Here is a 57,671-nt window from a genome sequence, read left to right as displayed (position 1 = left end):
ATCGTGCAGATGCTCGACGTAGAGTTATTACTTTCTAAGATTTACCCTGCTTATGAAAACGCACATATTCCGATGCTGACTGATGTCGAAAGAGAACGCCTAAAAGCGCTGAATATTCTACTGGTTGATGACTCTTTGATTGCACGAAAGCAGCTGTCTGATGCCTTAGACAGCATCAACATCCCTTATAGCATTTGTAACAACGGTTTAGATGCTATTGACCTGATGCGCCGTGAAGCAAGCAAAGGCACTGCAATTGATCTTCTCGTGAGTGATATCGAGATGCCCGGGCTCGATGGCTATGAACTTGCATTTGAAGTACAAAACGACAGCGCACTCAGTCATGCCTACTGTATTTTACATACTTCACTATCCAGTGAGATATGTGTTGACCGAGCCAATCAGGTGGGAGCACATGAAGCGCTAGAGAAATTCAATGCAGGCGAATTAATCGAAGCCATGTTGCGCGGAGCGAAAGTCCTAAACGACGCGGCTATGACTACTTAGACACAAAAAAGCCCTCACATTAGAGGGCTCCTAAAGTAATCCGTTAAACGAGCTTACTCGTTAGACACTTTTTTGTGACCTTCTTGCAGGTGAACGAAATCCACTAAGTCGTCGCCAGATACTTGGTATGCCTGACCGAAACCTTTTACGAACAGGCCATTCTCTGCTTTAAGGTTGAATAGAGAAAAATCTTGAAGTTGGCTTAAACCATCAATAATCTCACCAAAACGTTCTTGCATCTGGCCAATAACTTGAGTCCAAAGCTCCGTTTCACGCTCTACAACACTTGCTTGTGCATCAAAGGTTAGACGCTTACGTGCATAAAGCTGCTTAGAGCTCTCTTCATCTTCGATCATCATCAAAGAGACTTGTGGGTTCGCTTTTAAGTTACGAGCATGACGAGCAACGTCAGAAATTAGAACAAAGTAACCTTCTTGGTTCTGAACGAAAGGGGCGTAACTTACGTTCGGGCGACCTTCTTCATCAACCGTTGCAAGTTGAAGGGTACGGCGCTCTTGGCGAAATTCTTTGATTTCTGGACCTAGGCGACCTTGTAGGCGTTCTTGTTTTACTTGTTGTTCCATCGATAATTCCTTTCTTCACTTTCTCTTATTTATTATTTTTACCCGAGGTTGAGCGTTCATTAGTAAACTAAGTGGACCTCGAGCATTCATATTTTCTTTAAGCTAGCTGGCAATCTTATTTAAGCTTGATGTTGACTGTACTTAAGCTCGTTCTTTTAGTGCTTTGAAGCGTTCAACTTGGTCGACAATCAGCTCTCGCTTTTCATTGCGACCTAGGTAAATCTTAAAAATGTTCTCGCCTGTTTCACTGAAGAAACCGAAGTAATGACTTTCACGCCCCATGAACGCCTTGCTCACCAAACCAATATGTTTGATGTTATCCAGTTTTAAGTGGCCATGCAGCTCGCCTTCTTTACCCATCAGATTGTAGTAACCACGCGCTACTTTGCCTTTAGGAAACGGCGCCTTTACTTCAAAGATTGAGTCAAATGAATGCATAATTGTGGTCACTGGGCCCCAACCAACCAAACCTTCTAGAATATCTTGAGCACGGCTGCCATCTAGCATCACCGCCATGTCTCCAGGAAAAGCAGCCACTACTTCAACTTCTGAAACTCCTAGCTTCTCAGCAATCGCAGTAGGAAGTAGTTTTGGTTCTTCTTCTAGAATGCCTGCGACACGTTGTTCTAAAGTTTCTGTCATTGCGAATGTTGTATCTGTCATTGAATAAGTTTCCGTATAAACGAGTGATTGACGTAAGTTATAAACTAAAAATTCGAGATTAAGCGTGCTTCAAACTTGCATGCGGGTGAGCACCCAAGCCAGAGGCAGTTGGTGCTGGGTGCAAGGTCTGATATTCCGTGTTAAGCACTTGAATCACACTCTGTGCAAGACTTACCGCCCAGAAACTGCCAGCTATAGTCAGGCTCAGGTAATCTTCCGAAAGATCAACTAGGCCATTCTTTTCCCAATGTGAAAACAGAGGCTTCAGGTAGTCAAACGTGTCTTGCCCCATAAAACTCGGCAACGTACTTCTTCTTACAACACCAGAATCAAAACCGGCTTTCAATGAAGAGAAGATTGGCTCTAGTGAGCTTTGCTTGGTCATCATGGCTATTGGCAATTGACCTTGCTTTATAGACTCCATGTAGCTGTCTAAAGTTCGATGTTGCATCACACCATGACCACCGATGTTGCCACCAGCGCCACAACCAATGGGTAGAACTTCGGCATAAGTTTTCGCTAAGCTGTTGTAAATGCTGCGTTCGCGGTTATCACGAGTCCAGTGATTCACGCTCAGTTGCTTAACCTTGTGCTTTGCCATGAACTCAACGCCCGCCAAGTACATACTCGCCTTATCTGGCGTATTAGCCGGTGGTGGGATTTTTCCTTTCTCAACAAGATTAAGCATAGGCGCGTTGCCCGAAACAATCAGTTGGTAGAGGTCGATACCGTGTGCGCCAGTCGACATGTAGTCTTCTAAATCTTGTTGAAATACTTCCATAGACTGGTGTGGCAACCCGTATAGCAAATCAAGAACGATAGGCGCTTGTTCAGTGCGACTCAGTGAACTGATACGTTCCAACACAACTTCTCGGTCATCCAAGCGCTTAGCACTACGTCGAACTTGAGTATTGAAACTTTGAATACCGAATGAGAAACGATTGAAGCCACCTTCCAGCGAACGATCAAACGTCTCGTCGCCAAATCGATTAATACGCCCTTCTAAGGTCATTTCCACATCGTTCGCTAATGGGAAGTATTGACGAATAGCCTTACCTAACAGCTCAACTTGTAGAGGAGATAAATCGGTGGGTGTTCCACCACCAATATAGACGGCGTGAAATAGTCCAGACTGAGCCCAAGAGGTTTTAGCTTTTTGCTTTAGCTCAACCATCAGTGCATCAAAATACTCATCCACTAATTTACGGCTTGCGGCATTTTGGAAGAAATTGCAGAACGTACAACGCACGCGACAAAAAGGAATATGGATATACAAACAACGTTTATCCTGTTTCTTTCCTTCACTCAGCATCAATTCATCAAAGATTTCCAATTTCTTGCTCGGGTCGACCGGGATTGAGCTTCCCCCAGCATGTGCAGATTGCTTTTTGGCAAATGCAAAACGAAGTGGGTCTGGGCTAGAAACGCCCAGAATTAATTCGTCAAACTTATATATATCAACGCTCATATAATCTCTCTAAACACTTATATAGCAAAGCCTGGAAGACTGTTTGCTAAAACTGAGAGAATCATAAATAGACGCAAATGATAATGCAATTGATAATTGATCTTATTTAGATTCTAAGCAATAATCCGATACATATTTTAGATTTGGTGAAGGATTGAATGTGAACGTACCTAGATATGTTATTGCAGGCGGTGCATCGTTAGTGATTCATGCGGCGATGTTATTTGTCGCTCAAGAATCCAAAGTCTTTGCAATGCCAGCAGGTAGCCAATCGAACACGGTATCGATCAACTTCACTCCAAAGAGCGTTCCCTCACAAGCTCAGAAAAAAACCGTTACAGAGCCAGTTGAGCCTGAGCCAATCAAGGAAACGCTCTCACACCCAGAACCTAAACCTGTCGAACCGAAAGCAGTAGAGCCAAAGCAAGCTAAACCTGCACCAAAGAAAAAAGCGATCACCAATAAACCTCAGCCCAAGAAAGTAGAGAAAAAGGTTGTGGAGAAGACAGCCGAGAAAAAGCCGATTCAAAAAAAACCGGTGACTCAACCAGAAAAGCTGGCCGACAAAAAAGTCGATAAAAATATGGACGAGTCCGCCAACCAACCTCGACAAGTTAATCAAGGCGTATCTAACCAAGAGCCGGTGTTAATCACTAGGCCCTCTTTTTCAGCTCGTCCAACGCCACCAAGCTACCCACGCCAAGCAAGGCGCCGAGGCGTTGAAGGTGTCGCAACTTATGAGGTCTGGTTAGACGCTGAAGGAAAACAAATTAAACAGGCATTAGTCAACTCATCAGGCGCACTAATGCTCGACAACGCTGCCTTGAAAGCCATTAAGAAATGGAAGTTCTCACCTCATACTGTAAATGGTCGAGCAATTGCTCACCGTGTGCAAATACCTGTTCGTTTTAAGTTGGATTAACCATGCAACAAATCAGTTACTTACAAGATCAACTTGGCCTAATGACATGGCCTCTTCTTATCTGTTCAGCATTAACAGCAATGATCATCGCAGAGCGTATCTTCCAAGTCATGCTAAGCATTGGGGTTGGCAAACGCGCTATTCGTCATGAGCTCAATCAGATTTCACCAACCAATAGCAAAGAAATCGAAGCATTAGCACAATCTATTTCTGGTAAACGACCTCTGCTGTACAAGGGCGTGTCGATGCTGCTTGCTCACCACTCTTTCTCAAAAGGTTTACGTGAAGATGCAGCAGGGATTTGGCTACAAGAGAAACGCCACCAGCTTCATGCAGGTTTAAGATTGCTTGGCTTGATCGGCGTCATCAGCCCGCTAATTGGCCTGCTTGGCACAGTACTTGGGCTTATTGAGATGTTTAAAGGCGTTGCCGCTACAACAGGCAGCATCACGCCTAATGATTTGGCAGACGGTCTTGGATTAGCAATGAGAACCACTGCTGCGGGTTTGATGATTGCGCTTCCTGCGATTTCAGGAGCTCAACTACTCGGGTTATGGGCCGATCGAGTGCTAGCTCAGTTAGAACACACTCTGAATTATGTGAATGTTTGGCTAGAAGGCATGTCAATTCAAACCAGTCAGTCTGGCGACACTCAAGGGACTCCTGTCAGCAAAGCCTCTATCGGTGATGTGAGCCAAGCATGATTAAAACGCCCCACTCATCTCAAACACAGAGCTTAGTTCCGGATTTAACACCCTTACTGGACATTATATTTATCGTGATGGTTTTCCTTCTACTGACAGCATCAGTGAAGTTGGAGTCATTAGAGGTGGAGCTTCCGAGTTCTGATATTAAAAACGTTTCTGAAGTTCATAAAGATTCGATTAGCGTCAATATCTTAGATCACGAACCTTACTGGGCGATCAACGGCCAAGAGTACATCGACTGGGAAAACTTCAAGATCGCACTGTTAGAAGAAACAGGCACATCGGATAAGAAACCGATCATCATTGGCGCCGATAAAGCAGCTAACGTTGAGAACTTAGTGAAGTTGTTGTCGTTCTTACAAGAAAACGGTATTCCAGCAACCCAATTACTCACGGAGGAAGGCTAGAACGACTCTTAAATTTTCATGAGACCTAGCACCTTTTATGAGATTGGACTCTTTATTGATAAGACCAAATAACCAAAGCCAGCTCTCTATCGATTCAAACTCAACATGCGGACAGGCTGATCACAAAGCATCTTCGCGATTACTCTCCATCAAAAGAAAGTACAAATAAATTATTATGAAAGACTTAAAAGTGCTCAATAAATTAAAGAACAACAAACATTTACTCGCAATCGCCGCGATGGGGTTGGTACTTGCAGCACCTATCGCCAATGCTGACGACACAAAACAACCTAGAATCATCAGTGCTGGCAGCGCAGTTACCGAATTAGTTCTTGCTTTGGGTGCTGAAGAGCAGTTGATTGCAATTGATGTGACCAGTCACTTACCTCAATCAAAAACGCTACCAAAGATTGGTTACCACCGAAACCTTTCTGCAGAAGGGTTGATTGCCTTATCGCCAACAACACTGATTGGCTCAGATGAGATGGGGCCAGACAACGCCATTTCTCAATTAAAATCTGTGGGTATCGATGTCGAGATCGTTAACACCGAAGCAAACGTTGAAGGGCTACTAAAGCGAATCGACCAAATAGCTAAGATAACGCATACCGAAGCTCACTCACAGCAAGTGAAAGCCGAAGTGAATCAAAAAATCGCGGCACTAAAAGCCAATCAAATACCAAGCAACGAAGCAAAGAAAGTTCTGTTCCTATTACTGCACGAAGGTCGTCCTGCAAATGTTGCTGGCAGTGAAACATCACCCAACGCGATCATTGAACTGGCTGGCGGTGTTAACCCTGCGGCTAAAAGCCTGACCTCTTACAAACCACTGTCGATGGAATCACTCGTTGAAATGCAGCCTGATGTCATCTTAGTGAGCGGCCGTAGCTACCAGAAAATAGGCGGTGCTGACGCCATTCTTAAATCGTTACCTATGCTAGCGGCAACGCCAGCAGGCATGAACAAGCAAATCATTACCGTAAAGGGCAGCGCTCTAGTTGGAGGGCTTGGTCTTGAAAGCCTTTCTGAAGCGAAGCGATTAAACGCACTTATCTATCCGCTATAACTTATTTACCCGTTATAACTTATCTTCCCGCTATAACTCACTACCCTATTTTTACTGTTACTTGCTCAATCCTCATTACCGCGTCGCTTTCGCAAAGTCGATTACGAGGATTGAAGCTAGTGATAGACATTGAGGCTCTTTATGTTGTTACGATCCGTCCCACTAAAAACATCGATGTTAGGCTTCGGCGCTATCCTAGTCTTAACCGCGCTGTACTCGGTCACCGTTGGGCCTATGGACATAAGCTTAGCTGACAGCGCAGCCAGCCTATTCCGACCCAGCAATGACTTAGCTCCCCACATCAATTTGGTGATTCAAGAGATCCGTTTACCGAGAACCATCTTATGTATGCTAATAGGCGCGATTCTCGCATTATGTGGTGCCGTCATGCAGGGGCTATTTAGAAACCCGCTTGCTGAACCTGGGATCATCGGCGTCTCTGCCGGAGCTGCATTAGGCGCGGCGTTGGCTATTGTTCTTTTCTCTGAACTTTCACTGCAATACCCTGCTTTTATGAACTTTGCGGCCGTGCCAGTATTTGCCTTTTTAGGTGGCGCTTTAACCACCCTGCTAGTTTATAAGCTAGGTACGGGAAAATTCGGTACCTCGGTGACCATCATGTTATTAGCGGGTGTTGCGATCAGTGCATTGTCAGGCGCAGGTATTGGCTTCTTGAATTTCATTGCTGATGACCAAATGCTACGTGATCTTTCGTTGTGGTCGATGGGTTCATTGGCGGGTGCTAAGTGGTCCGGAATTTTACTTGCTGCTGTCACACTCGTTGGATTGTTTGTTGTTTTCTACCGCCAAGCAATGTCACTGAATGCTCTATTACTGGGCGAGTCAGAAGCGCAACACCTTGGCATTCCAGTACAGAAACTCAAGCGAAAGCTCATTCTACTGACTGCCGCAGGCGTTGGTATCACGGTTAGCTTGTCTGGCATGATTGGCTTCATCGGACTGGTTATTCCTCATTTAGGCCGCATGTTAGCGGGCCCAGATCATCGAGTCCTACTCCCATTGTCTGCGGTATTAGGCGCGTTATTACTAACAGCTGCAGACATGTTCTCTCGCGTGGCACTGGCACCAGCTGAGTTGCCAGTTGGTATTGTCACTGCGATCATCGGCGCTCCATTTTTCTTGTATCTACTATTTCAACAGAAAGGGAGAATCCTTTAATGTTTCCTACAGCGTTAAAAGCAACCGACATCGAAGTGAAGTTTGGCAGCAAAGTGATTTTAGACCGCGTTTCTATTGAGATTGAAGCAGGAAAGGTAACAACACTACTTGGACCAAACGGCGCAGGAAAAAGCACGCTGCTCAAAGCTTTATGTCAGGAGATATCGAGCACGGGTGATATTCAGTATTTTGGACACACCAAAGATAAGTGGCCTTCGCAGAAGTTGGCGAAACATTTAGCGATGCTTCCTCAACACAGTACCTTGACCTTCCCCTTTCTGGCACATGAAGTTGTTGAGCTTGGTGGTATCCCGTTGCAAGAGTCCAACAAGAAGCTCACTAGCATAGCTAGCCAGAAAATGGATGTTGCCGATGTGTCTCACCTAAGTAAAAGACTCTACCCTTCTCTATCTGGCGGTGAAAAACAGCGTGTTCACTTGGCTCGAGTACTAACCCAACTTCACTATTCTGGTGACCAATGTATCTTGATGCTTGATGAACCCACATCAGCACTGGATCTTGCCCATCAGCACAACACGTTAAAGATCGCGAGAGAGTTAGCCGACAACCACAACGCAGCGGTTATCGTAGTTTTACATGACTTAAACCTAGCCGCTCAATACTCAGATCGATTGATAGTTTTGAAAGAGGGAAACTTAGTTTGCGATGGCAGCCCTTGGGAAGCACTTAAGCCTTCGATGATTGAAGATGTGTACGGCTACACAAGTATTGTCGAAAAGCACCCAACCATGAACTTCCCCCAGGTTCATCCCGCACAATAAGTTCGACTAAGAACAGGTTCGTTTTGAGTATTCGCTTTCTCTAACAACCACACCATTCACCGCCTCGATTTCTTCGAGGCTTTTTATTGTCTCACAGTCCCTCTCTCGCCTTAAAATCAATTTTGTTAGTTACCATGGCAATACCCCTTAAAACGGCTCACCTTGAACGTTTGAGGCTCTAGAAATAAACACCATCAGTTAATGTTAGTAAGCTTTTAGTTACTCAGTAAAATGCAGGCGAAACCCTAATCATCTAAAAAGAAAAGAAATAACCTTACTCAGCACAAAGACAAGATAACGACAACGGTGTGAGAGCTAGAGAAAAAAGGAAGAAAAGTGAAACTACAGGTACAAAAAAAGCCCCCTCAGGAGCTTCTTTTATTGCGTGTTGATTATTGGCTCATATGAATCAATGATTTACCAATCAACCACTCTAATTCTTTACCACTAGCATCACCAAACTGGGTTTCAGTTAGCTTGTACAAGCGGTCGATACCGTTTGCCGCGAACTCATGTGCATTCTCAGCAGTAACGATATGATGGAAAAGTAAACGTAAGATCGCTAGGAACTCAGCATCTTCAAGTGCAGCAACCCAGCTAGCCGAAAATGCATCAAGGCCATTTTCAAAGTCAATGTGTTCCATGAACATCTTGAAAATACGACCGTCTAGAGCAGCAGTAAAATCCGTTTTCTTTGGAAAGTGATGACTTATACCTGTACGAGAAACGCCTGTTTGTTGACTCAACGTCGTGTATGACATTTTGTCGTAACCCAATCTCAATAGTTGGTCTACAACGGCATCCATGATCTTCTGGATCGTGATTTCTGTATCTTCTTTACTACGCTTTGGCATATTCAGGTTCTTCTCTTTGTAAATCCATCTAACTCAACCGAGTGAAGTCAGAATGAAAATCGTTATCAGCATTATGTGAGCAAGGTATTTTTTCGCAAGTATTTCCATTAAATACCCACAAATACTTTGTACGAACAATTTTACAGTGTTGCCTCTTTGGGCACTTTGTTTAATTATTCTTCGAAAATCACCTTACAATCCTAAGTCGATAAGTTTAAATAACTACTTAGAATATGAAATACCCAACGAAAAATTCATTGTATAAATAACTGTCAAGCGATAGATACTCTTATAAAATCAATCCTGGCGCAACTAAGTGAATGATATTCTGACAAATAAATAACGTACCTCTTCAGGAAAATGTGATATTAATCACATACATATTTATCGTCGCGAATATACATATTCATTAAACATCCTATCAAACAGCATAGCATACTAGTAAAAATTTAGTTCAAAGATTTTGATTTTTGTAGATACAGTTCAAATTGCTCGCTAGAATAACCGCAGACTTTGTAAGAGGATTATTTATGAGCCAAGATATTGGTAACAATGATGTATGTGAGGCTTGCGGCTGCGCAGGTGAAATCGGGTTTATCATTAAAGAAGGCGACGATGTTGCCGAAGTAACGGTTTACGGTAACTCTAAAGCACTCATTGAAACTGAGTTTGCTAAGTACGTTGAGCTTGCTAAACAAGTGTCTAGCAACGTTGAGTTTGAAGCATCAGAACTGACAGAAGAAAGTACAGAATTAAATGCTCGCTTTAAGTTTGAAGTCAGTGCTGAGAAGATTATATTCGAACTTAAGACTCGCTCTCTAGCACGTTAATATAAGCACCAACACTCATACCAATGAAAGACGAGTTTATTTCTCGTCTTTTTTTATAATCTCAATCCACCCTAGAGCACCATTGGTCTCAAAATCGTTTTCGGCAGCACATCGAATCAACACCCCTGAAACTTCAACGACCGCACCTAGGCTATAGGCCTTATCATCATAATAACAAACTCGTTGCTGTGAACCATTCTGAGTGACGACGACTGCAGCCTTAGCGGGCGTTGATATTATTTTATTAGCATTCGCTGATGCTGAACAAAATACAGAAGTTACAATCACAAAGCCTTTTAGAATTTGACGCTTTATTTCAATCACAGATTCGCCTTTCATTGTGTTCTATTCTTTTTTACCGACCAACAAATGAGTAAAACACTATGCGAGAATAATTTTTTCATTATAGTGTTAACGTCTATCGTAATAAGAAGCTTGTTATGCTCCGAATAATCGTACTTATTATTGGTTCTTTAACCATAACAAATGTGACTGCAGAACCACTCGATCAGTATCAAATATTGAACCATCTGGATAATTACGGAAACTTATATTTACGAAATAAGCCCTATACATCACTACCGACAGGATTGGTCGTCGATGGCAATTTAAATATAGAAAACACCGCAATCACTCGCCTTCCCAAAGGGTTGGAAGTTAACGGAAGCCTTAAAGGCGGTAACAGCCTACTAGCCCGAGTTCCATCGGGCGTAAAAATAAAAGGCTACGCCGACTTGATAGGAAGTAAGATTACCCGTTGGCCAAGAGGTGTGAGAGTGGGTGGATTCATCAACCTCACAGATACCCCCCTAATACGGCTTCCCAACGGCTTTAGAGTGAAAGGAGACCTAAGCGTGATCCGTACTCCTTTAACCGAGCTGCCAAACGGGATAGTGGTTGATGGCGATTTATATATTGGCGGATCTGCAATTACAGAATTTCCCGATACCATGACGGTCAAAGGCAATATCTACCTAGGTGGTAACACGATTACCACGTGGCCGACCCAACTAGATCTTGGTGGTGCTGTTGCTCGCTAACCTGCTGTTCGATTGATTGATTGATTGATTGATTGATTGATTGATTGATTGACGGTAATAGCAGTACTTAGAAAAAGACACCTATATCGCTATAAAAAAAGGAGCCTTAGGCTCCTTTTTCAATTCAATCAACGAACTTGTTTGCTAACGCTCGTTAACCAATATTCTTCACTGGATTCGCATAGCTATCGATCAAGTACTGACGAGCACCGTGTGGCAAACTCGATAGTTTATCTTCAAACTCTTGCTTCACCGCAGCTGTAATCGACTCGTCTTCTTTTTCTGCAGCCAGTAAGTTCACAGGAAATAGTTTGTAGTTATCATGAATCTGGCGGTCAATCTCTTGAGCAAGTGCTTCAGGCGTATCGAAATCTTGGTCAATAACCTGACCAAAACCAACATGAACACGCCCTTTATTACCGATGATGCCTTGAATGATACTTTCGATATCTTCAAACTCACCCTTTTCGTAACTGCCGTTTACGTCTTTTTCAAAAAGCTCTATTGCTTTCGCGGTGTCACATGGATCGTTTTCGTATGAAATAGCCACAGGAACGATCTTCAATGATTTCACGTACTCAGGAAATACGATTTTTTGCTTACGCCCTTCAACATGGAACATCTTCAGAATTGCTGGTTCTGTGAAGTCATTGCCGTCTTTTGCACGACCTTCTTTCTGAGCGATCCAAATAGAGTTACCTGTTTCTAGAGAGTGCTTAATGTACGAAGACAACTGCCCTAGCGCTTTCATCATTTCACGTGGCCCTTTTAGAGAACGCTTTACGATGAAGCTTTTGTTCAGACGCATCAATTCAGTCGCACATGGCTTCTTTAGTAGGTTATCACCAATGGCAATACGGCAAGTTTGATGATTTTTCAGATGCAAAGCGTAATTAACTAACGCTGGATCCATAGCAATGTCACGATGGTTTGATACAAACAGGTACGCTTGGTTCGCATCCAGTGACTCTAAACCCGTGTATGTCACCCCTTTAGTGGTTTTAGCGAGCGTATCGCGTAAATACTTTTTCACTTCAATCTGAATGGATTCAACGCTAGTCAGCTTGCTCCATTTCATTTTTAAGTACACACGCAAAATCGGGCTCATTAATGCTTTGAACCAAGACGCATGGTTTGAAAAACGGTAGTGCAAGATTGCACTGATAAATTCTTCATCATTAATAAGACGGTTTAGTGCCGCAGGAATTTCATCATCGCCGTAAGGACGAATATCAACATATGGATCGGTTGGAGAGGTCATTTTTTCATTCATATAATAAAAAGCTGGCTCATTCTACGCGTTGTTTTGACTTATCGCAGCTACAGAGCCCATACTTTTGACAAGGTCAGACCAGAAACATCGAAAATGCCCTGTTATTATTGGCATTCTTTAAGATTAACGGTAATCTTGACGCCCCAAGACTAAGGTACTATCTATGAACTTCGCTATTGAATATACATCGGCTTACTTTTCACACCTGGTGATTACACCACGCAAAAAAGTACTTAAGCATAGCCTTGTATCGGTTCAAAGTGGTTTGGTTTTGATTAAGCTGGGCAAACAAGAGTATGCCGTCGAGCCAGGTCAGAGCGTCTGGGTTCCATATGACTGCCTAACATCACTGACCTACTTTCCAAACACACAGATTAATCGTGTCGACTTTTCTGTGCGCTTGACGGATTCATTCCCAAGACAAGCGGGATACGTCACGCAAACGAACCTCTCTTCTGCGTTACTAGAAAAGCTAGAACTTACTAAGTCTCGTAGTGTAAAAACGAATAATACTGAGCAAGCGTTTAAAGATATGCTTTCTGTATTGAAGCAAGAAGTGTTGTCGTTTAAACCACTGCTTTGTGAAAGTGCTCTGTCTCAGCGATTCAATCAATGGAATGTTGATGACTCGAACTTACCGCAAGAGCACACATTGGTGATGGTAATGCGCGAGGCGAAGAAACGCATGCAATCAGGTCAGAAACGTACTCTTGTGATTGATGACCTGTTCTCAGGTAAAGAAGAAGAGTTCGAGCAACTGTGCATGCTCGTGTTTGGTGAAGATTTATAACCTGGCGATAGCTGATATTGAAAGCAACAGACTAGATACTAAAAAGCCGCAAAAACTGAGTTTTTGCGGCTTTTTTAATTCTTAGCACTTAGACAGAAAAGAATGAACTACCTGTCTAGAATGGCAGCTCAACCTGCATCATTAAGTCTGCATCACTAGAGTCATGCCAACGGTAATCAAAACGCATACGCGGCTGCCCTTCAACTTTATCACCAAAACCTATGCTCAGTTGAAGACCATGGTTCATCAACCACTCTTCTGTCGACATATTATACTGTTCATCTTCCAGCTCTTCTGGAAACCACATACCGAGACCAACATAGTTAGACTCAAGGCTCTGAGTTAACAAAGGCGCATCTTTGCTTTGAATAACCCAATCAGACCAATAGTCTGGCTTTGACTCAGATTCAGGTTCACTTAACCCACTGAGCTCAATCATACGTTGACCGAAAGATTCAAGGCTAGTAGAGAAATCCAAGCAGCTATTTTCGTCATCAGAAGTCAGCATTACCGAATCTAGGCTAAAAAAATCACACTCAGCATATGCAGGTAAACTGCATGCTGCAATGATCATCGTCGCTGGTATCGCGCGCTTTAGCATAGTCATCAGACCTCTTGAGTGAGTGAATCTACATTATTGTATACAGTCCATTATCTTGCAATATCTTTGTAACTGACTTTGTACTCAGTTTTGCAACATCGCTTCCACTTATCAGCGCATTGCGGATATCAGTACTACGAATTTTCACCTTTTCAGGGCAAGCCATTACAGACCACTGCTCAGTAATCTCATCTGATTTATAAAAAGATGAGAACTTAAAGAAGTTGTCAGGACCTATAACGAACGTGAGTTCCGCATCACGATGTAACTTCTGAAGTGCGCTAAGCACCGCATAAGTCGTTACGCTTTCACCTGGAGTAAATAGGCTCTTTTCGACCAAAGAAAGCTCCACTTGCTCCAATGAAAGATCGCTAATAAATGCGTTAACTAACTGACATCTCGTATCAAAGTCTAGCATCTCTTTTCCCCAAGCATGGGCAATACTTGGAACGAGCAGGATTTTGTCAAAGTGAGCCAATGAATCAATCACACTTTTATGCCCTAAACTCGGTGGATTAAACGCACTACCGAAAATGGCTATTTTTTCCATTACTTATTACTGCCTTCTCTTTCTAAGCTTGTGCAAAGAGGTTTTTAAATCGGATGATTTAGGTATGATAACACTAGATTTTTAATTTGCTTGCAGGAAAGGAATACGAATGGAACAGTTAATTCGTGACGAAATGCGCGTACTAGCTTCAATTGACCCTCACTTCGAAGTGACTCGTCGTGTGGAGTTTATCAAAACGAAACTTCAACAGTCAGGATGCAAATCACTGATCCTTGGTATCAGTGGTGGTGTCGACTCAACAACCTGTGGCCGCTTGGCACAGGTGGCCGTTGATAGCCTAAATGAAAGCGCTGGTAGCGACGAGTACCAATTCATCGCGGTTCGTCTACCTTACGGTGAACAAAAAGATGAAGACGAAGCACAGCTTGCTCTCTCTTTCATTCAGCCTTCTCAATCTGTTTCTGTCAACATTAAAGCGGGTGTTGATGGGCTTCACGCTGCATCTCACGTTGCTCTTGAAGGCACAGGTCTACTACCAACAGATTCAGCAAAAATCGACTTTGTGAAAGGCAACGTGAAAGCTCGTGCTCGCATGATCGCACAATACGAAATTGCTGGTTACGTTGGCGGTCTGGTGATTGGTACTGACCACTCAGCGGAAAACATCACTGGTTTCTACACTAAGCACGGTGACGGCGCATGTGATTTAGCACCACTATTTGGTTTGAACAAACGCCAAGTTCGTGAGCTTGCAGCAACGTTGGGCGCTCCAGAGCAACTTGTTAAGAAAGTACCCACTGCTGATCTAGAAGAGCTTGATCCACAGAAAGCCGATGAAGCAGCATTGAACCTTTCTTACGATCAAATCGATGATTTCCTTGAAGGTAAAACAGTACCTCAAGACGTATCCGATCGCTTAGTTGGCATCTACAAAGCAACACAGCACAAGCGTCAACCAATCCCAACGATCTACGATTAATCTTTGAATTAGCTCAGAATCAAAAAGGCCGGAAGCTCATTTACGAACTTCCGGCCTTTTCTATTTAGTGTTCTTTAATGCGTTTTTCGTAATGATCTAACGAGTCGTTAATCTACGACTTCGATATCGGTTTGAGGCACGCTACAACACGCCAAGATCTGCCCCATATTACGTTCATGATCTTGCAATGCAGGGACATCCGGTTGATGAACTTGTCCGGACTCAAGCGTCACTTTACAAGCACCGCAGAAACCCGCACGACAACTTGAAGCAATAGACACCCCCGCCGACTCCGCTTGCTCTAGCAAGGTTGATTGATTATTACCTTCGAACAGGTAGCCGTTCACACTTAACTGCAGTTGCTTCACAGCTTCCTCGGTCGATTGAGCCACACCAAACGCTTCCTGATGGTAATGCTGAGGGTTGAGCCCCATTTGAATCAGCAATTTCTTTGCATTATCCATAAAGCCGTCAGGGCCACACACGAACGCTTGGCGCTTGTGTAGATCTTCAATTTTAGCGACATGCGACACGCTTAGACGCCCAGATAAACCATCCCACTCTTTGGTTGGTTGGCTTAATGAATAAATCACACGAAGACCCGCGTGCTCACTGGCGATCTTATCAATCTCAGCTTGATAAGGAATGTCTTCTTCGCTGCTGCATTGATGGTAGAAAACCACATCATCAATTTGACCATGGTCGGCTAGGTAGCGAAGCATCGACAGCATTGGCGTAATGCCGCTGCCAGCAGATAAAAGCAGTAACGGGTGAGTTGGATTCGCTTCTAAGTAGAACGCACCATCTGGATTTTGAGCAACCAAAGTATCACCCACTTGAAAGTGATCATTTAACCAGTTAGAGATTTGACCATCGTCCACTCGCTTCACTGAAATCGCTAAACGACCCGCTCGTGAAGGACTAGAAGATAACGTGTAACGACGAGAAACCTTCTCGCCATCAATCACCATCTCAATCGGAAGATGTTGCCCTGGCTGATAACTTGGCAATGAATGGTTCTCTTTGGCAGGCTCTAACCAAAAGGTCGTAAAGTCACGAGCGATCTCTTCACGCTCAACACACGTTAAATGTAACGACTCAACCCAAGTGTCTTCGTAGTGTTCTTTCTCTTTGGTTTCGAGTACTTCAACCACATCACCCGCTTTAACCAAACCTTCATTTTTAGCCACAAGATTCTGACCAAAGAAAACGCCACCACGCTCGTTAGCTCTGAATGTAGAGAAGGTATTAAGAGGCTCTTTTGTTGATCTAAATTCGCCACGCTCAACATCAACTGTCGTTAGGATACAACGCTCGCAAGGCTTCACCGCTTCGAACTCAACCTCACCGATACGGATACGCTTCCAACCATCTTCAGCAAAAGCTTCTGTATTCGAAACAACAAAGTTGGTCCGGAACTGATCCATAGAGTGAACTTCAGGGCTGCGGCGATTAAGCTCATCTAGAGAGGCTTGGCTGATCACTAACATTGGATAGCCGTCAGCGAAACTGACATTATGGCCAAGCTTTTCACGCACTCGATTCGATTGCTCACCAGAAAACAGCAACTCAACACGAACTCCGAGCACATCACTGAACCAATCATCGGCTTCATCATTGGTGGTGTAAGCCGTAAAATTGTCTTTCCAAACCGTTGCTGGTGCTTCTTGCATCTTGAAATTTGCATACTTTAGACGCAGCGGCTCTTTACCTTCATAAGTAAAGATCAAACCGTCTGGTTGCAGGCTTGAAGATACCTTGACCATTTTCGGATACTTACGCGCTGTCACCATTGAGCCATCAGCCAGTGCCAACATAAAACGTCTGTCGAAAGTAAGACCCTGTTTTTCGACCCAAGCAGAAGAGAGTGCGATCCCGCCCACTGATTTAACCGGAAACACATTGATTTGAGATAAAGAGGGAGCTTGATCTAAAGGTGACTGCGACATAACGATTCCAATGTTTTGTTGTTTGTCCCAATGCTAACAAATGGTTATAAATAGATAAACTGGCAGGCATTAAACACTTGATACTAAGCTAATATCTTGAGATGTTTAAATCACTGCCTTGTATACATTAAGACAGCAATGCATTAACACTCTCTATACGTTCTATAATATGAACACGGTTATCGCATTGAACTTTCATTGAATAAAAAGGATTTATCATGAACAAACTCGTCATTATCATTTTATGTGTATTGCTTCCGCCCGTTGGTGTGTTCTTCGCTCGCGGTGCAGGTAAAGATTTACTGATTAACATCGTCCTGACCTTCTTCTTCTGGGTTCCAGGAATGATCCATGGTCTGTGGGTAGCCACCCGCTAACCCTTATTAACAAATAGATACCGAATAAAATATCCATAAAAACAAGCTCCTAACCCTGAAGAGTTAAAAATAGGATGAAATGAAAGTGCTTTTCCACTATCATCCTGTCGCCTAAACGTAAGCGATTGCTTTCACAGATTTCGCTGAGTTTAGGCTCCAACTACATAACACTTCAAATGGTGGGAGCCTTCAATGACACAACTTACGATTACTCGTCCTGACGACTGGCACGTTCATCTACGCGATGGCGAAGTATTAAAAGATACAGTCCGCGATATCAGCCGCTACAATGGTCGAGCGTTAATCATGCCAAACACCATCCCACCGGTAACCGATACCGAAATGGCTCTTGCTTACCGTGAACGCATCATGGCAGAGCAGCCAAGTGAACAGTTCCAGCCTCTAATGGCACTTTACCTAACAGACAACACAACACCTGATGAAATTCGCAAAGCGAAAGAATCTGGCGCTGTTGTAGCGGCGAAGCTATACCCTGCTGGCGCAACGACAAACTCGGATTCAGGTGTAACTTCAGCTCAAAAGATCTACCACGTACTAGAAGCGATGCAAGAAGTGGGTATGTTGCTGCTGGTACACGGTGAAGTAACGGCTCACGATGTTGATATCTTTGACCGTGAAAAAGAGTTCCTAGACACGGTTCTAGCACCGATTGTTAACGACTTCCCTAACCTGAAGATCGTTCTAGAGCACATCACGACTGCTGATGCAGCGACTTTCGTTAAGAACGCTAACGAGAACGTAGCGGCAACCATCACAGCTCACCACTTGCTTTACAACCGTAACCACATGCTGGTTGGCGGCATTAAGCCACATTTCTACTGCCTACCTATCCTTAAGCGCAACACACACCAGTTAGCACTTATCGAAGCGGCAACAAGCGGTAGCAAGAAGTTCTTCTTGGGTACCGATTCTGCGCCACACGCGAAAGGCGCTAAAGAGTCAGCATGTGGTTGTGCAGGTTCTTACACAGCACACGCTGCGGTTGAACTGTACGCTGAAGTATTCGATTTAGAAGGCAAGATTGAGAACTTGGAAGCGTTTGCAAGCCACAATGGTCCGGATTTCTACGGCATGCCACGTAATGCAGACACAATCACGCTCGTTAAAGAAGAGTGGAATGTTGCTGAAACCATGCCTTTCGGTTCAGACATCGTTGTGCCAATCCGTGGCGGTGAAACGATTGCTTGGGCTGTAAAATAGTAGTCCGATGTTGTAAAGCTTAAGCGCTCATTACAACTTATAAAACACTAAGCCCTTCACATAAGTGAAGGGCTTTTTTATTATCTCTTAATACCCTTGATTCTAGGCAATTAGCGCCTAACCTTACCTTATAACCACCCAAAAAGTACGGTTAAAAATCAGCGGTAAAATATGACTCTAGACTTAGATATTCGAACTTTGTGTTTAATTATGGTGTTTTTGTCTGGTACGTACTGTATCGGTCTAGTAATCAAACAACAAAGCCAAGCTCGTATTCTAGGAATGCGCAGTTTTTTCTGTGCCATATTTTTATTAATGGTAGGGTTTTCATTACTGAGCTTTGGCTCCCACATTTCACCTTGGCTCTCAAAAATAACATCAAATATGGCAATAGCCGGCGGATTCGCTTCAATGGTGTTTAGCCTGACTCAATTAAGACAATCGCCCTCGCTCTATAGCGTTTGCGTTTTCTTGGGATTACCAGTCGTCATCGTTACCTTGATTTACTTCACCCTCTACGATGCATCAACCAATGCGAGAGTGATAACGATGAGTTTTTATATCACGTTATGTACTGTGGCCAGTGTATTGGTCATAAAAACAGGCACTGTCGCTGATGTCAAAGCAGCGCTTGTACTATTGATGAGTGTATTCAGTGCTCACTCTATTTTCATGCTAGTTAGGATCTGGATAACCCTTAAGGAACCTAATATTGACGACTTTTTACAAGCAAGTAGCATCCATCAACTTGCGTTCATCATGACTGCTATTTTGCTTAGCACGATCGGCTTCACTTACAACTGGCTTCTAAACGCCAGATTGATGCAATCACTTTATAGCTCATCAATGAAAGACAGCTTAACCCAGTTGTATAATCGCCGCGCTATGAATGAAATGTTAAGACGAGAATGGATGCGCAGCGTAAGGCATCATCACCCCTTATCGGTGATCATTCTCGATATCGACCACTTTAAACAGGTCAACGATCAACATGGTCACCAGACTGGCGATCAAGTATTGAAAAAAATAGGCATCATTCTCCAACACAACCTTAGAGCCGCAGATATACCGTTCCGCTATGGCGGCGAAGAGTTCTTGATTGTATTGCCTGATACCCGTATCGGTGAAGCATGTAAGGTAGCTGAGAAGTTACGAATAATTATCGAAGAGACCAAGTTTTGGCGACAGCAAAGTGCCAATCTGACAGCAAGTTTTGGGCTGTCTGAACTTTGGGCTGAAGACAAGGTTCCTAGTATGATTAAACGCGCGGATGAAGCCTTATATTACGCAAAAGAAAATGGTCGAAATACGGTCTGTGCTTTAACTGATGAGCAAGGAAAATTGACAAAGCAGGACTTACCTTCCCTTACTTCACCAGTGCAACACTAGTTTTATAGAAAGCACCGATTTCGGTATCGGACGTTAGCATTTGATATAACCTAGAAAAAGGAAAAACTCATTACAAAAAAAGCAGCACAGAAAACAAGGCTCTCCATAAACAATATTAACAATACGAATCACTTGTAACATAAGTCCACTCAATAAGAGTTGCACGATACTCTTCTGCTGATTATTCTCACTCAATCGCAACTTACCCCACAGAGATAAAAACAATGGAAAGTACTTACACTTACCCTGTCGGTAAACCGGGACAAAAGTGGCAACAAGCAGAACGTGAAGCATGGTTAGCTCAAAGAACGGTTAAGCGTGAATACCAACAAGAAGTTGTGCCAAAGATTAAAGCACTTGCAGACCGTTTTGACATCGAACAATACGGTGCGCTGAGCTACGACGAAGCTCGCTTCCCACTTTTTGTAATTAAGAGCAAAAACTGGGACGAGTCAAAACCGACCATTCTCGTTACAGGTGGCGTTCACGGTTACGAAACCAGTGGTGTGCATGGCGCTATCAAATTTGCAGCGACCCAAGCAGAGAAATACGCAGCGCACTTCAACATTGTAGTAGCACCTTGTGTAAGCCCTTGGGGTTACGAAGTGATCAACCGCTGGAACCCAAATGCTGTTGATCCAAACCGCTCTTTCTATGACGGTACGCCAGCAGAAGAATCAGCAAACCTGCGTGCTTTAGTGGCCTCTTTGCCAGAAGTATTGGTTCACGTTGACCTGCATGAGACGACAGATTCTGATGAAACTGAATTCCGCCCAGCACTTGCTGCTCGTGATGGCATTGAGTACATCGAAGGTATGATCCCAGATGGTTTCTACACGGTTGGCGATACAGAAAATCCGCAACCAGAATTCCAAGCGGCAGTAATTGCTTCAGTAGAAAAAGTAACGCACATTGCGCCTGCGGATGACGAAGGCAAGATCATTGGTTCAGACGTCACTCAACACGGTGTGATCAACTACCCAATAAAGAAGCTTGGCCTATGTGGCGGCGTGACCGACTGTAAGTACGGAACAACCACAGAGGTTTACCCAGACAGCGACAAAGTGACTGACGAAGAGTGTAATGACGCTCAAGTTGCTGCTGTAGTCGGTGCTTTGGATTACGTAATTCAACATGAATTGAACGCGTAAGCTATTAGCTAAAGCTGCTCCCTAAAACTAAAAAGAGCCACAAGTGACAATCCGCTTGTGGCTCTTTTTTTGTCTTTTCTCTTACCTTTGATTTCTTCTTGGGCATAAAAAAGCTCCCTTGCACACAGCACAAGAGAGCTTTGAAATAACGCTGAATAAGGAGTAATTAGCGAACTATATACTCCCCATACTCGATTACTTTATTTAGCGGTTTCACTAACGTTTTCTTGTCCTTTATCTACTTCAGTCAGTAGACCTTTCAACAAGCTAAAACAGCCAATCAGAAGAATGATCGTAAACGGCAGTGCAGCAATGATCGTGATCGATTGCAGAGCTTGGATAGATTGAGTACCACCAATCCACAGCATTACCATTGCGATAGCACCTGAGATAACCGCCCAAACCACTTTCTGTTTAACAGGAACTTCAAGCTTACCACCCGCTGTCATGCCATCGATAACGATAGAGCCTGAGTCTAGCGTTGTAACGAAGAACACAATGATCAGTGCGACTGCGAGAACTGACAGAATGCTACCGAACGAGTAAGCATCTAGCATGTAGAACAAGCTTAGAGATACGTCTGTAATGCCTTGGTCGAGGCCAAGTTGTCCCACATGGTTAATTACTTGCTCGATAGCCACGCCACCGAAGATCGACATCCAAGCCGACGTTACCAATGTTGGGATAATCAGTACGCAAAGTAGGAACTCACGAACCGTACGGCCCTTAGAAATGCGCGCTACGAACATACCGAAGAATGGTGCATACGCAACCCACCATGCCCAGTAGAACACAGTCCAACCATGCAGCCATGTTGTGTCTTCACGACCCGCACTTTGGCTCAAAGCTACGATGTTTTTCACATAGCCCGTTGCCGCAGTCGCCACAGAATCAAGCACTGTCGTAAAGTTCAATACAGCGATAAGACCAAGGAATACGAACGCAATAACCATGTTCAGGTTACTTAGGAACTTAACACCACCGTCCATGCCACGCATAACAGAGATGATCGCCAAGCCCATAATCAAAACGATAATAGATTGCTGAAGGTAGATGTTGTTTTCCAAGCCAAACACGTGGCTAATACCACTTGCTGCTTGCGTACCACCTAGGCCTAATGAAGTCGCAAGGCCAAACAGAGTAACCAGTACCGTTAGTACGTCGATCACATCACCTGTTTTACCCCAAACTCGTTCACCCAGTATTGGGTAAAACACAGAACGCATTGATAGCGGTAAGCCTTTGTTGTAAACAAAGTACGCTAGACAAAGCGCCGTCATGCCATAGATAGCCCATGCATGAAAACCCCAGTGGAATACGGTTGCACCTAGTGCTAGTTCACGGCCTGCTTCTGTAAAAGGTTCCGCATCTAATGGTGTGCCGAACCAGTTAGTGAAGAACGCGGTTGGCTCAGCAACACCCCAGAAAATAAGCCCGATACCCATACCGGCTGCGAATAACATCGCAATCCAAGATGACATCGAATAGTCCGCCGTCGCGTCTTCGCCACCTAGGCGAATCTTACCCAACGGTGAAAATGCTAGAACAACAGCAAACGCTAGCATGATGTTAGCTCCCCACATAAACAGGAAGTCAAACTTTGATAAAACAGCACCCTTAATAGAATCAATAGCAGCTTTAGCGTCTGCTGGCGGAAGAGCAAGAAGAGTGATGATGAAGAGAAGAGATAAGCCTACTGAAGCTATGAAGACGGTGTTGTGGACATCCATGCCCCATTTACTGACGTTATCTTGACCAACTTGATAGTCAGTAGAATCGATACTGTATTTTTTTGATTTAAAACTCATAAATTATGATGTTCACATATCCGAATCAACGAATATAAGGACGCTCTCCATATCCAATTACTACTTGATTGGCTCGCCGCACCACCTAAATAAAGGCGATAAAAATCACAATGGTTGGTGATAAATGGACTTACTGGCTCAATCCCAAGGCGCGTATTATAGCACAGGTCGAAGCATTTTGACTGAGTTTTAGCTCAATAGTCACCCAAACCACCGTTGATAGTGATAGTTAACCCAATAAAAACAGAATAAAATAAACACACAAAAACCTTAAAATACAGTGCTTTAAATTAAAATGACGCACCGTAAAATCTCATACAAACTTTCTACAGATAATATTAACAACAGCCTGATTTATTTATAGCTCTAATAAAAAAGCCCCGCTATAGGGGCGGGGAAATTACCAAAGGTAAAAGAGAAATCAGTATTCAAATGTCAGTGCTACGTCTTACTACGCTTCTTGCCATAGAGACTTCACATTTCAAAGGCAGTACATTAAATCGCGAAGCAAAAGCCTAGGTTGTAGTCTTCGCCATTCTTTTCAGTGAACTCTTTATCTTCACTCGATGCGCTTGGTCGGCCGCTTTCATCACCCTTCACTAAGCTAACCCAATGGCGAATACCAGAAGAGAGGTTCGCTTCAGTTTGGCCAAACGTGGTGCATGTCTCTAATTGAATGTCTTCGATGTTCACCAACTCTAAGTTGCCAGTGCCTTTACGAGCACCTATTGTCACTTCAACATGAGTTCCACTCTCGTCTCGAAATAGAATTGATGATGGTTTAGATTTATCACCCGCATAAGCGACAAAGTGCTTCGCTCTTTTCAGGCCAGTGTGCTCGCCGTTTTTGAAGTAAACCTGAACATGTCGATAATCAATCTCGTAGCTCACTGCATCTTCGTGTGAACCCGCCTCTAGAGGGAATAGAGTATCAAGCAACTGTTTCGCCATTTTTTGTTTTTCGAGTTGCTTGTCTGCTTTCACCATTTCTACGGCAAAGACAGCTTCAGCAATAAATGTTGAATGGTTTCTGTGAAGTTCTGTTTTGTCTAGTGTCAGCATATTCATAATCTTTCCCTCTTACGGCTTTGAATTTCATGTAGGTCAAAAATCCTGATTGACCCTTTTCAAATGTGTTCTTTACTGTGTGGCTTCCATGTATTTCATACTACTTGTATTTTTTAAACAATTTCACAACAAAAATTTCACAGTGTGAATTTTACTAAATTGATTTTTTACACAAACCGGAATTTCCGCCCCCAGCCCTTTATCTAATTGGGCTGAGAGCTCATTAGACACACTTTTACGTGTTGTTTGATTTTGTGTAATAACCGATTCAATCACAGTCAACACGCAGCGCTATGGTAATCATTTCAAGAAAAAGGGTAGGTGTTTTCGTCTTGCAAACAAGAAACACTGTATTATTGAGTAGTAACCATAAGCTTCGACCAATCAACGGTTGGTCGAAGTCATTTCAACACACGCCACCCCGCACATAAGCAACACGTCTAAAGTAATCACAACAAAGGAATCACGATGCTAAACATTAAGAACCAGCACTTACTCTCTTTTATGGTGACAGAAGCGAACAACGCAGTTGCAGTCACAAACCCAGCAACGGGTGAGCTTATTGGCCACGCACCAATCTCATCTGAGGCAGAGTTAGAGAGTGCTATCGAACGCGCTCATGTTGCGCAGAAAGAGTGGGCAAAAACTCCCGCTAAATCCCGTGCTGCATTGCTAAGTGGTTGGCATCAACTGATCCTTGAAAACAAAGAAGATCTTGCTCGCCTAATGACCATTGAACAAGGTAAGCCGTTAGCAGAAGCAACGGGCGAAGTGGTGTATGGCGCGAGCTTTATTGAATGGTTTGCCGAAGAAGCCAAGCGCACCTATGGTGATTCTATTCCTAGCACCGTCGCTGGCAAACGCTTGGTAACCATCAAACAACCTATCGGAGTCGCATGTGCCATTACGCCATGGAACTTTCCGATTGCGATGATCACTCGTAAGGCCGCTCCTGCCCTTGCTGCTGGCTGTAGTTTTATTGTGAAGCCCTCAGATGAAACGCCGCTTTCTGCGTTTGCTGTGGTTGAATTGGCTTACCAAGCGGGCATTCCTAAAGATCTACTCCAAGTCGTACTTGGCGATAGCCCTGAACAGATTGGCGAGCTTTTCACATCACACCCACTGATCAAAAAGATCTCTTTTACTGGTTCGACTCGAGTCGGCAGTATCTTGATGGCTCAAGCGGCAAAAGGCATTAAGCGTACCTCAATGGAACTGGGTGGCAATGCACCGTTTATCGTGTTTGACGATGCGGATATCGACGCTGCAGTTCAAGGCGCAATGGCTTCAAAATTCCGTAATGCAGGCCAAACCTGTGTTTGTGCGAACCGTTTCTACGTTCATAGCAAGGTACATGACGAGTTTGTAGCAAAATTCGACCAAGCCGTTCAGCTGCTTAAGATTGGTAACGGTTTAGATGAGGGTGTCACCATTGGTCCTGTTGTCAGTCAGAATGCGAAGAACAACATTCAAGCATTAATAGAGAGAGCGGTAGAACAAGGCGCGACACCTGTGACGCCAACTCAAGAGCTTGATGGGCTTTTCCTTCAGCCTGTCATTCTTAAAAATGTGAAGCACAGCATGGACATTGTTCAGCAAGAGATCTTCGGCCCAGTCGCTCCTGTGATGCAATTCGAGACAGACGAAGAGCTTATTGAGGTGGCCAACGACACCATTTATGGATTAGCGTCGTACTTCTACAGTCAGAACATTCATCGAGTATGGAACATTGCAGAGGCACTTGAGTACGGTATGGTCGGTATTAATGATGGCCTCATCTCAACCGAGGTCGCGCCCTTCGGCGGTGTTAAGCAGTCAGGTATTGGTCGTGAAGGCGCAAAAGAAGGCATCGATGAATACATGGATATCAAGTATCTTTGCTTTGGTAGTAACTAAGTCTTAGTGAGCACTAACCTGCCCCATTCTCTCCCCTTCCCACACACAAAAAAAACCAAAAAAAGCCGCGCTAAATTAGCGCGGCACCTTGGGCTCGGTTCAAATAGGGGTACTACTTTTTTTATTATTTATTGTGCGGTTCCTTTCAGCTTCAGTCGCATCGCATGCAACACTGGCTCGGTATAACCACTAGGTTGAGCGCAGCCTTCGAATACCAGCTGACAAGCCGCTGAGAAAGCAATGCTATTTTCAAAATCTGGCGCCATATAGCGGTAGCTAGAATCACCTGCATTCTGCCCATCAACCACTGCTGCCATACGCTTCATGGTTTTCAATACTTGGGCTTCCTCGCAAATACCGTGACGTAACCAGTTAGCGATGTGTTGGCTTGAAATACGCAATGTCGCTCGGTCTTCCATTAGCCCTACATCGTTAATATCTGGCACTTTCGAACAACCGACTCCTTGGTCAATCCAACGAACTACGTAGCCAAGAATACCTTGAGTATTGTTGTCCAATTCATTTTGGATATCTTTAGCAGTCAGCTTTTGATTACCTAGTAGCGGGATAGTCAGGATATCGTCGACGTTCGCTCTCACACGTTCACGAAGCTCTTTCTGACGGCTAGGAACACTCACCTTGTGATAGTGCAAAGCATGCAAAGTCGCGGCAGTTGGAGAAGGAACCCAAGCGGTATTTGCACCCGCTTGTGGGTGTCCGATTTTCGCATCCATCATCTTCGCCATGTTGTCCGGCTCTGGCCACATACCTTTACCGATTTGGGCCTTACCTTGCAGGCCACAAGCTAAGCCAAGATCAACGTTTTGATCTTCGTATGCGCCAATCCAAGTCATGGTTTTCAGCTGTGTTTTAGGAGCGAATGGTCCTGCTTCCATACTGGTGTGAATCTCATCACCCGTTCGGTCTAAGAACCCTGTGTTGATGAACACAACACGATCTTTAGCCGCTCGAATACACTCTTTAAGATTGACTGAAGTACGACGCTCTTCGTCCATGATGCCGACTTTGATCGTGAATCGATCTAGCCCTAATGCATCTTCAATACGGCCAAACAGTTCATTGGTGAAGGCGACTTCTTCAGGACCATGCATCTTAGGTTTAACTATATTGATGCTGTTCGCGGTCGAGTTTTGGTACGCGCTGTTGCCTTTTAAATCATGCATCGCGATTAGCGAAGTGATCATGCCATCCATAATGCCTTCAGGGACTTCGTTACCGTCAGCATCAATAATGGCAGGGTTGGTCATCAGATGGCCCACGTTGCGGATGAACAACATGCTGCGACCTTTCAGCGAGATCTCGCCTCCCGTCACACTGGTGTATTGACGATCGGGATTTAGGTTACGAACGATGGTTTTGCCGTTTTTCTCTAGCGACTCTTGTAAGTCACCTTTCATCAAGCCTAACCAGTTACGGTAAGCCAATGCTTTGTCTTCACCATCAACCGCTGCTACCGAATCTTCACAATCCATAATGGTGGTGAGAGCCGATTCTACCAACACATCTTTAATGCCAGCTACATCGACGCTACCAATCGGTGCGCTTGGGTCAATTTGAATTTCGATATGTAAATTATTGTGTTTCAGCAGAATACTTGAAGGGGCACTCGCATCACCTTGATAACCAATGAACTGGTTGCGATCAATCAGAGTGACTTCTTCGCCGTTATCTAAGGTCGCTGTCAGTGTATTGCCAATGCTGACGTTGCTGATGCTGTATTTGGTGACGTCTTTATGAGAGACACCGTTGAGAGGTGCAGCATCATCAAGGAAACCTCGAGCGTAGCTCACCACTTTAGCACCGCGTACCGGGTTAAAGCTTCCTCCCTTTTCCGCGCCGTCACTTTCACTGATGACATCGGTTCCGTAGAGCGCATCGTATAAACTGCCCCAACGCGCATTAGCCGCGTTAAGTGCAAAACGTGCATTCATAATAGGTACAACAAGCTGCGGGCCCGCTTGTGTTGCAATTTCAGGCTCTACGCTTGCAGTCGTTACTTGAAAGTCTTCGCCCTCAGGGACTAAGTAGCCAATCTGCTGTAAGAACTCTTTGTACTCCACAGGATCTAGCGCTTGTCCGGCACGCTCTTGATGCCAAACATCAATTTGATGTTGAAGATCGTCGCGCTTAATAAGCAATGCGCGGTTCTTTGGAGCCAAATCTTCAAGGATGGTTGCAAATGATTGCCAAAAGTCTTCAGCGATAATGCCTGTTCCAGGAATCACCTGCTCATTAATTAATTGGTAGAGGGTGCTATCAATGTTCAAGCTTCCCTGTTGAATACGACTGCTCATAAAATCTCTCTCAAACTAACTGATGACTACTCATTAAATCTACGTAACTGGCTTAAATTCACGTTACTAGCTCAAATTTACTTTACTAACTTAAACTTACGCAACGGACATAAATTTAGCTAATTTATGCCAGTTATACTGGATATTCATATAAAAAATACCCTGCAAACTGTGTTATTCCGTCACACCACTCTCTATTTCATTGGCGACACTTTTAATCAATCGGCGCATCCACTGATGGTCTGGATTAGTTTGTAACAATGGACTCCACGCCATCTTCACCTCAAAGGGTTCAATAGCAAATGGCGCAGGTTTGATTAACAACCGAGGGTTGTTGCGCTGCAATTGTGCTGCTTTGGTTGGAATGGTCAGGATCAGGTTCTTCTGTTGAGCGAAGAGAATCGCCGACAGGTAGTGTCGTGTGAACACCGTGATATTACGCGTTTTGCCAATGCGCATTAATGCTTCATCTATCCAACCAAGCTTTTGCGCTTCGCTTGGGTTAATCCCAACGCCGGTGCCCATACCCGTCTTACTTACCCAGATATGTTGCGCCTTTAGATAAGACAAAATATCGAAGTTGTCCGCTATCGGGTTATCACAACTAAATAGGCAAGAGAACCCGTCGTGCCAAAGGCTCATCTGATGGAACGACTGTGGAATATCGTCAAAACGGTTGATGATAATATCAACAGTGCCTTGCTCCACATCCTGATAACTCACGTCACTTGGCGTCATAATATCCAAGCGTATTTTCGGTGCTATCTCGCTCAACTTTTTTAATAGCGGCTGAATAATGGTCGACTCAGCATAGTCACTCGCCATGATACGAAACACACGTTCACTGTCTTCTGCATTAAATTCCGTGGTCGGCTGCAATGTCTTTTCTACATTCGCCAAGATGTTTCTAATCAATGGCTGCAGTTTATGTGCTCGCTCGGTCGGTATCATCCCTTCACTGGTTCTCACCAACAGCGGGTCTTCAAATAGATCACGTAATCGACGCAGGCCATTACTCATGGCTGGCTGAGTGATTCCTAACTGATTTGCTGCTCGTGTTACGTTTCTTTCACGTAGCAACATGTCTAAATACACAAGTAAATTAAGGTCTATACGAGCAATATTCATAAGAAAAATACCGAATATAATAACTATAAATTAACAAAATTATCACATACATGGTTATTCTTTGTCCATGGTTAGATTTAATCCAAATCAAATGACCTCGCCAAATTGGCCAACATGTCCACGTGAAACTAAGGAATAGTTATGTCGCAAATTACACAAGATATCGAAAAGATTGAAGTTGCAAAAAGCGCTGCTGGTGCTCCATGGGATGCAATCAACCCTGAATCTGCAGCTCGTATGCGAGCTCAAAACAAATTCAAAACAGGTCTGGATATTGCGCAATACACGGCAGATATTATGCGTGCAGACATGGCGGCTTACGACGAAGACAGCTCTCAATACACTCAGTCTCTGGGTTGCTGGCACGGTTTCATCGGCCAACAAAAGCTGATTTCTATTAAGAAGCACTTTGATGGCAAGACAGACCGTCGTTACCTATACCTTTCAGGTTGGATGGTAGCAGCACTTCGCTCTGACTTCGGTCCACTTCCAGACCAATCTATGCATGAGAAAACGTCAGTTGCTGGCCTAGTAGAAGAGCTATACACCTTCCTACGTCAAGCGGATGCTCGTGAACTAGGTGGCTTGTTCCGTCAACTAGACGCAGCACGTGAAGCGGGTGATGTGAATCGACAAGACCAAATCCAAGACAAAATCGACAACCACGTAACACACGTAGTACCAATCATTGCGGATATCGATGCAGGTTTCGGTAACGCAGAAGCGACTTACCTAATGGCTAAGCAGATGATTGAAGCGGGTGCATGTTGTCTACAAATCGAAAACCAAGTAGCCGATGAGAAGCAATGTGGTCACCAAGACGGCAAAGTAACGGTTCCTCATGCTGACTTCCACGCAAAACTTCGAGCACTTCGTTACGCTTTCCTTGAACTAGGCATCGACAACGGCATCATCGTTGCTCGTACCGATTCACAAGGTGCTGGCCTAACAAAAGAAATCGCGGTAGTGAAAGAGCCAGGCGACCAAGGTGACATCTACAACTCTTACCTAGATGTTGAAGAGATTGATGTTGCAGATATGGCTGAAGGTGATGTTTGCTTCAACCGTGACGGCAAGCTAGTTCGTCCTAAGCGTCTGCCTTCAGGCTTATACCAATTCCGCGAAGGTACGGGTGAAGACCGCTGTGTATTCGACTGTATTGAAGCAATCAACGCGGGTGCTGACCTTCTTTGGATTGAGACTGAGAAACCACACATCGGTCAAATCAAAGAGATGATGGACGGCGTACGTGAAGTACACCCTAATGCGAAACTGGTTTACAACAACTCTCCATCATTCAACTGGACATTAAACTTCCGCCAACAAGCATACGATGCAATGGCAGCAGAAGGTAAAGATGTATCAGCTTACGACCGTGCAAGCCTAATGAGTGCGGAATACGATGAAACTGAACTGTCTGCAAGCGCTGACGAGAAGATTCGTACATTCCAAGCGGACGCATCTCGCGAAGCGGGTATCTTCCACCACTTGATTACTCTGCCGACTTACCACACAGCAGCACTGTCTACCGACAACCTTGCAAAAGAATACTTCGGTGACCAAGGCATGTTGGGCTACGTTGCAAATGTTCAACGTAAAGAGATTCGCCAAGGTATTGCATGTGTTAAACACCAAAACATGTCTGGTTCAGACATGGGTGATGACCACAAAGAATACTTTGCTGGTGAAAATGCACTAAAAGCAGCGGGTGAAGCGAATACGTCTAATCAATTTGATTAATCGTTAACAGCGTTTCCCTTCTAGAATCTCCCCCTCCCTTTTCCCTGTTAGGTGCTGGGAGGGAGGAGGTTTTGGGATCAAGCTTGTACTGCCGGCTTCATCTCAAAGCCTCAGATTTGTGTTCCACACCACTGTGACCCTGAAAAATTCTGTTTAAACTGATCACATTCCTGTTTGTTGATTTTCCTATTTATTGATATGCCTATTTATTGAGAGTGCCTATGACTTCAATACCGACACACCTACAAGATGCTAAAACACTGCTGTCAGAAAATGGTTTCGCGACTGGTGATACTTGGTATCACGGCACATCTTCAGCCTTGCTCGCTTCAATCCAAGGCCAAGGGCTGAAACGCTCAGGAGACAAAGCACTCAATGAAGCCGCGTCAAAAACCATGGCAACCATTGGCAACAACTACACCGAATCCGTTGAACCAGTGTTTCTTACCCAGAGCAAAGAACTGGCCTACTACTGGGCTCAGCAAACCATTCGCGAGCGCAGCACTCGTTTTGAGGGTGAAGAGCGCCCTATCGTGTTAGCGGTAAATTTAACGGATAAACAACGTGCCAAAGTAAGGCCTGACGTTGGCGCAATGAGCCTATTAATGATGAGTGTTGGCGAGCAATTCATGGCTCACTTAACTAAGATCTATCAAGAGAACAACATCGCAGGCCCAGACATCGAACTGCGCACTGCGGATCGTATGGACTATCTCAATAAGCTTGGAATGGCCTACATTGATGAAGACATCAGCCGTGCTTGTGTGCAAGAGCTTTATGAACCAGAGCTATCAGAGCCGGAACTGACCAGTTAATCAGGTTCATTACGTCAGTACGATTCAGAATAAAAAAGGGCTCCTAATCTAGGAGCCCTTTTTATGTGTGACGTTATTTACATGCTCGTTAATCAATGGGTTAGTTGAACAATAGACATGTAAGTCAATAGACTAGTTAATCAACGGACACAAGCGACCTTGTTGTGCAGCTTGCGTCATTTCGATATCACCTTGAAGTGAACGATAAACAACAGTATTCCACACCTGACCATTATCCATTTCAAACTCGATCGCATAGTTCAAACCCGCGACAACCTGAGTTCGAACACTCAAGATCTGCTTGAGCTCAGCTGAAGTGTTCATTTGACTAAGAACTGCGTCTAAAGCTTGCTTAGCTTGTGGTGTGATAGCGCTTTGCGACCAACCACCTGTCAGGTTTTTAGTGCTACAGATCGGATTCGCTTTCTCTTGCGGTTGCACGGGAGCATCAGACTCCTGACTGCATCCAGCTAACACAGCAACACTAAACACAGTTGCTAATCCAAGTAATGATGTTAATCGTACTTTTTTCATAAATCCTCTCTACATCGTTCATTCAGTCAGTCATTTACGAGAGATTACCCGTAATGATGTTTCATATGCAGGCAAGCTTAAACCTCGAATGTCATCACTTCATCAGAGATTATGGTGTAACTAATCTATAAATACAGAGCACTGTCAGAAAACCAAAGCCGGACAATAAGCAGACAAGTAAGTATTTGAGAATACACTAATTTAGGGGTTCATGAATTGATTGAAAAATGGCGAAACCATGTTGTTTAGGATTAGTACAAGTAGTAAACTCCCACTTTAAATGCAGCTTGTTTTTGAGAAACTAAACGCACAAAAAGTTAGGACAACTTTATAAAGTAACTACTCTCAAACATCAGCCATAGATACATCTCTCATAAACGGGTACAAGTCACATAAAAATAATTAGATAAACTTAGGCGGTTCACTACATGGAATTAATGTCGTCTTTAGGTTCACTGTTGGCTAGCAGCCTGCCTATCGAAAAAAAACAACACGCTCTGGTTGAACTCGTACTCGACACTTATCAACCGCAACAGCGCACGGCTCTTTTCAAAACAGTGGCAGAACATCGTCGAAGCCAAATAGAATTGCTTTTCCCTGAACATCAAACAAAAAGCGACTCAGTAATGTTTGAAGTGATGGACTACCGCGATCTGGTTCAGCGCTATCCAAATACCTTGTCCGCAGAAGTTGCTCTCTTAGAGGAAGCGGTAGGACAATGCTATATGCATTGGTTGGACTTTTGGTGTGAATGTGAAATTTCCGCAATCAAAGCAAAATTACCATTGAGCACCCATGCCCCTTATCCTATAGATCTGCCCATTAAAGATAGTGCTTACTATGGTGTAATCATTGACCAAATAGAAAATAGCCCACTCTTAGTACAAACGCCAAGTCGCCCTCAAGGAATACCAATCAACGATGCTATTGCTTTAAGCAACCTTGAGGTTTTTATTAAAGGTGAGAAGTGGTATGAGATGCTGCCTTTACTCCACTTATCACAAACAGGTAAGCACTTTATTCTACTCAAACACCCAACAGATGAAGCCTTTCCAACCCTAGTCTCTTCAGCCCTAATTCAGGACTGGTCAAAAAATGAGACTTGGCTAAGCTACGCCCCCATGTTTAGCAACGACAAATGGAAGTACGGTTTATCCAGACGTGGTTATAAGGGACTGACAGAGCTACATATTTTTACTCAACCGGCCCTATCAAAGTGTGACTCTATTCCAGAGTTCGATAATAAGTTCCAATTACAATTAGCCGAAATGCAAGCTGTATGTGAAATTCTACGCCTAACCGTGAGTGGAAATATTCAACAAAAAGTCTACTTCCTTTATCTTGCTCAAAAAGAGATGCTTAACTTGTTACATCAAGCGAGCTATAAAATTGGTTTCACCATTATAGATCAACCTTTGATACTCAATTTTTACAAGGCTATCGAACCACAAGCATACTTGCCGCTAGGGTCTTGTGACTTGAACGAAACGAACTTACTGACTTACCGCGGGTTATGGAATATTGAACTGATGTTGAAGGCATTCAATCATGTCAACTTTCGAGACTATAGACGGTGCCTCCGTGAAAATAAAAATACAGCGTGGCAAATAATATGAAGACGTTTGATCTTGGGCTAGAGGCGATATTCTTTGCTAAAGCCATCACTCTGCTTGCAACGGTCGCTGTTGTTGTAATGTGGCTGTTCTACTATTGTTATCGCCTTAAACAAAAGAACGAAGCGATAGTGGGGACACACCATGTACCTTACATCGCATATTCCATCTGTATTATTACGTGGATCAGCAGTAATGCCTACTTCCACACCGGCTTTTTGCCTGGACTTGGTACCACAGCAGCCATATTCGCAGCAAAGTTGGCCAACCTCAGCTCTTTCCTTGCTTTTGCCTTTGCGTATTACTTCTCGTGTCAGCTCGCAGCCGAAAACCGCAGTGGTAAAATCCATAGGTGGCAACAAACCATTCTCGCGAGCATGACGGGCTACTCTTTCTATATCAATTTGACCCCAGGGTTAACGGTAGAAGATGTCACCATTATTGCTCCAAGCCAATTCGTGATCGAGTTTGGTCCGCATACACCCTATTTTTTCATGGGGGTTATCAGCTTGATTGCCCTTACACTGACTAATCTAGTGACCATGCGTACCAATAGCAGCAAGCTAACATTAGCCAAAGCCAACTACATGATTACAGGCATCTTGGTATTCATGCTATCTACAGCAACGATTCACATTGGCGTTGCCTATTTCCTACGTGATTTCTCGCTCACTTGGCTCCCCCCAGCGTTGTCGCTCAGTGAGATGTTATTTGTAGGCTATGCTCTGCTGACCTCTCGCTTCTACAGTTTCAAATACCTTACATACATAAGCCTTAATGTGCTGCTGGTGTGTGCAATTTTAGTGATACCTTTTTGTACGGTATTTATTCCCCTAACTGACGGTAACCAATGGCTATTAGCGATACCCATCTGCGCGATTATCGGCATTACATGGAGTCCAATCTACAAACGTGTAAGTCCTTACTCCTCATTGCTTGTCTATAGAAACAAAAAGACACCGGTACAACAGATACTCGCATTAGAAGAAGGCTTTAAGTTGTCGATTGACGATGCCATGCGTCGTTTAGGTCGCCAACTGCAAATCCCAGAAGATAAGCTTCGACTAGTTAACAGTAATTACAACGAAACCTTCTACGAAGATTACCTATCTAGCAAAGAGTCCGTTCTAGTGTTCGATGAGCTTTCTGAAGAGCTAGATGATACTGCGCTCGCTAAACGGCCGCTAAAAGCACTTTATGACAAGATGAGTTCAAACAACACCGCGTTGGTAATGCCACTATTCGGACACAAAAAATCAGTCACACACTTGCTAGTATCATCGCACAAAAGCAACAATCGTATGTTCTCTAATGAAGAAATCTCTGCACTGCAAACCTTGTTAACGCGTGTACAAAGCACCATCGAAGCCGATAGACGAATTCGCCAAAGTCGTGCTCTTGCTAACTCGATCGCTCATGAGATGCGTAACCCACTCGCTCAAGTGCAACTGCATTTTGAGGTGTTAAAGCAGCACATTGATAATCAAGCACCAACTCAACAAATCTTGACTGACATTGAGAATGGCCAAGCAGCGATTCAACGCGGGCGGCAACTGATTGATATCATCTTACGAGAAGTCAGTGACAGCTCGCCTGAGCATGGACCAATCACCATGACATCTATCCACAAGGCCGTGGACCAAGCCGTCAGCCACTATGGCTTTGAGAACGAGAAGATCATTGAGCGAATTCGTTTACCACAACACGCTGATTTTGTGGCAAAACTAAATGAAACTCTATTCAACTTCGTCATTTTCAATCTGATACGCAATGCAATCTATTACTTTGATTCTTACCCAGACAGCCAAATTGAGATCAGCACCAAAACAGGATCTTACGAGAACGTTCTCACATTTCGTGATACCGGCCCCGGCATTGACGAAGCCATTGTTCATAAGGTCTTTGATGACTTTTTCTCTTTCCAAAAAAGCGGTGGTAGCGGCTTAGGACTGGGTTATTGCCAACGAGTGATGCGCTCATTTGGTGGCAGAGTAGAATGCCATTCCAAACTTGGTGAATTTACTGAGTTTCACCTGTACTTCCCTATTGTACCCAATGCTCCAAAAGCGGAGACGCTGCGTACGCCTTATTTCAACGGTTGGAAACACAACCAATCGACGGAAGATAAAGCCGAAGCTGATGTAAAACCAGAGAGCCAAACTCCAAGCGGTGATATAGAACCTGAACCGGCAAGTACGCTAACAGAAAGTAAGCAAACAGAACGCACGCAAGCAGAAAATCAACCAGCATCAAGCCATCTTGCACCGACGGTACTTATTGTTGATGACAAAGAAGTGCAACGCACGCTTGTTCAGATGTACCTGAGCCGACTTGGCGTAAATAGCTTGCAAGCTAAAAACGGGGAAAATGCTGTCGAGCTGTTCAGATCACACAAAGTTGATTTGATCTTAATGGATGTACAAATGCCGATAATGAATGGCTTTGACGCAAGCCAGATCATCAAGGCGCGCTCACCTCAAACACCAATTATTGCTTTGTCTGGTGAATCAGGACAACGAGAGCTAGACATGATCAGAAAACTGATGGACGGTCGCCTAGAGAAGCCAACCTCTTTGAACGCACTGCAACACCTACTGGACAACTGGCTAGAGAAAGGCTGGGCGCCAAACGCTTCTAAAGAAACAGAAAATGAATAGCTGACTACGGTTAAGTGAATCAATTAAAAAAAACGATTAGAACTCACTGATGGTTGGCCTCAATCATCGCCGTTTCGATCAAATCCAGTAACCACTTGTATTTGGCAGAATGTTGGTTTTTCTTATGAAGATAGGCAAATACCTCCATTTTCTCTGCATCTTCTTCTAATCCTTCAATCACAATGGAGCGCAATACTCCCTTGTGCTGTTCGATCACCGGAGGCATGCAGGGTGCGATCATGTTGGAATGCTTAATCGTTTCTATTAACCCAACAACTGACGTCGTTCGAAGCGCCATATTAATCGATTTACCTTGGCTTAAAACTTCTTCTTCCAATCGCGAGTGTTTGTTTTGATCGAAGTAAGCAAGGTCAACATGCGCAAATGGAAAGGACAACAAATCATCAATCTGTGCTACATCCTCTTTAAAAGGATGGTCGACTCTTACTGCCAATACAAATTTTAGGGTCACGAGAGGCACAGCAATGATCTCGGCGGGCAGGTTTTCAGCTTCAAAGTGAATAACAAAATCAATCTCGTCACTCTTAAGTCTTTCCAGTGAATCTTGGGAGCTAGTATGACTAATCAACCTCGAAAGTGGACTTTCATCTGAGAGTTGATGAAACAGAGAGGGTGTTAACCAAGGCAAAAGGTGCGGGTTCGCCTCTATCTTAAAATCTTCGCTTAGTTCGGCAGGAGTAAACTGTTTACCCTCTTCTATCGCCGTGACCAACCCGTCCAATAGTGGAAAAACACGTCGATACAGTTCATCAGAATAAGGCGTCGGGAGAAACTGCTTATTGGACAAAACAAATAGTTCTTCACCTAACGATTCCTTAAGCTTTTTGACGCTTTGGCTTACCGCTGGTGTCGAGACAAACAGCTTTTCAGCTGCTTTGCGCAAGCTTTTTTCCTGATACACCACCACAAACACTTTCAATAAGTTCAAATCGACATTATTCAGTTTCATACCCAAACCATAAATCATTACTTAACGAATGATTAAGTTTATATAAATTAACTTAACGATGTCCACTTTGTATAGTTACCTCACCTTCACGCAGTACACGGATGTAGTGAGATAAATTTATGAGGCATCTATGTTATTACAACGTTCAATCCTTTCTCTAACTCCTTTGTTTCTGGCAAGTGTCGCGTTCGCGGAAGAAGCCGAAATTCAAGATATGTCAGACCCGTTAGCCGTCTATACACAAGGTGGCTTCGGTTACACAGACAAAGGCTTAAACCTGAAAATCGGGCAAACCTATGACACTGGTAGCGATACGACCATGGGTATGAATGTCTTCGAAGTCAAAGGCATCGCTGGTGAAGCCATTGGTTGGAATGACCGAGGCGCAGATGACAGTATCGATTCGATTCGTTTCAGAAACTTCGGCGTAGACTTAACCAATGGTCGAGGCACACAAGTCGATATGTCTTGGGATTTCGATAGTAATCAAGGTAGTGCGTCATACAGCTTTATACAGGCTCTTCCACAAATGGGCATGTTTAACTTCTATCCGCTTGCGGGTGTTGGTGTTGCTTCAGGTGAGGAGTTGGTTGAAGGCTCTGGAGGCAACCTCGACGCGGATCAACTTCGTGATCGCTACAACATGCACGGCACTTTCTACGTGGCGGGTATGTACGCAAAAATGCAACTTACCGACAAGATTTGGTTGAACTATAACCCTATGTATTTAGGCACGATGTCTGGTTCATCAACGTTCAAAGATTATGGATTCGAGGGCAGTGATTCTGTACTCGCACATGAGTTTGCTGCGAGCTACCAGATTAACCCAAGGGCGAACGTTCGTTATTTTGCAAATTGGACAGAAAACACCAGTATCGAAGACGGTGATCACCGCATCGAATTTAACTATCAGTTTTAAGCAGTCACTTTCTGCTTGGATGAGCTCTTTCAGTTTGAACCAATGATTTCTGTTCGACGAGCCATTCCCGTTTTGACGAATAATTTTGAGTTTTGAGGACACATTATGAATATGATATCTAAAGCCTTTGTTGGTAGTTTCACTTGCCCATTACGCTCAGCTGCCATGCTAGTTTCTGTAACAGCCTTGTTTTCAGCCACAGCGATAGCAGGCAACGGTGATGCGACAGAAACGATCCAAACGCGTGCAGGTGACTTTACTTTCGAAACCGACTTTCTTCATGGCATTCCAACACAAGAAAGCTCTGCAAAACTGTTTGAACTGATGGACTATCAACGCGCCTCACAAGCTTACATTTGGTCCGTGCCTTTGGTGTCAAACTACGCATGGAAACAAGCCTATGCCGACATGGGGGCAGAGGATGGTCAAATTACTTATGTTGAGTCTCATGAATCTAAGCTAGGAGGTTTAACTTACAATACCTCTACGCCTTACGCGATTACTTGGTTTAACGTAGAGAAAGAGCCCGTTGTTATAGAAATACCCACAAATGAACTGCGTGGCGCGGTACACACCATGTGGCAAATCGGTATTTCTCAGATGACTGAGCCGGGCGTCTACGTGGTAAAAGCGAAAGGTTCTGAAACGCCGAGTAACCTGCCAAAAGGCGCAAAAGTATTTGAGTCTGATACCAATAATGTTTTCTTGGGTGTTCGCTTAATGGCTAAGTCAGATCAGCAACGTATGAAAGACTTAGAAGCATTAAAAATTACTGACCTTAACGGCAAGCCGCTCAGTAGCAAAGGCGTGAACTTCCCTGAACGTGGTGACGATGCTAAGCACCCACGTGGTATGGCATTTTGGGAGACCTTGAATGAAGCGATCCAAGCCGAACCTGTAGCAGAGCGCGACCGCATGATGCACGACATGTTACGCCCACTAGGTATTGAAAAAGGCAAAGCATTTACTCCATCAGCTCAGCAGCGTGACATCTTAGAACAAGCTGTAATCATGGGTGAAGCTATGGTTAAAAACATCGATTTCAACAAGACTGAACGCCTACCACACGCGGCTTATGGCAAAGAAGGGAATTCGTGGGAAATCGCAACGGCTTCAACACCAAACCAAGACCGTCACTATGGTATGGACCTCGATGGACGTGCAGCTTGGTTTTATGAAGCCGTCACTAACGACATTGCAATGCATGGATTTGAGAACGGCGGTTGGGGACAGATCTACCTAGACAACTACCGTGACGACAATGGCAAAGGGCTAAATGGCAGTAACCACTATACTTTGACGCTAGATGGAGATGTAAATTTCGCCGATTTATTCTGGACCATCACTGTCTACAACGTCGAGAACCGCGCCATCATCGACAACGAAATTGAGCGTGCCGACGTGGGTTCTAACATTGAAGGGACAGTTAAAGATTCGCAAGGCAATTACACCTTCCACTTCTCGCCAACTAAGCCTGCTGGTGTAAATGAAGCGAATTGGGTGCAAACCCGAGAAGATGAAAACTGGTTTGTTTACTTCCGCGCTTACTCACCAAGTAAAGCATTTGTAGCGCAACAGCCAGAAACCTTATTGCCTAACTTTAAGCGCGTGGACTAGCCGTTAAGTCTATGTACTAACGATAAAGTTCACTGCGGCCTACGATAAAAGAGGAGCCTCAGCGCTCCTCTTTTTAATCCTGCTACCTTTCTAGCCGTCAAAGGCGCTGCGAAATAAACTCAACTAGTTGTTTTTCTGATTCTTGAAACAATTCCATGATTTAAAAGAGTAAAAGGGTTATACATAATAATGTGTTATCTAAATTACTGAAATTATCATGACGCTCAAAGAGATCCTTAACATTCCCAATGTCCGCTACTTCTTAATGTTTAGAAGCAGCTACTTTGCGCGTTTTTACTACCCTATATTCACCCTACTTTATTTAGATTACGGGTTAACCCTGTCTCAATTCGCGATGCTCAATGTAGTTTGGGCGGCCACCATTGTGCTTGCTGAAGTACCGTCGGGTGCATTCGCCGATACCTTAGGCCGCAAGAAACTGGTGGTGCTGTCTTCGATTGTGATGTTTGTTGAGATCGCCATGATAGCGCTAGTACCAACCGGAAACCCCGACTTGGTATTCATAGTCTTTCTAATTAACCGGATTCTCAGTGGCTTAGCGATGGCACTGGCCAGCGGTGCTGACGAGGCATTGGCTTACGACACCTTAAAGGAACAAGGCAATGAAGAGTTGTGGCCGCGAGTGCTGCAAATTCAGCTTCGTGTCGCCTCAACGGTCGGTATCTTTGTCACACTAATTGGCGCGGCGATGTACGACGTGAACTTTATGGCGAACATCTTTCATTTCCTTGGACTATCTGAACCAGAAAGCACTAAAGATCTGATGCGTATTCCTGTGTTCGCCACCCTATTTGTAGCGATGATCGCCATCTATGCCGCGATTAATATGCGCGAAGAGAAAAAGGTAATGCCAAGCGACCAAACCAAATTGGCAACCACCATCGCCAGCCTTAAATTAACAGCTGACACAGGTAAGTGGGTACTTGCTACGCCTTACGTGCTGTTCATGTTGTTGTATTACAGCCTGTTCGAACACACCTCAAGAATGTTCCTAACCATGAACAGCCAATATTATCTCGCCATCGATATTCCTATTATCTACTTCGGTTTTATTGGCGCGGGGATCAGTTTGCTTAAAATCATATTGGCGGGGCAAAGCCGTAGGCTAGCAGAAAGCATGGAGCCTAAAACCTTCATTGTGGTTATGGGTTTAGCAAGCATGGCGACTTATTATTGGATCAGTTTAGGTTGGACGATTTACGGGGTTATTCCAGCACTAGTACTGATTTTTATTATCATGACGATGAACATTTTCATTAGCTACCACCTGAATAAAAAAACCGAATCACACACCCGAGCCACTGTCCTCAGCTTTAAAGGCCTGATGTTTAATCTCGGATATGGGCTGATCGGCATTTTGTACGCTTACTACTATAAACTGGTGTCTCAGGGCTACACCGAACAAGAAATAGAACAGAACCTCGCTTTCTTAGCTTCACTGTCTTCGTTTTTCTATTACTTCACCTTATTGTTCGTTTTGATTAGCGCGTTGCTCTATTTCAAAAACAAAAAACAGCCGATCTTTTGAGGCGGCTAGCTATATTGTGTTGAAGTTCAATGAGCTGTCCCTTCAAAGGTTAGCTCGCACAAAGTTCTGATTTCCCCAAATAGACTATCGCCTGAAAATAGACGCTCAATAAACAAACAAGCCCCTTCTTCTATTGGTTAAATTTGTTAATATAATCATAATTTTATATAACACACGGAAGCGTCATGTCATTTAGTTGGATAGCCTTTACTCTTCTCGCAGCCTTCAGCCAATCTTGGCGCAATGCCTTTCAAAGCAAGTTAAGTGGCACCATGAGTGTTGCTGGTGTGACGCTGGCGCGTTTTATCTGGGCAGCCCCAATCGCCTTAATTTATCTGTGTGCCCTCTATCAATGGAAGCCAGTATCCACACCTGATTTTTCGGGTGAGTTTGTTTTCTACATTATTGCAGCAGCCATTATGCAGATCCTCGCGACGGGCTTAATGGTGATGTTATTTAAGCTCGAAAACTATGCGATAGGAGCAGGCTTAGCCAAGTGTGAAGCCCCCGTATCTGCTGTGTTATCCGTATTGTTTTTTGGAACTGCTTTAACATTAACAGGTTGGATTGGCGTGCTTATTGGCACGTTAGGCGTACTAATCATGAGTAGTTCTTCTGGTTGGCGAAGCTTGTCTCCGAAAGTGTTCTTACTAGGTATGGCGTGTAGTACCGCTTTTGCTTTAACGTCTCTTTGGGTACGTGAAGCAAGCTTGAGCATAGGGCTGCCCTTCCCTCATAGCGCTGCTTGGGTGCTGTTTTTGGTGATAACTCTTCAGACATGCATTATCTGTACGTATCTCTTTTTCAGAGAGCGCGACACGCTGCGCCAGATATTCAAGAAATCTAAACTGGTCATCATGACAAGCTTAGCGAGTGTTATCGGTTCTCTGGGTTGGTTTAGCGCGATGTCGCTTCAAGCCGTGCCGTACGTAAAGACACTCGGGCAAGTCGAAGTGATCTTCATGGTGTTGATATCCTATTTCTGGTTAGGGCAAAGCATCGCGCGCAAAGACATTCTTGCGCTCATCTTGCTTTCTATCGCAGCAGTATTGGTTATGTGGCAGTGACGAGCTCGTTAATATGACTAGGACAAATTGAAGTCATATTGCGACCGTTTGTTTTCGCTTGATATAACGCTTTGTCGGCTCGGCTAATAAACCCATTCCAACTCTCATGTGGGTGAAGCTGAGCGACACCGAAACTCGACGTCAGAAACATCTCATTCCCTTGCACGGCTGAGATCTCTGAAATAGACAATCGCAGCTTACAAGCAATAGCCTGTGCTTGTAGGAAATTAACATTGGGCAATAAAATCATTATCTCGTCTCCGCCAAAACGGAACGCGCTGGCTGTTGGCGATATTTTGATTGCACTTTGAACCATTTCAGCAAAAGACTTGATGACGAGATCACCCACAATATGTCCGTGTTGGTCATTGATCGACTTAAAATTATCAATATCCATCATAATGGCACTAACAGGCGCAGTCCCCGCCTGCTTCATGATGACTGGAACCATTTCATCTAATGCTCTGCGGTTTCCAAGTGCCGTTAAAGGGTCGCTGTAAGACAGGTCATGAATAGACCTAAGCAACCTTGCATTAATCAACCAGAGCATTGTGAAGCTCATCGACACGATAAGAACAATACTCATTAAAAAGGCAAGTTGATGAATGAGTGCGGCTGCCATGAAATCCTGAAGCTCAGCTGAAAATAGCGTCACCAATACTCGGAAAACCATAAACCCGCCATATATCAAAAATGATAAGGCCATCATCCGAGTAGCTAAGTTCAAGTCATCACGTTGACCCTTTAACACCACAAAGGCAGTGCAAAGAGTGACAAAGGCTAAATAGAAGCTAATGAGAATAATTCGAGCCTTGATGGAAGGTTCATAGTACGTGAAGTGAATAAAACCTAGCAGAAGAGCCAACATCATCAAGCTGCTGAGGTAGGTACATTTTAAAGAGTATTCTCGGAACAAGCATAAACTATACAAAGCGAGATGAAAGCCTAGCGCAATGACCATATTGGCGCCAATAACAGTGACCCAATCCGGTAACTCCCCCCTTAGGCTCAACATCAACGGCCCAGTTCCAATAACAAATATTGAAAGGGAAAAGCTAGAGAGCCCTTTAATTGGCTGTTGCGTAAATTGGAACAGCAATAAGCCAATGCAGTAAGTGAAAGAGAACAAAATAATAATAAAATTAAGCGTTCTCATATCCAGCGAAAAACCATCCATGATTTTCTATCTTCCATACACAACCAAATTTCAACATGGTCAATAATCATGCAAACCACAAAAACATTCACTATATGAATCTTTTCATTTTATAAAATAAGGGATAGATCACATATGCGGAGATTTTTATCGCATGAGTCCATGATATGGATAGGCATGTAACACTCGCCCTATAGAGCTTTATCGCATCACTGAATCTACAGGCTTCTGCACTCGTTACTTGGTTGAATGACAACTGTCTGGCATTATGCGCCCAAGAAACCTGTGGTTATTACACAGCAAAGAATGAACGAAGGTAATCAGTGGTAGAAAACAGCCAACAATTAAGTGACCGTTACGACGAACATGGTTACTTTGTTATCAGAAATTATTTCGATGAAGCTCAAATTGCATCGCTTAGAAAAGTCGTGCTGAAATTCCATGAATCATGGAAAGCAGACAACGAAGAATTCTATAAAGAAGAAGCATTTAACTCGTCTTTAATTACGGGAAGCGAGTATTTGCCTGCCGACGATAGAAGTGTGCTTTTTGACTTCATCAGCTCAAAACAAGTGATGAACGTGGTTGATGCGGTGATTCCAAACAAACCAGCATTCATGAATACACAGCTGTTCTTCAACCCGGTAAATCCGCAACAAAAAGACTTCTGGCATCGTGACTGTCAATACGACTACGACGTTGATGACCAAATGAAAGTCATCATGGAAACCCAGGTATTGCATCTGCGAGTCCCCCTTTTTGATGAGCCCGGTATGGAGCTTATCCCCGGCACGCACAAACGTTGGGATAACGCAGAAGAGTACAATGTTCGCCAAGAAGAAAACGGCAAAGTGAGCAGCGATGACATCTCTGGTGGTAAGCAGATACCATTAGCCGCCGGTGACTTATTGGTTTTTTCAGCGGATATGATCCACCGAGGCCGATATGGTTTGGATCGTTTGGCTTTGGATATTTTGATCTTTGATTCGGCGGCGGACTATGTCGACTACGTTGATGATGACTGTTTACCAACACCAGCTATGTTGAGCAATATTACCGACCCAAGATTGTTTATGAACACGCTACACTTAAAATCGATGCTTTGCTCCTAAGAGATTAAAACAGTTACATCAAAAGTCACATGACTTGAAAATAATAACAAATATGTTCACATTTATTTCATAGCGCTCGCAATAAGATAGCTTCATATTCAATATTCGAGATAAGCAATATGAAAAAATTAATTATTAGCATGTCACTACTTACAGCGCTTGTTTCGGGTGCTGTTTTAGCCGAAGTGAATGGTGAAGATTTTAACGAATTCCCTAAACAAGATGCTGCGCACTGCTTTGGTTGGGCGGCAGGCTTAGATAAAGACCAAGATTACGCTAAGTTTATTGTCGAGCTATCGACAGATCGCACAGTGAGTGTCAAAGAAGATCCTTATATAATGGAAGAGTTCGGCACTGCAATGGGTTATTCAGAAGCGATGTTAGAATTTGCTGGGAAAGAAGCTGCGGATGCTAAATATAAACTAGTCTGCGATCCAATCAAACAAAGCTATGGCTTTTGATCGCGAGGTTTCACCGCTACGTCAAAGACTTGATACAAAGGCTCCACATGGAGCCTTTAAAGTGTACTGACTCAGTCAAGCATTCCGAATAGTAAAACTTATTTATGAACCTTCGCGATTTTCATTCCATGTATCCAGAACAAATTTTAATTGAACCAGGCAACAACTCGTTCTTTCAAGCTCGCATTCTTTCTCCAAATCCAATACAAGCCTTCCTCTAGCTCTTCAACGCTCATACGACTTGGCTGATAAACCGGATGGCTACCATCGTACTTGGACCAATCTTTAGTAAGAAGTCGCCCTTCTCGCTCTAGCTGATTAAAAGACTCCGAACCGGGAAACGGAATCATGTAGTGCGGGATCACCTTATCAACCTTGATATCTTCGACGAACTTCTGCGTTTGTTTGAAGATAGAAGTGTCATGTTCATCAAAACCGAACAAAAAATCTCCCCATACTTCAATACCATGAGATCTTATCTCAGCGATGTACTCTTTCATTTTAGATGGTTTCACAAAGCCTTTTTTCTGAGCCTTTAAAGCCTCTTCAGATGGCGTTTCTATGCCTAATAATACAGCTTTGAACCCTGACTTCACCGCAGCACTAAGCAATTCGGTGTCACGAGCAATCAAGACTGTCGTTTCCCCATAGAAGCTCATGTTAAGCGGCTCAATGGCTTTAAATAGTGCCAAAGCATATTCACGGTCATGAGTGAGATTGTCGGAGTGTAACTCAACCCACTCAATACCTAATGTCTTGAGATCCGCTAACTCGCTGACGATATTTTCGATTGGCCTTTTCTGGAACTTATCAAAGAACCTTGGCACTAAACAGAAGTTACATTTAAATGGGCAACCTCTTGTCACAACTACTGACCATGTATAATTGTACGCTTCAGGATTGATGATATTTGTTGGGTATGGATTGAGCATACTGAGATCGACAGGCTCGGAGCTTTCATAAATAGGCTGTAGCGAACCAAACTCTGCGTCACGTAGTAACTGAACCCAGTAGTTCTCAACTTCTCCCATCGCCAAACAATCCGCATATACTGCCGCTTCTGAAGGGTTAAACTGAGTATGTAACCCCCCGAGGATCACTGTTTTGCCTTTTTTCTTATATTTAGAAGCTAGCTCATAAGCCCGATAAGCATCTGGAGTCGACATAAATATCACCACCAAATCAGCATCATTATAAAGGTCGGCTTTTGCACCTATGGTCTCATCAACCATATCTAGCTTGTACCACTTTGGTGTCGCAGCAGCGGCGGCAAAGATGTTTTGTGGAGGTCCCCCCGTAGAGGCTTTGTATTTTGAGTAATCGCTGCCAGCAGACGCTTTAATTAAATAGATTTTCATAACGTATCCTAATTATTAAATTTTGCTTTGCTACAAAGAGCTAAAAAACTCAAAGACTCTATTGTCCATATAGAAATATACCCCTCCCATCACAAACCAACTGATGATGATTAAGGTAAACAAAACTGGATGTTCTTTTAGCTCAATACGTTCAACAAAGAAGGCTTCTTTTGCGCGAAGATTTTCCCATCCCCAAAACCAGCAAAATAGCCCCCAAATCAGAAGTAGATGAAACTTAAGAGCAAACAAGGCCATGGTCAGAGCCAGCAATGTTTTCCACTTAGACATTACTTCAGGCACGTTCATCTTTCTTAACTCCCAGTTATTAAACTAGGAATCATTGTAAATAGGTGTTGGTCAACTTTTGGTTAACTAATTTCAATTTGAACAATCGATTGCCAACAACATCGATGTTGAGCAATATTAGCGACCCAAGATTGTTTATGAACACGCTACACTTAAAATCAATGCAGTACTCATAATCCATAAGGGTGCCCGAACTATGACTGACACTAAGCAAAATACCCGAATTAGCCAGTTCCGTTTCGGTCAGCCAAAAGAATCTCTCAAGTTAGAACATGTCGCTTTAGGGGCACTAGACAAAGATAAAGTTCGCGTACAAATTGAAGCGACTAACATCAACCCTAGTGATCTGTTGTCGATTTATGGTGTGGGCCAATACAAACATAGCCACCAGCCGCCGAGAGTACCGGGATTTGAAGCGGTAGGAAGGGTTGTAGAATCCAGCAGTGCTGAGTTTTCAGTGAATCAGCGCGTGCTTGTGGCAAGCAGTGGAACATGGCAGAACTATGTCGATGTATCACCAGATGACCTGTTCCAAATTCCTCAGCATTTAGACAATGGCTACGCCTGTCAGTTGTACATTAATGCGCTAACTGCATGGGTGTTGACGACAGAAGTGGCTAAGCTGACCCAAGAAGATGTGTTGATCATCAACGCAGGCAGCTCTGCCATCGGTAAGATCTTCTCCCAGTTATCAGTATCACTCGACTTTAAAATCATTGTCGTTACATCACAGCCGGAACAATGCCTAGCCACTTCCAGTTGGGTGTTAGATGCAAACGACGATTTAGCTTCTCAAATTAAGGCGTTAGGCTTGCCGATGCCAACCGTTGCCTTTGATGCGATTGGCGGCTCACCCGGAACCGATCTTATTCACACCCTTGGCAACAAAGGGCGTTTTATCAACTATGGGACGCTGTCGTTGGATTTTTACGAGCCACGCTTCTTTGAGTACGCGAAAAGCCAAGACATTGATTTCAGCACCTTCTTCTTACGTTATTGGGAGGAAGCGGAAGGTAAAGATGTTCGCCGTGATAAATTCACAAGCATGCTGGATCACTTCATCACAAACGATATTCAGCTCGACGTTGACCGCTATCTGCCATTCGATGAAGTGCAAACCGCGATTGATCTCATTGAATCGAAAACCACACGCCTAGAGGGCAAGATCATCTTGCTTCCTTAGTACATCGTTGATCGCGATAACTTGCGCTCGTGTTAGGTAACCCTCCTAACACTGCGTTAAACGGGGGAGTTTGGAATGTATACTAGTCCATGAAGACATTAATACACTGTTATTGGTCGGTATAGACTCTGAATAAGACCTAATTACTTCAGATAAATAACGTTTGTATCTTTCGGTTTGCTCAACCCAGTTTCAAGTTTTTCCGACAACGTTTCCGCACACATAGGTTTGGCCAAGAGATAACCTTGTCCGTAGTCACAGTGCGATTGCGCTAAGAAGCTTGACTGGATCGTTGTTTCAATTCCTTCAGCAACGACCTTAATACCTAGCTGGTGAGCCATTGAAACAACTGCCGCACATAGAGCTCGGTCATTCATATCGCACTCAAGATCATTGACAAAGCTTCGGTCAATTTTCAAACCATCAATATTGAACTCTCGTAAGAACCCTAGTGAAGAGTATCCGGTGCCAAAATCATCTAACCAGACTTTGATCCCCATACTCCTAAGGTCGTCCAACGTTTTCTTTGCACTTACCTTATCAAACATTAGGGCCGTTTCGGTTACTTCTATATGTAACCTTGTCACTTCAACTTGATGTTTTTTTGTTTGATATTGGAATGTTCGGAGTGCCTTATCACCATAGAGCTGCTTTGGAGACAGGTTTATCGCAACATAAAATTCGGGAGGAAGGTGATGTCTAAAATCCCACTCCTGAATATCTTTGCAGGCTTGCATTACTATCCAATCACCAAGTGTATGAATAATATCCGTGGCTTCAGCGATAGGAATGAACTCAATTGGAGAAATATTGCCTTTTGTAGGGTGATGCCAACGTATAAGGGCTTCAACTCCAACGACATGCCCTGTTTTCAGGTCAAACTTTGGTTGATATAAAAGCCTAAACTGAGAAAAATCATCTATCGCAGATCTAAGTTCCTTTTCGATGACTCCTCTTGCGAGTATCTTCTGTTCGATTTCTTGGTTGAAGAAACAGTACCTACCTTTACCATTCTCTTTGGCGCTGTACATTGCCATGTCCGCACTTTTCACCAAGTCTTCAGAGGTATTTCCCGAGTCTGGATATAAAGCAACGCCAACACTCGCTCCAACCACTACCGATTCACCTACGGAATTGAGGTAAATCGGCTGTTTTAGTGAGTGCACAATATCAGAGGCAAACTTAGATACTGTATCCTGTGTCTTAACTCCTGATAAGCGAAGTAAAAACTCATCCCCCCCAACTCTTGCAATCATGCATTGAGGCTCGTCCTTTGTAGCTATTTGCCCCATTTTTTTTAGCGAGTTAGTTAATGTCTGAGCCACTTCACTTAACAGCTCATCTCCAGCTTGATGTCCAAGGTTGTCATTGACTCGTTTAAACTCGTCCAAATCGATAAAGAAAACCGCAAACACCTCTTTTGACTGTTTGCATCGATGAATACATCGTTCAAGGCATTTAATAAACTGAGAGCGATTCGGTAACTTAGTCAGCGGATCGTTATAAGCTAAAAACTCAACTTCCTCATTCCGTTGCTTGAGGCTTGAATCCATACTATCAAACGCCTGAGCAAGTTCTCCGAGTTCATCACTGCGCTGAATGTTGTTTGGTACTTGGAAAATCCCTTTACTGATGCGTTTCGAATGTTGTAGGAGTTGATTAATCGGACGAATCATCGTCTTAGCTAATAACATGGAAAAGAGTAAGCTGACCAGACACATGAACATCGTCAAGGTTATGCTCAACACCGCGCTATAGCTTCGACTTGACTCAGTAATATCCTTGATAATGGTGTTATTTTTCTCGATATCGTCTTTCACAGCCTTTAAGGAGTAGCTCATCACTATGCCACCTAACCGAGTCTTATTCATCGTGATTGGCCGCGCAACAATCAGTGCTGATGAATTGATTTCTGTGTAAGCTTCTTGCTTATTCAAGACATTTTCTTGCACCCTTGGCATATCCAAGTTGGAGCCATAACCGAGTACTACATCTTCTCCTGTATGAACTATCAGACCATTAGCATCAAAAACCTTTATGAATATGACATCTTTATTTTCAAAGGCAGGCTCTAAAATGGAGTTAATATTATCGATATCATAAAAATACATCGGATCAAAAAGTGCATCTGAGAGGTACTCAACCGTTTGTTCTGCTTGACTCTGAGCTTGGGAAGTAAAGTTCTCTGCAATATTCGTTGCCGTTTCTTCTAGAATTTCATCACTATAGTATGAAGATATCAGCCACTGAGACAAGGAAAGGCAGCCCATAGTCAAAACGACCATAAGCATGTTTCCGAGAACCAATTTACCTTTTAACTTCATAAGCAATAACTTCTCTAGTTAACGGGAGATGTATTCATCAACCAGTCGTTTTTGCGCTTCCGCCCAAGAAATGCTTTCTACAATCTCTGGTGTGATAGCATCAAACTTTTTCGTCTTCTTATAGGCTTTCAAAGCCAGTTTACCTTCCTCACTTTCATGAGCCGCAAGCAATACTAAGAGCATGTTTTGCTTAAGTTCGGAGGAGAGATCAGGGCGTATTAGTACTAGTGAGCGGGGAATCGCTTGAGAAGTATGGATTACCTGTAACTGTTGTTTTACCTGCTCGGGAATTTCTTTCTCCCAATCGAGATTACTAAATGCAGCTGACGCAACAATATTACGATGAACCCAGCTCATCATGTTAGATTCTCCTCCAGACTTTGAATATTCATCGGAGAAAAAATAACCCACCTTGTCTTTCGGTGGATATTCTCTAGGGGAGCTTAGCTCATAGAGCTTATATCCTTGCCCAAGCAGTATCGCCGCAGGGACAAGAAATGCACTAGTAGAACCGACATCCTCAAAGACAACCGTTTTGCCTCGCAGGTCACCTAGGGAGTCTACCCCGTTATCGCGTTTGGAAAAGAAGATTGAATGATATTCCGCCACACCGCTTTTCCATCGTCTTGCTAAAAGTTCAGCACCCGAATATTGCATTAATTCCTGTGCTGCAAACACCGTTTCAGAAACCAGATCTACCTGACCGCTTTTTATCCAACGAGCCATTTGACGAGAGTCGCGGGCGACAACAACTTGGCCTGTTTTGATACCATAGTTAGATAGGTTTTCAGCTAAGTAATCAGCAAAAGGCTGTGCACGTTTGAATGCTTTTTTGGGGTTAGAGCTAATAACCCCTATGATTATTGTTTCTTCACGCAAGGTGCTTTTCGTGTCTGCACTAGCGGATACCGTGAAAAGCGAACAAACAATTACTGCTAGCAGTAAAACGAACTGTTTACAAATGGACTGACAACTAAACATGCACGCACCAAAATGTGATATCTATCCCAGTATTAGAGCTATAATATTCGAAAATCATAGAATCTGCCATCTTGTATTAGCGATTAGTGGTGTAAGTACACAATCGCGAATAAATTAATCTCATTACGTTAACAACAAGTTGTTATTGCGTCTTCTTACGTGAAAATATTGAGCAAATAGTCTTTACTCTAAGATCATAAACGTGGTCACGAACCATCTAACAGCAAAGTCGAAAACATCTTTGATGGCTTAAACATTCCCACCAACATCTGTATTCTCCCTCGCACTGATCTATTTCCCTCTTATCGAAGTACAAGTTATTAATAATTCGATATAAATCGCTCTATTGTTTGAGATTATTGTCTACAGTTTTATAGAGCTTGTCGCTTCAATAATTGCCACAAGTAATGACACCTTTTGATGGTTAGTTTTGGTTATAAGGAAAGGAAATGGAAAGCCCTATTGTCACACTCACACAGGCCAGCAAAAGCTTTGTTGATGGTAAAGACACTCATAGCGTGTTGGACAATGTCGATTTCGCTTTGGCGACAGGGGCAAGCGTGGCTTTGACAGGGGCGAGTGGCAGTGGGAAAAGTACTCTGCTGAATATCATTGCGGGGTTTGAACCTCTATCCGGTGGCGAACTATCTGGTGGAGAATTGTGGCTCGATGGCGAGAACACATCAGATTGGAAAGATCCACAGTGGAGCCGATTCCGCCATCAAAAACTAGGCGTTATCTTTCAACAGTTCAACTTATTAACGCCACTCAACGTAAAACAAAACATCGCGTTTCCTCTCCATTTAAATCAACAGAAATGGAGCGACTGGTGCGATTATTTAGTTGATGCATTGGGCATCAGTGAGCTACTCGAAAGACACGTATCCGCACTCTCTGGCGGTCAGCAACAACGAGTCGCAATAGCGCGTGCGCTAGCCCATAAACCTAAGCTATTGCTTGCCGACGAACCCACAGGCAACCTCGACCACAAGGCCGGCATTGAGGTGATGAAGTTGCTGAGTGAAATCACCACACAAGGCAACACTGCCGTACTTTTGGTTACGCACAGCCCAGAATGTGCCAGCTTTATGCAGACAAAATTGGTGTTAGATGATGGTTGTTTAAGGAACGCGGAGCTAACCCAAAGAGTAGCAACGTTGTGAGTAATCCAATGAAACAAACTGGCTTCGCACAGAACCAGCTCACCCATACCAAACTGACTCTGAATCTATTCGCGGCACACTACCGCCAGTCGCCACTGCAAGCCGCAGCGATTCTGATCGGCATTGTGCTGGCGGTCACCTTGTTTGTCGCGGTGCAAGCCATCAACCTCAATGCCAAGCGCAGTTATGCAGAATCGACCGAGCAACTTAGCGCCCAAGCGCAGAACCTTATCATTCCACCAGCAGGGCAAAACTATTTGCCGGAATCGCTCTACTTCACCTTAAGACAAAGCGGATTAAGCGCAGCGCTGCCCGTGATTGAAGGGCGAATCAGAGACGAACAAGGCCGACGCTGGTCAGTTCAAGGCAGTGAGTTGATCGCCGCCCTCACTTCAAGATCTCGTCACGCTCGTGTCGACGAACAAAGCAACACTCAAACCAAAGAGCCAAACATTTCCCTGTTCGACAAGGCCTTACCTTTGCCGCAACTCTTAGCGGGTGAACCCATTGTGATGATGAGCCAATCTCAGCACCAGAGTTTGGACGAAGTGGACACGCTCACTTTGGATGAAGTACTCACCAAGGTTGTGGTACTACCAGATGAATGGCAGCTCGGTAGCCGAATGTTGATGGACATTGGGTTCGCTCAGCAACTGCTGAACAAGCAAGGGCAACTGAGCTATATCGCTATTTTTGACACTAAGAGCGACACTAACAGCAATACTCAGGATAAGTGGCAAAGCCTTATCGACAAACAGGGGCAATGGATTTCCAACAACCAAAGTACGGATCTCGGTTCAATTACCGATAGTTTTCACCTCAATCTTACCGCCATGAGTTTGTTGGCGTTTTTGGTTGGTTTGTTCATCGCTTACAACGGCGTAAAATACAGCTTGCTCAAGCGTAATCGGCTGTTGGTACAAATTCAACAAGCTGGAGTTGCGCCAAGCATCGTGTTTTCTGCTCTGCTAATCGAGCTCACGGTTTTAGTCACACTAGGCGCATCACTTGGTTTCATTCTCGGCATTCAACTCAGCCATTGGCTGCATCCCACCGTCGCGATAACGCTTGAGCAACTTTATGGTGCAACACTGCTTCCCGGCACATGGCAGTGGCAATGGCTGGTACAAGCTTTATTACTTACGTTAGCGGCTACGTTAGTTGCATGTTGGCAACACTTTAAGCAGCGTATTCGACAACCACTCTCTTCCCACGGCGGCTTTTACCAAGCGCCAGAGGCTTCAAACGAAAACCAGTTGTTTACTATCGGTTTGGTGCTGACAGTTATCGCGTTAGCAGGGTTATGGCTTAGCGAACATCATCGCTTCACCATGGCGTGGCTTGGAGTGTTAGTGGTATCGATTCCTTTATATCTACCCAAAACACTCAGCGTGTTAGCAAATTGGAGCGAACAGCGCACTAAGTCAGGGTTAATACAATATCTTTTTGCTGAACTGAGAGAGCTAATATCTCCCCTATCCCTTGCCATGATGGCGCTGCTTCTAGCGGTTACCGCTAACATGGGAATGAATACCTTAGTCGGCAGCTTTGAATCCACTTTAAAGCAATGGCTTGAACAGCGCTTACATGCCGATATTTACGTTAGCCCAGCCCAAGGTGAAATCGCCAATGTGGAGCGTGCGTTAGAACAGTTTGAGAACGTTGAAACCGTCTATAAGCAATACTACGTCGATGATAACTTGCAGGGATTACCCACTTTGCTCGGCACCAAAGACAAAGACACACTTGAGCAAACCATGGTGTTCCAATCTCACGTTGATGACTTCTGGTCACGCTTTTACCAAGGTGAATTAGTGGCGATCAGCGAACCCACTGCGGTGAAGCTCGGCTTGTCCCTTGGAAGCCAACTCAAGCTCGACGCGATCCAAGACAAAACACTCATCGTCGGGGCGATTTTCCACGATTACGGCTCACCGAATGGCGAAGTGTTACTTGCACCTAATTTTTGGTTCGAAAACGGATTTACTGGCTTACCCACCAGCTTGGGAATCAAAGTCTATGGCGACCCACAAGTGGTGTACGAACAGCTACGCCAACAACTCAATTTGCACCCTAGCCAGCTTTACGATCAAGCACAGATCAAATCGATCGCTTTAGATATCTTCTCACAAACCTTTGCTATCACTCGGGCGCTTAATGGCGTCACTTTAATGGTGGCGGTGATTGGCTTGTTCTGCGCCTGTTTCATGTTGCTCGATGCACGCAAAGCCGCTATTGCAAGGTTGTACGCGCTCGGTGTTAGTCAGCGAAAATTGATGGCGATGGTGGTCGGGCAAATCGTAGTTCTGGTCGCCTTCACTCTGGTTATCGCTTTACCACTCGGCGCTATGGTCGGTTATGTATTGACGGACATCGTCACCCTGCGCGCCTTTGGTTGGAGCTTAAATTACGTATGGAATTGGAGTGACGCACTCAGCATCGCAGCCATCACCATTCTTGTGGCTGTGTTTGCGACCTTGATTCCACTGTGGCGTTTGGTCAGTAAACCCGTGGTATCCAGTTTGCAAAGTGAGGTGTTGTGATGAATCGAGCAATAAGCGTTTTCGTTCTCACACTTGGCATCTTGCTCCTTTTAGGGTGCGACGAGTCCACTCAACCATCAGCTCAAAATATGGGTTCGATACTTGGCGCAGAAACACAAACCGAGAATGAAACGGCAATCGATCAAGCGCAATTTTCTCCGGTAGTAAAAGGTATCGAGATCACCTTCCCTGCCGACCATCAAGCACACCCTAATTTTCGTCATGAATGGTGGTACTTAACCGCAAACTTAATTGATGAAGACGGCAATGCGTTAGGCGTGCAGTGGACACAATTCCGCTTCGCGGCCGCACCGCTGGAAAGTGGCAATAGCACTAAGGAAACTACGTGGCAAAGTCAGCAAATCTACATGGCACACAGCGCAGTCACCACTAAAGATAAGCACTACGCCGATGAAAAGTGGTCACGTGACCAAGCTGAACTGGCGGGTGTCAGCACTTCCCCATTTAGTGTCTATCTTGATGACTGGCAATGGAACTCTTCAAGCGATGATCTATTCCCCGCAACCTTGGACGCTAATTCAGATCAGTTTGGCTACTCGCTTAAGTTAACCAGCAACGCGCCTTATCAAAAGCAAGGCGTACAAGGCTACAGCACTAAAAGTAGCGATGGCAAAGTGGCTTCCTACTACTACAGCCAACCATTCATTAATGTATCGGGCGAGGTAACTATTGATGGAGTAACCCATCTGGTTTCTGGCAAAGGTTGGATAGACAGAGAATGGAGCTCTCAGTTTTTACTCGACTCGCAACAAGGTTGGGATTGGTTTGCGCTAAGGCTGAGTGATGAAACCAGCTTGGTGGTATTTCAACTTCGAAACTCAACAACAGGCAAAGCCAGTTATTCCCATGCAAGGCTGATGAAACAAAATGGCTCTGGCATCGCGATTAAGCAGCAAGACATCCGCTTAACCGCTATCAAGCAAACAGAAATCGACGGACGCGATTATCCAACAGAATGGCAAGTTTCGATTCCAACTCAACAAATCGAACTGACCGTCTCGGCACTCAATCCAGAAGCAAAAATGCCACTGTCTGTACCCTATTGGGAAGGGCCAATCATAATTAAAGGTTCTCATTCTGGGTCTGGCTATATGGAGTTGACTGGGTACTAAGCATACCGGCACGAACACCATTACGATCCAAAGCTTTTGCTATACCGAAAATTTTACTACCGTGGATATAACTTTGTAGATCTCGACTTAATTCATTGTTTTGTCGAGGGAAAACGTGAACCCCATCGCAATACAACCCCTATTTCAAATACAACGATGTTTAAAGAGTAATACCCTAAGAACCTTCGCTAAGGCAAAGTCATATATTTCGAGAATATTGTTATTGTGCTAATGGACACTTACTTTTCTTACAAGACAAATAACGATAAAAAGGAGTTCGCAACAAATGAAAGCATCACTTAAATTTATCACTCTTTTGATCTTAGTTATTTCAATTCTAGGATGTGAAGATAAAAACGACGTCTATGCTAACCCTCCTAGCCATCTATTAGAGCAACTAGAAGCATACTTCCCACTGTCTATTAAGTATGTAAGAAAAAATGAACAAATAGCACTAACCCAAGGTATCCCTTTACTACCTCAATACGTTGAAATTGCACATAAGATTGGCATCAAATATCCTGAAAAAATCCGCGTACATTATGCCGATTCAATTCCTTTGCCTGAAAATGAATCGTTGCTATTTCAAATGCAACGTTTGGGGCTTGACTCTCCTTACTTTACGGGTTCAACATTTGGTTATGGCATTTGGTTATGGCATTTGGATCGCTAACAAAGCAAAAGGTGACAAATTACTACTTTCTCATGAATTGATTCATGTAAAACAAGTCGAAGATTTGGGGCTTGAAGCATTTACTAAAAAGTATTTATTGCAACTAGCCATCTTTGGTTACGTTGAAGCACCGATAGAAATCGAAGCTTATGAAAATGCAGGTAAATACTTATAGCCTTATTCATTATTCATTATTCATTATTCATTATTCATTATTCATTATTCATTATTAAACTACTTATCAATCGATTCAACGGACTCCAATAACACTTTGTAATGGCTTTGTTGCGTAATTCAATGGAACTAAATCAAGAACCTACGATCTGATCAGC

The 57,671-nt window shown here is 43.9% G+C and carries 52 protein-coding genes (1 of these 52 running past the window's edge); 32 read left to right on the top strand and 20 right to left on the bottom strand.

Translation table 11 applies throughout. The features are described 5' to 3' along the window. Nucleotides 1-507, top strand: partial view of a chemotaxis protein gene (locus AB6D07_RS11295; protein WP_017102764.1) — the 3' portion only. The gene continues 408 nt to the left of window position 1, outside the view; 507 of the gene's 915 nt are visible here — the last part of the coding sequence; its start codon lies off the left edge, out of view; the stop codon is at nucleotides 505-507. 53 nt (nucleotides 508-560) lie between these two features. Here AB6D07_RS11295 and hutZ read toward each other — a convergent pair whose 3' ends face one another. The 3 genes from hutZ to hutW form a co-directional block, all read right to left on the bottom strand. After that, nucleotides 561-1,091 (bottom strand): heme utilization protein HutZ, encoded by a 531-nt coding sequence (hutZ, locus tag AB6D07_RS11290; RefSeq protein WP_017102763.1) that lies wholly within the window; start codon nucleotides 1,089-1,091, stop codon nucleotides 561-563. A 141-nt stretch (nucleotides 1,092-1,232) separates the two neighbouring features. Next, entirely contained in the window at nucleotides 1,233-1,754 is a 522-nt protein-coding gene (hutX, locus tag AB6D07_RS11285; RefSeq protein WP_017102762.1) for a heme utilization cystosolic carrier protein HutX, read from the bottom strand. A 58-nt stretch (nucleotides 1,755-1,812) separates the two neighbouring features. Beyond that, complete coding sequence (gene hutW / locus AB6D07_RS11280; protein ID WP_017102761.1) at nucleotides 1,813-3,222, bottom strand: heme anaerobic degradation radical SAM methyltransferase ChuW/HutW; 1,410 nt, start codon at nucleotides 3,220-3,222, stop codon at nucleotides 1,813-1,815. 160 nt (nucleotides 3,223-3,382) lie between these two features. Here hutW and AB6D07_RS11275 point away from each other — a divergent pair, with 160 nt between their 5' ends. The 6 genes from AB6D07_RS11275 (at nucleotide 3,383) to AB6D07_RS11250 (ending at nucleotide 8,285) form a co-directional block, all read left to right on the top strand. Further along, nucleotides 3,383-4,144, top strand: coding sequence for an energy transducer TonB (locus AB6D07_RS11275; protein ID WP_029222881.1), 762 nt, complete (start codon nucleotides 3,383-3,385; stop codon nucleotides 4,142-4,144). Nucleotides 4,145-4,146: 2 nt separating this feature from the next. Further along, entirely contained in the window at nucleotides 4,147-4,848 is a 702-nt protein-coding gene (locus AB6D07_RS11270) for a MotA/TolQ/ExbB proton channel family protein (protein WP_012600261.1), read from the top strand. Then, nucleotides 4,845-5,258, top strand: coding sequence for a biopolymer transporter ExbD (locus tag AB6D07_RS11265; protein WP_009845734.1), 414 nt, complete (start codon nucleotides 4,845-4,847; stop codon nucleotides 5,256-5,258). Before AB6D07_RS11270 ends, AB6D07_RS11265 begins: the two co-directional genes overlap by 4 nt. A 175-nt stretch (nucleotides 5,259-5,433) precedes the next feature. Next, a complete protein-coding gene (locus AB6D07_RS11260; protein WP_017102759.1) occupies nucleotides 5,434-6,324 on the top strand; it encodes a hemin ABC transporter substrate-binding protein in 891 nt (296 codons plus the stop codon). 141 nt (nucleotides 6,325-6,465) lie between these two features. Beyond that, entirely contained in the window at nucleotides 6,466-7,503 is a 1,038-nt protein-coding gene (locus AB6D07_RS11255; RefSeq protein WP_029222880.1) for an iron ABC transporter permease, read from the top strand. Next, on the top strand, nucleotides 7,503-8,285 hold the full coding sequence (locus AB6D07_RS11250) for a heme ABC transporter ATP-binding protein (RefSeq protein WP_017102757.1): 783 nt from the start codon (nucleotides 7,503-7,505) through the stop codon (nucleotides 8,283-8,285). Before AB6D07_RS11255 ends, AB6D07_RS11250 begins: the two co-directional genes overlap by 1 nt. Before the next feature lie 392 nt (nucleotides 8,286-8,677). Here the strand turns inward: AB6D07_RS11250 and AB6D07_RS11245 are convergent, their stop codons facing one another. Further along, entirely contained in the window at nucleotides 8,678-9,139 is a 462-nt protein-coding gene (locus AB6D07_RS11245) for a TetR/AcrR family transcriptional regulator (protein WP_009845738.1), read from the bottom strand. Nucleotides 9,140-9,669: 530 nt separating this feature from the next. On the opposite strand from AB6D07_RS11245, the gene AB6D07_RS11240 reads away from it, so the two are divergent. Next, complete coding sequence (locus AB6D07_RS11240) at nucleotides 9,670-9,969, top strand: YfcZ/YiiS family protein (RefSeq protein WP_009845739.1); 300 nt, start codon at nucleotides 9,670-9,672, stop codon at nucleotides 9,967-9,969. Nucleotides 9,970-10,005: 36 nt separating this feature from the next. On the opposite strand, the gene AB6D07_RS11235 is transcribed toward AB6D07_RS11240, so the two are convergent. After that, entirely contained in the window at nucleotides 10,006-10,308 is a 303-nt protein-coding gene (locus AB6D07_RS11235) for a YnjH family protein (protein WP_017102756.1), read from the bottom strand. A 101-nt stretch (nucleotides 10,309-10,409) separates the two neighbouring features. Between AB6D07_RS11235 and AB6D07_RS11230 the strand changes: the two genes are divergently transcribed. After that, nucleotides 10,410-11,009, top strand: coding sequence for a hypothetical protein (locus tag AB6D07_RS11230; protein WP_017102755.1), 600 nt, complete (start codon nucleotides 10,410-10,412; stop codon nucleotides 11,007-11,009). A 154-nt stretch (nucleotides 11,010-11,163) separates the two neighbouring features. On the opposite strand, the gene AB6D07_RS11225 is transcribed toward AB6D07_RS11230, so the two are convergent. After that, nucleotides 11,164-12,270 (bottom strand): 1-acyl-sn-glycerol-3-phosphate acyltransferase, encoded by a 1,107-nt coding sequence (locus AB6D07_RS11225; RefSeq protein WP_029222879.1) that lies wholly within the window; start codon nucleotides 12,268-12,270, stop codon nucleotides 11,164-11,166. A 175-nt stretch (nucleotides 12,271-12,445) separates the two neighbouring features. On the opposite strand from AB6D07_RS11225, the gene AB6D07_RS11220 reads away from it, so the two are divergent. Next, nucleotides 12,446-13,072 carry a hypothetical protein gene (locus tag AB6D07_RS11220; protein ID WP_017102753.1) on the top strand — a complete coding sequence of 209 codons (627 nt, stop codon included), beginning with the start codon at nucleotides 12,446-12,448 and terminating at the stop codon, nucleotides 13,070-13,072. A gap of 115 nt (nucleotides 13,073-13,187) precedes the next feature. On the opposite strand, the gene AB6D07_RS11215 is transcribed toward AB6D07_RS11220, so the two are convergent. Together AB6D07_RS11215 and AB6D07_RS11210 are read right to left on the bottom strand one after the other, a co-directional pair. Then, entirely contained in the window at nucleotides 13,188-13,679 is a 492-nt protein-coding gene (locus AB6D07_RS11215) for a hypothetical protein (RefSeq protein WP_017102752.1), read from the bottom strand. Between the two features lie 22 nt (nucleotides 13,680-13,701). After that, nucleotides 13,702-14,223: a nicotinate-nicotinamide nucleotide adenylyltransferase gene (locus AB6D07_RS11210; protein ID WP_017102751.1), complete on the bottom strand. Its 522-nt coding sequence runs from the start codon at nucleotides 14,221-14,223 to the stop codon at nucleotides 13,702-13,704. Between the two features lie 109 nt (nucleotides 14,224-14,332). On the opposite strand from AB6D07_RS11210, the gene nadE reads away from it, so the two are divergent. After that, on the top strand, nucleotides 14,333-15,163 hold the full coding sequence (gene nadE, locus AB6D07_RS11205) for an ammonia-dependent NAD(+) synthetase (RefSeq protein ID WP_017102750.1): 831 nt from the start codon (nucleotides 14,333-14,335) through the stop codon (nucleotides 15,161-15,163). A 107-nt stretch (nucleotides 15,164-15,270) separates the two neighbouring features. Here the strand turns inward: nadE and AB6D07_RS11200 are convergent, their stop codons facing one another. Then, a complete protein-coding gene (locus tag AB6D07_RS11200; protein ID WP_017102749.1) occupies nucleotides 15,271-17,112 on the bottom strand; it encodes a hybrid-cluster NAD(P)-dependent oxidoreductase in 1,842 nt (613 codons plus the stop codon). 218 nt (nucleotides 17,113-17,330) lie between these two features. Between AB6D07_RS11200 and AB6D07_RS11195 the strand changes: the two genes are divergently transcribed. The 4 genes from AB6D07_RS11195 to AB6D07_RS11180 all read left to right on the top strand — a co-directional run bounded on the left by AB6D07_RS11195 (nucleotide 17,331) and on the right by AB6D07_RS11180 (nucleotide 21,250). Next, on the top strand, nucleotides 17,331-17,489 hold the full coding sequence (locus AB6D07_RS11195) for a YqaE/Pmp3 family membrane protein (RefSeq protein WP_008215717.1): 159 nt from the start codon (nucleotides 17,331-17,333) through the stop codon (nucleotides 17,487-17,489). Between the two features lie 192 nt (nucleotides 17,490-17,681). Then, a complete protein-coding gene (pyrC, locus tag AB6D07_RS11190) occupies nucleotides 17,682-18,710 on the top strand; it encodes a dihydroorotase (RefSeq protein WP_012600249.1) in 1,029 nt (342 codons plus the stop codon). Nucleotides 18,711-18,881: 171 nt separating this feature from the next. After that, nucleotides 18,882-20,099: a GGDEF domain-containing protein gene (locus AB6D07_RS11185; protein WP_029222878.1), complete on the top strand. Its 1,218-nt coding sequence runs from the start codon at nucleotides 18,882-18,884 to the stop codon at nucleotides 20,097-20,099. 224 nt (nucleotides 20,100-20,323) lie between these two features. Continuing rightward, nucleotides 20,324-21,250: a M14 family metallocarboxypeptidase gene (locus AB6D07_RS11180; RefSeq protein ID WP_017102747.1), complete on the top strand. Its 927-nt coding sequence runs from the start codon at nucleotides 20,324-20,326 to the stop codon at nucleotides 21,248-21,250. Nucleotides 21,251-21,450: 200 nt separating this feature from the next. Here AB6D07_RS11180 and AB6D07_RS11175 read toward each other — a convergent pair whose 3' ends face one another. Together AB6D07_RS11175 and AB6D07_RS11170 are read right to left on the bottom strand one after the other, a co-directional pair. Beyond that, nucleotides 21,451-23,058 (bottom strand): BCCT family transporter, encoded by a 1,608-nt coding sequence (locus tag AB6D07_RS11175; protein ID WP_009845765.1) that lies wholly within the window; start codon nucleotides 23,056-23,058, stop codon nucleotides 21,451-21,453. A 495-nt stretch (nucleotides 23,059-23,553) separates the two neighbouring features. Beyond that, entirely contained in the window at nucleotides 23,554-24,126 is a 573-nt protein-coding gene (locus AB6D07_RS11170; RefSeq protein ID WP_009845766.1) for a malate synthase, read from the bottom strand. A gap of 468 nt (nucleotides 24,127-24,594) precedes the next feature. Here AB6D07_RS11170 and AB6D07_RS11165 point away from each other — a divergent pair, with 468 nt between their 5' ends. After that, entirely contained in the window at nucleotides 24,595-26,022 is a 1,428-nt protein-coding gene (locus AB6D07_RS11165; protein WP_017102745.1) for an NAD-dependent succinate-semialdehyde dehydrogenase, read from the top strand. 128 nt (nucleotides 26,023-26,150) lie between these two features. On the opposite strand, the gene AB6D07_RS11160 is transcribed toward AB6D07_RS11165, so the two are convergent. Both AB6D07_RS11160 and AB6D07_RS11155 read right to left on the bottom strand, forming a co-directional pair. Next, nucleotides 26,151-28,337: a malate synthase G gene (locus tag AB6D07_RS11160; RefSeq protein WP_017102744.1), complete on the bottom strand. Its 2,187-nt coding sequence runs from the start codon at nucleotides 28,335-28,337 to the stop codon at nucleotides 26,151-26,153. 174 nt (nucleotides 28,338-28,511) lie between these two features. Further along, nucleotides 28,512-29,465 carry a LysR family transcriptional regulator gene (locus AB6D07_RS11155; protein ID WP_009845781.1) on the bottom strand — a complete coding sequence of 318 codons (954 nt, stop codon included), beginning with the start codon at nucleotides 29,463-29,465 and terminating at the stop codon, nucleotides 28,512-28,514. Nucleotides 29,466-29,606: 141 nt separating this feature from the next. Here AB6D07_RS11155 and AB6D07_RS11150 point away from each other — a divergent pair, with 141 nt between their 5' ends. Together AB6D07_RS11150 and AB6D07_RS11145 are read left to right on the top strand one after the other, a co-directional pair. Next, a complete protein-coding gene (locus tag AB6D07_RS11150) occupies nucleotides 29,607-31,205 on the top strand; it encodes an isocitrate lyase (RefSeq protein WP_017102743.1) in 1,599 nt (532 codons plus the stop codon). Between the two features lie 221 nt (nucleotides 31,206-31,426). Beyond that, on the top strand, nucleotides 31,427-32,020 hold the full coding sequence (locus AB6D07_RS11145) for a hypothetical protein (protein ID WP_032500623.1): 594 nt from the start codon (nucleotides 31,427-31,429) through the stop codon (nucleotides 32,018-32,020). Nucleotides 32,021-32,152: 132 nt separating this feature from the next. Here the strand turns inward: AB6D07_RS11145 and AB6D07_RS11140 are convergent, their stop codons facing one another. Further along, nucleotides 32,153-32,554, bottom strand: coding sequence for a cystatin domain-containing protein (locus AB6D07_RS11140; protein WP_017102741.1), 402 nt, complete (start codon nucleotides 32,552-32,554; stop codon nucleotides 32,153-32,155). A gap of 428 nt (nucleotides 32,555-32,982) precedes the next feature. On the opposite strand from AB6D07_RS11140, the gene AB6D07_RS11135 reads away from it, so the two are divergent. Both AB6D07_RS11135 and AB6D07_RS11130 read left to right on the top strand, forming a co-directional pair. Beyond that, on the top strand, nucleotides 32,983-34,170 hold the full coding sequence (locus AB6D07_RS11135) for an acyl-homoserine-lactone synthase (protein WP_017102740.1): 1,188 nt from the start codon (nucleotides 32,983-32,985) through the stop codon (nucleotides 34,168-34,170). After that, nucleotides 34,167-36,824 (top strand): response regulator, encoded by a 2,658-nt coding sequence (locus AB6D07_RS11130; RefSeq protein ID WP_032500622.1) that lies wholly within the window; start codon nucleotides 34,167-34,169, stop codon nucleotides 36,822-36,824. The genes AB6D07_RS11135 and AB6D07_RS11130 overlap by 4 nt, the downstream gene beginning before the upstream one ends. A gap of 43 nt (nucleotides 36,825-36,867) precedes the next feature. Here the strand turns inward: AB6D07_RS11130 and AB6D07_RS11125 are convergent, their stop codons facing one another. Continuing rightward, the gene (locus AB6D07_RS11125) at nucleotides 36,868-37,794 is read right to left on the bottom strand and encodes a LysR family transcriptional regulator (protein WP_009845787.1); all 927 of its coding nucleotides are present in this window, start codon (nucleotides 37,792-37,794) and stop codon (nucleotides 36,868-36,870) included. A 130-nt stretch (nucleotides 37,795-37,924) separates the two neighbouring features. On the opposite strand from AB6D07_RS11125, the gene AB6D07_RS11120 reads away from it, so the two are divergent. From AB6D07_RS11120 to AB6D07_RS11105, 4 genes are all read left to right on the top strand, one after another. Continuing rightward, on the top strand, nucleotides 37,925-38,713 hold the full coding sequence (locus tag AB6D07_RS11120; protein ID WP_017102738.1) for a hypothetical protein: 789 nt from the start codon (nucleotides 37,925-37,927) through the stop codon (nucleotides 38,711-38,713). Nucleotides 38,714-38,818: 105 nt separating this feature from the next. Beyond that, nucleotides 38,819-40,330 (top strand): DUF1214 domain-containing protein, encoded by a 1,512-nt coding sequence (locus AB6D07_RS11115; protein ID WP_009845789.1) that lies wholly within the window; start codon nucleotides 38,819-38,821, stop codon nucleotides 40,328-40,330. Nucleotides 40,331-40,547: 217 nt separating this feature from the next. Beyond that, complete coding sequence (locus tag AB6D07_RS11110) at nucleotides 40,548-41,879, top strand: MFS transporter (protein WP_372140717.1); 1,332 nt, start codon at nucleotides 40,548-40,550, stop codon at nucleotides 41,877-41,879. A gap of 185 nt (nucleotides 41,880-42,064) precedes the next feature. Further along, nucleotides 42,065-42,946, top strand: coding sequence for a DMT family transporter (locus tag AB6D07_RS11105; protein WP_017102736.1), 882 nt, complete (start codon nucleotides 42,065-42,067; stop codon nucleotides 42,944-42,946). On the opposite strand, the gene AB6D07_RS11100 is transcribed toward AB6D07_RS11105, so the two are convergent. Then, on the bottom strand, nucleotides 42,933-44,123 hold the full coding sequence (locus tag AB6D07_RS11100; RefSeq protein ID WP_017102735.1) for a GGDEF domain-containing protein: 1,191 nt from the start codon (nucleotides 44,121-44,123) through the stop codon (nucleotides 42,933-42,935). The genes AB6D07_RS11105 and AB6D07_RS11100 overlap by 14 nt on opposite strands. A 302-nt stretch (nucleotides 44,124-44,425) precedes the next feature. Here AB6D07_RS11100 and AB6D07_RS11095 point away from each other — a divergent pair, with 302 nt between their 5' ends. Next, nucleotides 44,426-45,214, top strand: a complete 789-nt coding sequence (locus AB6D07_RS11095; protein ID WP_017102734.1) for a phytanoyl-CoA dioxygenase family protein — start codon at nucleotides 44,426-44,428, stop codon at nucleotides 45,212-45,214. 119 nt (nucleotides 45,215-45,333) lie between these two features. Then, complete coding sequence (locus AB6D07_RS11090) at nucleotides 45,334-45,675, top strand: hypothetical protein (protein ID WP_017102733.1); 342 nt, start codon at nucleotides 45,334-45,336, stop codon at nucleotides 45,673-45,675. A gap of 146 nt (nucleotides 45,676-45,821) precedes the next feature. On the opposite strand, the gene AB6D07_RS11085 is transcribed toward AB6D07_RS11090, so the two are convergent. After that, a complete protein-coding gene (locus AB6D07_RS11085) occupies nucleotides 45,822-47,033 on the bottom strand; it encodes a radical SAM protein (protein ID WP_017077341.1) in 1,212 nt (403 codons plus the stop codon). Between the two features lie 30 nt (nucleotides 47,034-47,063). After that, a complete protein-coding gene (locus AB6D07_RS11080) occupies nucleotides 47,064-47,339 on the bottom strand; it encodes a hypothetical protein (protein ID WP_009845795.1) in 276 nt (91 codons plus the stop codon). Nucleotides 47,340-47,535: 196 nt separating this feature from the next. On the opposite strand from AB6D07_RS11080, the gene AB6D07_RS11075 reads away from it, so the two are divergent. Beyond that, nucleotides 47,536-48,522, top strand: a complete 987-nt coding sequence (locus tag AB6D07_RS11075; RefSeq protein WP_017102732.1) for a zinc-dependent alcohol dehydrogenase family protein — start codon at nucleotides 47,536-47,538, stop codon at nucleotides 48,520-48,522. Between the two features lie 143 nt (nucleotides 48,523-48,665). Here AB6D07_RS11075 and AB6D07_RS11070 read toward each other — a convergent pair whose 3' ends face one another. Beyond that, nucleotides 48,666-50,846, bottom strand: coding sequence for a bifunctional diguanylate cyclase/phosphodiesterase (locus AB6D07_RS11070; protein WP_017102731.1), 2,181 nt, complete (start codon nucleotides 50,844-50,846; stop codon nucleotides 48,666-48,668). 18 nt (nucleotides 50,847-50,864) lie between these two features. Further along, the gene (locus tag AB6D07_RS11065) at nucleotides 50,865-51,725 is read right to left on the bottom strand and encodes a phosphate/phosphite/phosphonate ABC transporter substrate-binding protein (RefSeq protein WP_232281795.1); all 861 of its coding nucleotides are present in this window, start codon (nucleotides 51,723-51,725) and stop codon (nucleotides 50,865-50,867) included. A gap of 551 nt (nucleotides 51,726-52,276) precedes the next feature. On the opposite strand from AB6D07_RS11065, the gene AB6D07_RS11060 reads away from it, so the two are divergent. The 5 genes from AB6D07_RS11060 (at nucleotide 52,277) to AB6D07_RS11040 (ending at nucleotide 57,514) form a co-directional block, all read left to right on the top strand. Continuing rightward, the gene (locus tag AB6D07_RS11060) at nucleotides 52,277-52,990 is read left to right on the top strand and encodes an ABC transporter ATP-binding protein (RefSeq protein WP_017102729.1); all 714 of its coding nucleotides are present in this window, start codon (nucleotides 52,277-52,279) and stop codon (nucleotides 52,988-52,990) included. Nucleotides 52,991-52,998: 8 nt separating this feature from the next. After that, nucleotides 52,999-55,533, top strand: coding sequence for an FtsX-like permease family protein (locus AB6D07_RS11055; protein ID WP_029222877.1), 2,535 nt, complete (start codon nucleotides 52,999-53,001; stop codon nucleotides 55,531-55,533). After that, nucleotides 55,533-56,666: a lipocalin-like domain-containing protein gene (locus AB6D07_RS11050; RefSeq protein WP_029222876.1), complete on the top strand. Its 1,134-nt coding sequence runs from the start codon at nucleotides 55,533-55,535 to the stop codon at nucleotides 56,664-56,666. The genes AB6D07_RS11055 and AB6D07_RS11050 overlap by 1 nt, the downstream gene beginning before the upstream one ends. A 286-nt stretch (nucleotides 56,667-56,952) precedes the next feature. Beyond that, complete coding sequence (locus AB6D07_RS11045) at nucleotides 56,953-57,339, top strand: hypothetical protein (RefSeq protein WP_241810818.1); 387 nt, start codon at nucleotides 56,953-56,955, stop codon at nucleotides 57,337-57,339. After that, complete coding sequence (locus AB6D07_RS11040; protein ID WP_241810817.1) at nucleotides 57,308-57,514, top strand: hypothetical protein; 207 nt, start codon at nucleotides 57,308-57,310, stop codon at nucleotides 57,512-57,514. The genes AB6D07_RS11045 and AB6D07_RS11040 overlap by 32 nt, the downstream gene beginning before the upstream one ends. Nucleotides 57,515-57,671 lie beyond the last annotated feature (157 nt).

The organism is Vibrio sp. 10N.239.312.C11, assembly GCF_041466065.1.
GTDB classification, from domain to species: Bacteria; Pseudomonadota; Gammaproteobacteria; order Enterobacterales; family Vibrionaceae; genus Vibrio; species Vibrio tasmaniensis_A.
Note: the sequence above shows the minus strand (reverse complement) of the source record. Positions and strands in the feature narration are given on the sequence as shown.

Excerpts from the sequence above, each read along its gene's own strand:
- hutZ (WP_017102763.1), bottom strand. The coding sequence starts at position 1,091 with ATGGAACAACAAGTAAAACAAGAACGCCTACAAGGTCGCCTAGGTCCA.
- hutX (WP_017102762.1), bottom strand. The coding sequence starts at position 1,754 with ATGACAGATACAACATTCGCAATGACAGAAACTTTAGAACAACGTGTC.
- hutW (WP_017102761.1), bottom strand. The coding sequence starts at position 3,222 with ATGAGCGTTGATATATATAAGTTTGACGAATTAATTCTGGGCGTTTCT.
- AB6D07_RS11270 (WP_012600261.1), top strand. The coding sequence starts at position 4,147 with ATGCAACAAATCAGTTACTTACAAGATCAACTTGGCCTAATGACATGG.
- AB6D07_RS11265 (WP_009845734.1), top strand. The coding sequence starts at position 4,845 with ATGATTAAAACGCCCCACTCATCTCAAACACAGAGCTTAGTTCCGGAT.
- AB6D07_RS11260 (WP_017102759.1), top strand. The coding sequence starts at position 5,434 with ATGAAAGACTTAAAAGTGCTCAATAAATTAAAGAACAACAAACATTTA.
- AB6D07_RS11255 (WP_029222880.1), top strand. The coding sequence starts at position 6,466 with ATGTTGTTACGATCCGTCCCACTAAAAACATCGATGTTAGGCTTCGGC.
- AB6D07_RS11250 (WP_017102757.1), top strand. The coding sequence starts at position 7,503 with ATGTTTCCTACAGCGTTAAAAGCAACCGACATCGAAGTGAAGTTTGGC.
- AB6D07_RS11245 (WP_009845738.1), bottom strand. The coding sequence starts at position 9,139 with ATGCCAAAGCGTAGTAAAGAAGATACAGAAATCACGATCCAGAAGATC.
- AB6D07_RS11240 (WP_009845739.1), top strand. The coding sequence starts at position 9,670 with ATGAGCCAAGATATTGGTAACAATGATGTATGTGAGGCTTGCGGCTGC.
- AB6D07_RS11235 (WP_017102756.1), bottom strand. The coding sequence starts at position 10,308 with ATGAAAGGCGAATCTGTGATTGAAATAAAGCGTCAAATTCTAAAAGGC.
- AB6D07_RS11230 (WP_017102755.1), top strand. The coding sequence starts at position 10,410 with ATGCTCCGAATAATCGTACTTATTATTGGTTCTTTAACCATAACAAAT.
- AB6D07_RS11225 (WP_029222879.1), bottom strand. The coding sequence starts at position 12,270 with ATGACCTCTCCAACCGATCCATATGTTGATATTCGTCCTTACGGCGAT.
- AB6D07_RS11220 (WP_017102753.1), top strand. The coding sequence starts at position 12,446 with ATGAACTTCGCTATTGAATATACATCGGCTTACTTTTCACACCTGGTG.
- AB6D07_RS11215 (WP_017102752.1), bottom strand. The coding sequence starts at position 13,679 with ATGACTATGCTAAAGCGCGCGATACCAGCGACGATGATCATTGCAGCA.
- AB6D07_RS11210 (WP_017102751.1), bottom strand. The coding sequence starts at position 14,223 with ATGGAAAAAATAGCCATTTTCGGTAGTGCGTTTAATCCACCGAGTTTA.
- nadE (WP_017102750.1), top strand. The coding sequence starts at position 14,333 with ATGGAACAGTTAATTCGTGACGAAATGCGCGTACTAGCTTCAATTGAC.
- AB6D07_RS11200 (WP_017102749.1), bottom strand. The coding sequence starts at position 17,112 with ATGTCGCAGTCACCTTTAGATCAAGCTCCCTCTTTATCTCAAATCAAT.
- AB6D07_RS11195 (WP_008215717.1), top strand. The coding sequence starts at position 17,331 with ATGAACAAACTCGTCATTATCATTTTATGTGTATTGCTTCCGCCCGTT.
- pyrC (WP_012600249.1), top strand. The coding sequence starts at position 17,682 with ATGACACAACTTACGATTACTCGTCCTGACGACTGGCACGTTCATCTA.
- AB6D07_RS11185 (WP_029222878.1), top strand. The coding sequence starts at position 18,882 with ATGACTCTAGACTTAGATATTCGAACTTTGTGTTTAATTATGGTGTTT.
- AB6D07_RS11180 (WP_017102747.1), top strand. The coding sequence starts at position 20,324 with ATGGAAAGTACTTACACTTACCCTGTCGGTAAACCGGGACAAAAGTGG.
- AB6D07_RS11175 (WP_009845765.1), bottom strand. The coding sequence starts at position 23,058 with ATGAGTTTTAAATCAAAAAAATACAGTATCGATTCTACTGACTATCAA.
- AB6D07_RS11170 (WP_009845766.1), bottom strand. The coding sequence starts at position 24,126 with ATGAATATGCTGACACTAGACAAAACAGAACTTCACAGAAACCATTCA.
- AB6D07_RS11165 (WP_017102745.1), top strand. The coding sequence starts at position 24,595 with ATGCTAAACATTAAGAACCAGCACTTACTCTCTTTTATGGTGACAGAA.
- AB6D07_RS11160 (WP_017102744.1), bottom strand. The coding sequence starts at position 28,337 with ATGAGCAGTCGTATTCAACAGGGAAGCTTGAACATTGATAGCACCCTC.
- AB6D07_RS11155 (WP_009845781.1), bottom strand. The coding sequence starts at position 29,465 with ATGAATATTGCTCGTATAGACCTTAATTTACTTGTGTATTTAGACATG.
- AB6D07_RS11150 (WP_017102743.1), top strand. The coding sequence starts at position 29,607 with ATGTCGCAAATTACACAAGATATCGAAAAGATTGAAGTTGCAAAAAGC.
- AB6D07_RS11145 (WP_032500623.1), top strand. The coding sequence starts at position 31,427 with ATGACTTCAATACCGACACACCTACAAGATGCTAAAACACTGCTGTCA.
- AB6D07_RS11140 (WP_017102741.1), bottom strand. The coding sequence starts at position 32,554 with ATGAAAAAAGTACGATTAACATCATTACTTGGATTAGCAACTGTGTTT.
- AB6D07_RS11135 (WP_017102740.1), top strand. The coding sequence starts at position 32,983 with ATGGAATTAATGTCGTCTTTAGGTTCACTGTTGGCTAGCAGCCTGCCT.
- AB6D07_RS11130 (WP_032500622.1), top strand. The coding sequence starts at position 34,167 with ATGAAGACGTTTGATCTTGGGCTAGAGGCGATATTCTTTGCTAAAGCC.
- AB6D07_RS11125 (WP_009845787.1), bottom strand. The coding sequence starts at position 37,794 with ATGAAACTGAATAATGTCGATTTGAACTTATTGAAAGTGTTTGTGGTG.
- AB6D07_RS11120 (WP_017102738.1), top strand. The coding sequence starts at position 37,925 with ATGTTATTACAACGTTCAATCCTTTCTCTAACTCCTTTGTTTCTGGCA.
- AB6D07_RS11115 (WP_009845789.1), top strand. The coding sequence starts at position 38,819 with ATGAATATGATATCTAAAGCCTTTGTTGGTAGTTTCACTTGCCCATTA.
- AB6D07_RS11110 (WP_372140717.1), top strand. The coding sequence starts at position 40,548 with ATGACGCTCAAAGAGATCCTTAACATTCCCAATGTCCGCTACTTCTTA.
- AB6D07_RS11105 (WP_017102736.1), top strand. The coding sequence starts at position 42,065 with ATGTCATTTAGTTGGATAGCCTTTACTCTTCTCGCAGCCTTCAGCCAA.
- AB6D07_RS11100 (WP_017102735.1), bottom strand. The coding sequence starts at position 44,123 with ATGGATGGTTTTTCGCTGGATATGAGAACGCTTAATTTTATTATTATT.
- AB6D07_RS11090 (WP_017102733.1), top strand. The coding sequence starts at position 45,334 with ATGAAAAAATTAATTATTAGCATGTCACTACTTACAGCGCTTGTTTCG.
- AB6D07_RS11085 (WP_017077341.1), bottom strand. The coding sequence starts at position 47,033 with ATGAAAATCTATTTAATTAAAGCGTCTGCTGGCAGCGATTACTCAAAA.
- AB6D07_RS11080 (WP_009845795.1), bottom strand. The coding sequence starts at position 47,339 with ATGAACGTGCCTGAAGTAATGTCTAAGTGGAAAACATTGCTGGCTCTG.
- AB6D07_RS11075 (WP_017102732.1), top strand. The coding sequence starts at position 47,536 with ATGACTGACACTAAGCAAAATACCCGAATTAGCCAGTTCCGTTTCGGT.
- AB6D07_RS11070 (WP_017102731.1), bottom strand. The coding sequence starts at position 50,846 with ATGAAGTTAAAAGGTAAATTGGTTCTCGGAAACATGCTTATGGTCGTT.
- AB6D07_RS11060 (WP_017102729.1), top strand. The coding sequence starts at position 52,277 with ATGGAAAGCCCTATTGTCACACTCACACAGGCCAGCAAAAGCTTTGTT.
- AB6D07_RS11055 (WP_029222877.1), top strand. The coding sequence starts at position 52,999 with ATGAAACAAACTGGCTTCGCACAGAACCAGCTCACCCATACCAAACTG.
- AB6D07_RS11050 (WP_029222876.1), top strand. The coding sequence starts at position 55,533 with ATGAATCGAGCAATAAGCGTTTTCGTTCTCACACTTGGCATCTTGCTC.
- AB6D07_RS11045 (WP_241810818.1), top strand. The coding sequence starts at position 56,953 with ATGAAAGCATCACTTAAATTTATCACTCTTTTGATCTTAGTTATTTCA.
- AB6D07_RS11040 (WP_241810817.1), top strand. The coding sequence starts at position 57,308 with ATGGCATTTGGTTATGGCATTTGGATCGCTAACAAAGCAAAAGGTGAC.